Raw genomic sequence first — 57,671 nt, 5'->3', positions numbered from 1 at the left:
GCAGTTGTGACCGCCGGCAACTTTAGTGACGAGCAGCGACAGCGAGGGATTCTCGCGGTTCACGATGCCGGTGGTCTGCTGATACGCCTGGTTCACGTCGTCGGAGCGCGCAAACGAAGGCGCCTGGCCGGTAGCGTTGTGACAGCCGCCGCAGCGATCGGGCGTACGGATGTTGTTCCAGAATTCGTTGCGGAACGCCTGGATGTCGTCGTTCGCGGCGGCGGGGCCGACATAGTCCGCGCCGACGTTGGGCGGAGCCGGCACCGGGTTTTGCTCCGTGCTCGAACCGCCACTGCAGCCGGCGAGCGCCAATGCGCCGAGCGCGGCCAGGATGCGCATTTGTTTCTTGATGCTGTTGATGCTCATGGAATCACCGCGCCTCACTGGCCAGCACACTGGGCAGCCACCCGCGCGAATACGGTTCGCAGGCTGCCGCCACTCTCGAAGCTCTGGACGATGTTGTAGAAGACGCCATTCTTGGCGGCTCCAATCTCGGCGGCGGTAGGCCCGCGGAAGCAGACCTTGCGGAACACTTTTTCGGTCTGGCACTCGGCGAAGGCGTCGCTATACGCGAACTCCTGCCCCAAGGTCTTGGCGCCGTTGCCCCGGCCAGGCCGGGCCGGGTCCCAGCCGAGCACGTTGATATCGTTGCGTCCGTCGATACGCATGCGGTTTTCCCACGCATCGTTCGGCGTGACATAGCCAGGCTTGAAGCTGTCCGAATTGATCAGGTACTTCGGCTGCACCTGACCCTGCGTGTACACCAGCCGTCCGGCCGTTTCGTCGAAGTCGTAGTAAGCAAAGGCCTGCGCCATCGAGTCCATGACGTTGTGGCAGCCGACGCAGTTGTTGTTGAACACGCGGCTGTCGCCGCCCGGGCTGCGGGTCACGTCCTGACGGATGCGGTCGGGCGGCAGGCTCGTATCGCTGATCTGTTCCATGTCCCGGCACATGTGATTGAGCAGCGTGAAACGGAACATCGCGCGGTTGGTGCCGTCGATGAAAAAGGCCTCGGAGGCAGCGCGCGAAGTGATGACGCCGGCCGTCGCCTCCGGCGGCAGGCCGTTCAGCGACGACTGCGTGGTGCGTGTCAGCGTGCGCAGATCGACGTTGTTATTTTCCAGCGTCGCATAGTGTTCGTTGCTGGTCGGCGAGTACGCCGGGCCACCGCTGCCGACGTAGACCACGTCGTCGAACAGCACCTCGCGGAAGTCCCGGTCGTCTTTCACCAGGCCGATGACGGTCGCCGTGTAATCGTTCAGCGGCGCGAAGATCGACTGGTCGCGATTGGTCCAGGGTGTGGCGAAGTTCTTCAGCGTGACGGTGTAGAAATCCTTCGAGTGGTCCAGCTCCGGATCGAGCATGTACGCCGCAGCGCCGGCGAGTCCAAGGTTCGTGACCTGGTCTTCCAGATCGTTGAGCAATAGCTCGGACGGCGATGTGCCCGTGAGCCGCTGATACATCCGATGCGCCTGCTCGCGCGGGCCGGCGGACGCCTGTTGTCCCAGCGCCAAAGTTGCGAATGCCACGCCTAGCGCGGCTGCTTTCGCGAGCGGGGAAGTTCCGTTCGTTGGTTTCATGTTGCTCATGCAGCTCTTTCCCACAGCCAGACGATCTACTCTCGGCAGACTCCGGCAAACTCTTAAGGGTCACCCGCGGTATCGATACAAAGTCGGTTGTACCCCGACATTGGGCGGGACTATACGGCCGGCTTTTCAGCCAGTTAACTGTCTCAATCGCCATACGTCGCGCCCAAGAGACAGTGTCGAGCGCTTCGCGCGCGCGTGTAGTCTCGCCGCCACGATGGGCAGTCCAGCGCGGCGCCCCGTCATTGATATCGACGGGATCACGGTTGGAGTGTGAGGCGCTTCACGCAATGCTCCGAAGCCCGGCGGAAGTGATTCGAGATTCAGGGAATATCGCGTCCGCTTGTGACTCGCTTAACGGATCGCGAAATATGTCGCGTCGAAGATGGCGCCCCCGAAAACGAAGCGCTCCGACCCCATCGAATACCTGGCGATACCTGGCAGACAACGTTGTTAATCGATGCGAGAACTCGGAGTAACGCTTCAATGAGTCATCAGGCGCAGCAAGACGCGTCGAATCGGGCCATCGTGCGCAAGGGCGGCGCGGTGCTGCTCATGAGCGCCATTGCGTTCCTGCTCGGCGGCTGCGACAGCGGCGGCGGCGGCACCGATGTGACCATCGGCAGCGGTCAGAACATGGATCCGGTGACGCTGGATTTCCCGGTGTTCTACGTGAAGCGTCCGGTGCCGGATCCGGAAGACGACGAGCTGGCGAATGCCGATGCGCGCGAGCTGCTCCGATTCGAGATCGGCGCCGACCTGTTCATGCGCGATCGCGCTTCGACGTCCTCGCCGGAAGTCAATCTAACGTCGGCTGAGACCCAGGGTCTCGGCGATATCCGCGACGTGAGCGTCAACTACGACGGCACCAAGGTGCTGTTCTCCATGCGTGCGCGCTTCATCGAGAACGCGGACGAGGAAGATCAGCCGACCTGGAACATCTGGGAATACGACGTGGCGAGCCGCCAGCTTCGCCGCATCATCACCTCCGACATCGTGGAGGAGACCGGTCACGACATCATGGCGCGCTACCTGCCGGATGGGCGCATCGTGTTCAGCTCGACCCGCCAGCAGTCCTCGCGCGCCATCCTGCTCGACGAGAACAAGCCGCAGTTCGCGGCCCAGGACGAGAACGACAACGAGTCGGCCTTCGTGCTGCACGTGATGGATGACGACGGCACCAACATCCGTCAGATCTCGTTCAACCAGAGCCACGACCTGACGCCGGAAGTGCTGCCCAACGGCCGCATCGTGTTCACGCGCTGGGAACATCACATCGATGACAACCAGTACGATCTGTACTCCATCAATCCCGACGGCTCGGATCTGCAGCTGCTGTATGGCGCGAACAGCCATCAGACCGGCTCGCCCAATCCGCCGCCGAACGCCACGTTGAGCACCATTCAGTTCCTGAATCCCAAGCCGCTGCAGGACGGCCGCACGCTGTCCCTGGTCCGTCCCTTTCAGGGCACGGGCGAAGGCGGCGACCTGGTGCTGATCGATACCGATACTTACGTCGACAACACTCGCGCCGCCTCGGCCGCAAACATCGGCATGACTGGTCCGGCGCAAACGCGCGCGCTGCCGACCGATGTGCGCACGATTCCGGGCCCGTCGCCCGGCGGCCGGTATCGCACGGCTCAACCGTTGTATGACGGCAGCGGCCGCCTGCTGGTGAGCTGGTCGCAGTGTCGACTGGTGGAGGACACCCGCATCGTCCCCTGCACCAGCGATCGCTTGCAGAACCCCGATGCCGTGGAAGCGCCGCCGCTGTATGGCATCTATGTGTACGACGTTCGCGAAAATACTCAGCGACCCATCGTCGTTCCGCAGGAAGGGTTCATCTATACCGAAGTGGTGTCGGGCTCGCAGCGTGCGCTGCCGGTCGTCATTCCGGATCGCACCGCGGGCATCGACTATCCGCAGCAGTTGCAGAATGAAGGCGTCGGCGTGCTGAGCATCGGCAGCGTGTATGACATCGACGGGGTGGACACCGCGCCCGGCGGCATCGCGACCGTTCGCAATCCGGCCAATGCGGGTTATGCGACCCGTCCCGCTCGTTTCCTGCGCGTCGAGAAGGCCGTATCGATCCCGGACAACGACACCCGCGACTTCTCGAACACCGCGTTCGGTCCGAACCGTGCGCTCGGCATGCGCGAAATCCTCGGCTACGCGCCGGTCGAGCCGGACGGCTCCGTTAAGGTGAAGGTGCCGGCGAACGTCGCATTCTCGATCAGCGTGCTCGATGCGGACGGTCGCCGTCTCGGCGGCGCGCTGGGCGGTCGCCACACCAACTGGTTGCAAGTGCAGCCGGGCGAGCAGCTGACCTGCAATGGATGTCACAACGGCAATGCCACGACGCCGATGGCGCACGGTCGTAAAGGCATGACCAACGCGGTGAATCCGGGCGCGCCCAGCGCTGGTGTGCCGTTCCCTGGCGCCAACGCTGCTTTGTTCGCCAACATCGTCGGCGAGACCATGGCGGACACCCGTAACCGCATCATGTGCGGCGGCGCCTGTTCGATGAGCGTCGACCTGGCGTTCAAGGATTACTGGCTGACGGCAGCGCCCGCGACCAATGAAGTCGACGCGTGCTATGCCGCCGGCATCAACAACGTGCTGACGAACGCGGCCGATCCGCTTGCCCGCTTCGCCTGTGCGAACTCATTGCCGGCAGGCGCGGTGGCGCCGGTCGCGCCGTCCTGCCGTTCCAATCTCACGACCCTGTGCCGGATCACCATTCATTACGAGCGGCACATTCATCCGCTGTGGGGCCTGGACCGCTTCGTCGACGCCAACGGCGACGGCATTCCGGACGTGGACGGCGGCGGTGTGATCATCAACAACAAGTGCAACAGCTGTCATGCACCGGTGAGCGCGGCTGCGGCGCAAGTGCCCGCCGGCGATCTGGACCTGAGCGACGGCCCGTCCGAAGAGCAGGCGCTGCAGTTCAAGTCCTATCGCGAGCTGTTGTTCGCTGACCGCGGCCAGATCCTCGACGGCACTCAGCTGGTCGATGAATGCCTGGAGTTCCAGACCGACCCGGTCACGAACGTGACGACCTGCGTGGCCTTCCGCAACGTGCCGGCCTCCATGAACGTCAATGGTGGCGCGGGCGTGTCACGCTTCTTCGAGAAGATGGAAAGCACCGGCGGAACCGTGCCGCATAGCGACTTTATGTCACCAAGTGAGTTACGCTTGCTGTCCGAATGGTTGGACATCGGCGCGCAGTACTTCAACGACCCGTTCACCGCCCCGGAGAATTGATGTCTCGGTCGCTCACGCCGCTATCGTTCCTATGCTTACTGTTGCTGTTCGCGGCGGGAGTGCAGGCTGAAGAACCGGCGCACAAGATCCTCATCGCCGATCCGTTCATCGAGCTGCACTCCGGCCCGGGGCGCGGCTATCCGATCTTCCATGTGGTGGAGCGCGGCCGTGAAGTGGAGCTGGTGAAGCGCCGCACCGACTGGTTCCAGTTGCGCACCGATCAGGGCGTCGAAGGCTGGGCGTCGCGCGATCAGATGATCGCGACGCTCGAGCCCACCGGCGAACCGCTCGACCTGCAGGAGCCGGCGCGCGAGAACTATATGAGTCGCCGTTGGCAGGCCGGCGTCAGTGGCGGCGACTTCGACGGCGCGAGCCTGGTCTCGGTGTTCGGCGGCTACGCCTTCAGCGACAACCTGTCCATCGAGCTGACCGTCAATCACATCATCGGCGAGTTCTCCAACAGCCACAGCTACACTGTCGGGCTGTTGCACGTATTCGCGCCCGAGTGGCGCCTGTCGCCCTATTTCACGCTCGGCACCGGTGTGATCTACACCGATCCGAAGGCGAACCTGGTGGACACCATCGACCGTGACGATCAGATCGGCTACGTCGGTGGCGGCCTGCAATTTTATCTGACCCGTCGTTTCATGTTGCGCTCCGAATATCGTCACAACATCGTGTTCACGAGCCGCAACGACAACGAGGAAGTGGACGAATGGAAGTATCTCGGTCTCGCATTCTTTTTCTGAGCCTGCTCGCCGTTACGGTGCTGCCAGGCTGCTCCCTGCTGGGCGGTCGCGATGACGACCGGCCGGAGTCGTTGGCGCCTGCCGCCGACGCCGAGCCGTTGACCGGCGAGCCGGACCAGAAGCCGATCATCGATCCGCAAGTCGAACGGCGCGAGATCCGCCGCTCGCGCATCGATACGGAAGATTTCGAGCTCGGCGGCTATGTCGGCATCATGAGCATCGAGGATTTCGAGAGCAACGTCGTGTACGGCGGTCGTCTCGCCTATCACCTCACCGAAGATTTCTTCCTGGAAGGCACGTACGGCAAGTCGCGCGCCGGCCGCACCAGCTACGAGAATCTCGCCGGCCAGGCCGATCTGCTCAACGACGACGAGCGCGACTATTCGTATTACGCGCTGTCGCTCGGCTGGAACGCGCTGCCTGGCGAAGTCTTCATCGGCAAGAACCGTGCATATAACAGCGCGTTCTACCTGGTGGCCGGCATCGGCAACACCGAGTTCGCCGGCGACGATCACTTCACCGTGAACGGCGGCTTCGGCTATCGCGTGCTGCCGGCAGACTGGATCGCCGTGCACTTCGACGTGCGCGACCACATCTTCGACAGCGACCTGGTTGGCGAAAAGAAGATCGTCAATAATCTAGAAGCGCATCTCGGTTTGTCGATTTTCTTCTGAGCGACGATACCCGCTGGATCTGTGTGTCATAGAGGGTCGTCTCTCATGTCGATGAGCAAATGGATTCGCGCCGCCGCTCTGTGCAGCGCGCTGGTTGTTTCTTCGCTGGTCGGCGCCAGCACCTCGACCGGCGTCGCGCCCACCTTCAGCCTGCCGTCGCGAGCTGGCGACAATGTGTCGCTGGAGCAGCTCAAAGGCAAAGTGGTGATGTTGAATTTCTGGGCGAGCTGGTGCGGTCCGTGCCGCACGGAAATGCCGCTTCTCGAAAAGATGCACAAGCGCTACAGTTCGCTCGGCTTCACCATGGTCGGCGTGAATGTGGAAGCGAACACCGCGGACGCTGAACGCTGGTTGCAAGACACGCCGGTCTCGTTCCCGGTGCTGTTCGACCGCGAGAGCAAGGTGAGCAAGCTGTACGACGTGAACGCCATGCCGAGCACGGTGTTCATCGATCGCAAGGGCAACATCCGCTACCTGCACCGGGGCTACAAGCCGGGCGACGAAGGCGAGTATCTGAACCAGATTCGCGCCCTGCTGAAAGAGTAAGAGGTCACGACGTGATCAAGGGAATCGCGGTCAAGGTAGTGTTCAGCGTGGCGCTGGTCTCGGGGCTTTCCGCCTGCGGCAACATCGAGCCGTGGGTGAAGCCTTATGAGCGCCAGCAGCTGGCCGATCCCATCATGTCCGCGAATCCCAATCCCGTTTCCTCTGCTTATATCGACCACGTGTGGGAAGCTCGCGAAGGGGCTCGTGGCGCACTCGGCGGCGGTGGTGGCGGCTGCGGCTGTAACTGAGACATCGCATGAGCCTCGCCCGCAATAAAGCACGCATTCTCCGGTCGATGGCGGCCTGCGCCGCACTGGCGCTGCCCCTGGCGAGCTCGGCCGGCGTGCTGCCGGATGATCGCGCCGACGCGCTTTATCACCGTTACGAAGGCGGCGGCGTGACCATTCACGGCCCGTCGGTGCTGGTGCGAAAGAAGATGGCGGAAAAGTACGCCGTCAGCGCCAACTACTATCAGGACATGATCACCAGCGCGTCCATCGACGTCGAGGTGAGCGGCGCGAGCGAATACAAAGAAGAGCGCGATCAGTACTCGCTCGGCTTCGAATATCTGCGCGGCAAGACAACGTACAACCTCAGCTATACCAACAGCGACGAGAACGATTACGAAGCGCAGACGGCGAGCTTCGGCCTGAGCCAGGATCTGTTCGGCGACCTGACGACGATCAGCATGGGCTTCTCGCGTGGCTCCGATAAGGTGCGCAACTCCACCGACCCGAGCTTCGAACAAGACATCGACCGCTGGAGCTACCGGGTCGGCGTCTCGCAGATCCTCACCAAGTCGTTGATCGCCACGATGAACCTCGAGGTGATCACGGACGAAGGCTTCCTGAACAATCCGTACCGCTCGTATCGATACATCGATCCGAACGACAACCGCCGCTTCATCCTCGCGCAGGAAATCTATCCGCGCACTCGCACCAGCAATGCGGTCGCGTTGAACGGGCGTTACTTCCTGCCGTATCGCGCCGCTATTTACGGCGGCTACCGATTCTTCACGGATACGTGGGACATTCGCGCCGACACCTTCGAGCTCGGCTACGTTCATCCGATCAAGCAGCAATGGACGCTGGAAGCGCGCGTTCGTTACTACCAGCAGGACCACGCCGAGTTCTATGCCGACCTGTTTGGCCGCGTGAACGAGCAGAATTTCCTGGCGCGCGACAAGGAGCTGTCGACCTTCAACAGCGTCGCATTCCGCATTGGCGCGAGTTATGAGTTCGCCCAGACCGGCTGGCGCTTCGTGAAGAAGGGCTCGGTGAATCTGTTCTACGATCGCATCGAGTTCCAATACGACGACTTCCGCGACGCGCGCGCGTCGAAACTGCTTCCCACCGACCCGGGCTACGCGCCCGCTGGCAGCGAGCCGCTGTACGAGTTCGGCGCGAACGTAATTCAGGCGTTCGTGTCGATCTGGTTCTAGTGAGCCGCGAGTCGCGGCTGCCGATCGTCGCCCTGCTGCTGGCTTCCGGCGTCGTTCATGGCGCCGACGGTGAAGCGTCCAGGTTCGACGAAATTTCCATCGCTCACCCGAGAATCGACCATCGCGCGCCATTTGTGGTTCGCGATCAAAATCCGCTGCTCGCGGGGCTCGGGCTGCCGACGACGATGCCGTCCAAACACCGGTCGGGCTTCTCGGCCCGCTTGGACTTCTACTGGGGCAACACCGCGCTCATGCAGGAGCAGGGTAACGAAGCCATCCTCGTCGATGCCGAGACACGCGAAGCTCGCGTGACGCTGCAAGGCATGTTCATGAATGGCGACTTCGATAGCAACTTCGGCTGGCAGCTCCAACTCCCTTACCGCTACACCGGCAGCGGCGGCCTCGACAGTTTCATCGATAGCTGGCACGACACGTTCGGTCTACCCGACGGCGCACGCTCTGCGCTGCCGCGAGATCGAATTCGCATCGCCTACACCCGAGCAGGCGCACGGCAGCTGAATACAACGTCATCGTCCACCGGCCTCGGCGATCTCCAGGCGGCGCTCAGCTATGAGATGTACGAGTCGTACAAATCCAGTCTAAGCGCCTGGCTGAACCTGAAGTTTCCGACTGGCGACGCAGATGAGCTCACTGGCAGCGGCGCAACGGATGTTTCTTTTTTGCTGGCGGGCCAACACCGCCTGAGCCGTAACTGGAGTGCATTCGGACAGGCAGCGGTCACTTATTTGGGCGAAGGCGATCTGCTGCCCGATAGGCAGCGCAGCGTTGTCTGGAGCGGCATGGCAGGCGTGGGCGTGAGTGTATGGCGCGGCTTGTCATTGAAAGCGCAGGTGGATGCCCATACGGCCGCCTACGACAGCGAGTTGGATTTTTTCAGCGACGCAGTGGTGCTGACCGTGGGCGGCGACTATCTGTTCGAGTCGGGGTGGCGCCTCGACGTCGGCGTCAGTGAGGACCTTGCGGTCGAGCACTCCCCGGACGTCGTGTTCGTCATGGGCATCAAGCAGAGCTGGTAGTCCCGGGTCAGCGCTCCAGCGTCTCGCACACCGCTTTCAGCACCGTCAAGCGCGCTTGTTTCTTATCGTCCGCGGCGACGATCGTCCACTTCGCGTCGTCCGTGTCAGTGCGCCGGATCATTTCGGCAGCGGCATTTTGATATGCGTCGTAATAGCGCCGATTCGCCCAATCTTCTCGATCGACCTTGAAGCGCTTCAGCGGATCCTCATCGCGCGCCTTGAAACGCTTCAGCTGCTCTTCCTTGCTCACGGACAACCAGAACTTCGCAACGAATAATCCATGCTCGGTCAGCTGGCGCTCGAACTCTACGATTTCGGCGTAAGCCCGTTTCCAATCCGGATCCGGCGTGAGGTCGCGCACTCGCTCCACCAGCACTCGCCCATACCAGGAGCGATCGAAAATCGTGATCGAACCCTGCGCCGGGATGTGACGCCAGAAGCGCCACAGATACGGATATAGCAATTCTTCCGGCGTCGGCGCTGACACCGGCACAACTTGATATTGACGCGCGTCCAATGCGTGCGTGATCCGTCGGATCGCGCCGCCCTTCCCCGCTGCGTCCATGCCTTCGAATGCCAGCACCAGACCATGCTTGCTGAATCGCGACTTGCGCACGAGCCGCGCCATGCGCCCCTGCAAAGTCTCGAGCTGACGCTCGTATTCATCGTCATCGAGCGGGTGCTGTGGCTGTAGCACCGGGGGCCGCGCGAGCTTGCCCGGCTTCTCGCTGGGCCAATCGCGACGCTTCTGCTCAGCCTGCTTCAACCCGGCAGCGATCTCGTTGCGCAGAATTTTGCCGACCGTCAGCAACCGATACTCCTCATCGGTGCCGTCGACCCGATGCCACGGCGCGGTCTCATGATCGGTCGCCTTCAAACAAGCGTGCACGATCCGATTCACTCGCTTGAAGTGTTTCGCCTGCCAGCGATCTTCCTTGGTGACGCGCCAGCTCGTGAGCTTGTTGGCGCACAGTTCTTTGAGACGCCGCTGCTGCGTTTCATGATCAGTGTGGAGATAGATCTTCACGACGCGCACGCCATCGCGCACCAGCATGTTCTCCAACTGCAGGATCCGCTCGACCGAGCGTCGGTCGTGATCGTTGGAGCTGTCCTTGATGACGCCGCTGAGATACTCGCCATACCAGCCGGCGAAAAAGAACGTCATGCGTCCCCGTGCCGGCAGCTTCCGCCAGTAGCGCCACAGGATCGGAAACTTCTTGTCGTAGGCGGCAGGCGCTCCCAGCGCGTGTACGTCGATGTGCTTGGGATCGAGCCATTCCAGCAGCGCGTTGACGGTCTCGCTGCGGCCGGCGGCCGGCGTGCCGGCGATGATGACGGCGACGGCACACGACTTCGCCGTGTGCAGCTTCAACTCCAGATCGAGCAGCTCATCGCGCAGTGTCGGCAGATTTCGTTCGAACGCCGCCTTGCTGATGCGTGGAGCTGCCATGGATCACTTCCTCTTCGTAGCTCCGCTGCGCACCGGTTTACGCGCCGGCACCTGCTGAGTAATGCAATGAATGTTGCCGCCGCCGAGCAGGATCTCGCGCGCCTGCACGCCGATGATCCGGCGCTCCGGAAAAATCTTCTGCAATGTGCGGGTCGCGTCGCCGTCCTGCTTCGGATCGAGCAGCGGCATCACGATGGTGGAATTGCCCATATAGAAATTGACGTACGAAGCCGCCAGCCGCTCGCCGATCTTGCGCGAGGCCGCGCCGCTATCGGCGACATCGACATCGAGCGACTCTTCGTGCGTGCGCTTCAGCGGCCCGGGCTGCTGCAGCTTGTGAACTTTCAGCTTGCGACCCTGAGCGTCGCGAGCACCCATCAAACGCTCATAGGCATCCTGCGAGACCTGGTACTGCGGATCGCGCTTGTTATCGGTCCACGTCAGTATCACTTCGCCGGGGCGCGCGAAACAGCACAGGTTGTCGACGTGCCCGGTGGTCTCGTCGTCGATGACGCCCTTACCCAGCCAGATCACGCTGGTGATGCCCAGATACTCGTGCAGCAGGATTTCCAGCTGCCCCTTGTCCAGGTGCGGATTGCGATGCGGGCTGAGCAGGCACTCTTCGGTAGTGATCAACGTGCCTTCGCCATCGACATGGATGGCGCCGCCCTCCAGCACGAACGGCGCGCGATAACGATCGGCGCCTTCGATCTCGCACACCTTGCGCGCGACCAGGTCATCCTGATCCCAGGGGAAATACAAACCGCCGCCGATACCGCCCCAGGCATTGAACACCCAGTCGACGCCCCGCAGCTCGCGGCGCTTGTTGACCACGAAGGTCGGGCCGACATCGCGCATCCAGGCGTCGTCGCTCGACATCTCCACGACGCGAATCGCATCGGGCAGCATGGCACGAGCTTGCAGGTATTGCGCGCGAGAAACGCCGACGGTGACGGGCTCGCCCGTGGCGATTGCGGTAGCAACGGCAGCGAACGCCTTCTGTGCCGGCTTCGCGCCGAGCCGCCAGTTACTGGGCCGCTCCGGCCACAGCATCCAACAGCCGTCGTGGGCCTCGAATTCGGCCGGCATGTGAAAGCCGTCCGCCGCCGGCGTGGTGTCCAGTGTCTTGGTCATCCGGCCATGGTAACCAAATCGCTGGCATCCGAGCGTGAGCCAGTTTTCGATCGGGCCCCCACGGACATCTGGACATACCCGCAGTGGCCAACGCCGATCATGAAAAAATCACCGCTCAGCGGCTCAAGGTGTACTCAGCGCTGCAGTACGGGCACTTGGCCCAGCCGGTCTTCTCGATCGGCAGGAATACCTTGGGATGCGAGTTCCACAGGTGCATGCCGGGCATCGGGCACGACAGGGGCAAGTCGGCCGCGGTCACGGTGTACTGGTTCTGGGCGTTGGGCTGGATCAGCTTGGCGGCAGGTTCAGTCGTCATAACGGCATCGGCAGGTTCTTCGTAAGGGGGCTGATTATCGCAGATCGCCCGCCTCGCGCATGACCTCTTGCCAAACTTCCACGACGCCGCGGCGCTCGGCCACGAATTCTGCGTCGCTGACCACGTTTTTGACGCCATCGAGGGCCAGCCGGTGCATGCGCTGGCGGTATTTGCGGTAGGTATCGACCAGGAAATCCACCCGCGACTGCGGCACCAGGTTGCCCGAGCCCAGGCTTTCCAGCTGCCGGATGTTGTCCGAGAACGTGACGATCTCCGGGTAGCGGTCCGCCCATTCGAGCATCCAGAACTGCACCAGGAACTCCAGGTCGGCGATGCCGCCGGCATCCTGCTTCAGGTCGAACTGCCCTTCCCGCGCCTTGGACAGATTTTCACGCATGCGCTCGCGCATCTTGCGAACTTCATGCTTCAGGCCGTCGCGTCGGACGGCATTGCGAAGCACCTCGATGCGAGCCTGCTCGAATTGCTCGCACACTTGCGGGTCGCCCGCAATCGCCCGGGCTCGCAGCAGCGACTGATGTTCCCAAGTCCAGGCTTCCTGAAACTCATACTCGCGAAACGCGGCGACTGACTGCACCAGCAAGCCTTTGTTGCCGCCCGGCCGCAGCCGGGTGTCGACTTCGTACAACCGGCCTGACGCTGTGTGCACGGTCAACAGGTGGACGAGTCTTTGCCCGAGCCGCTGGAAGAACACCGTGTTCTCCACGGACTGCTCGCCATCGGTCCGCTGCGACTCGCCGACCGAGTCATGCAGGAACACCAGATCCAGATCGGAGCCGTAGCCCAACTCCAAACCGCCGAGCTTGCCGTAAGCCACGACGATCATGTGCGCCATGTGCGACTCGCCGCGCTCGTCGACGAAACGAGGCACGCCGTGCTTGGCAGTGATCTGGGCCCACGCCAGCGACAATGTTTCCTGCACGATGAGCTCGGCGATGTCGGTCAAGCGGTCGCTGACCTTCATCAGGGGCAAGCCAGCCGTAAGATCGGCCACGGCCACTCGAAACATCGCCGCGCTTTGGAACTGACGCAGAATCTCGACCTGGCGCTCCGGATCTTCGTGCTGCATGCGGCCGCGCGAAGAGGCGAGGTCGGCCGCGAACTGCGCCCGCGATGGCGCTTCTTCGATGAAGCGCTCGTCGATCAGCTCATCCAACAACAGCGGCTGCGCGGCAATTTGATCGGCCAGGAATTGGCTGTGCGCGCACAGTTCGACGAGCCGCCTCAAGGCTGCGGCATTCTCGGTGAGCAAGGCGAGGTACACCGTACGCCCGCCGATCATTTCGAAGATTCGCAAGACTCTGGCGAGCGTCGTGGTCGGCGCAGCGTCCGATGCGAGCATCCGGAGAATTCGCGCCAGCAGGTCGCGCAACCGCCGACGGCCGGTGTCGTCGAGTCGACGGTAGTAAGTGCTATTGCGCAGCTCTTCCAATCGACTGTTGATCGGCTCGGGATCTGCGACACCGCAATTGATCAACATGCTGGCGCGTTCTGACGCGTCGACGTCCAGATCGAAGCTGGATTCGAGCGAAGCGATACCGTCAGTGCGCTCCTGTGGGCCGAAGACAGTCTGAGTGAAGTAGCGCTCGACACGTTGTCGGTGCGCGTTGGTTTGAGCGACGAGCTCGTCCCAACTGCCAACATGCATTGCGAACGCCAGCCGCTCGCGAGCAACCGGATCTTCGGGCAGCTGATGCGTCTGTTCGTCATTCCACTGCTGCAGACGATTCTCCAGCACGCGCAGATAGGCATACGCCGCTTCGAGATCCCGCACCGCGTCCTCGCGCAACAAGCGCTGGCCGATGAGCTGCGGCAGGATCACTCGCAGCTCTTTGCCTTGCAGGCGACGATCGCTGCCGCCGCGGATCAGCTGGAATGCCTGTACGATGAACTCGATTTCGCGAATGCCGCCGGGGCCGAGTTTGACGTTGTCCTTCAACTCACGCCGTTCGACTTCGCGCGCAATCATCGCCTTCATGTCACGCAGCGATTCGAACACGCTGAAGTCGAGGTAGCGTCGATAAACGAATGGCCGCAGCACTTCGTCGTAGAGCGACGGAAACTGCTCCCTCGCCGTGAGCGCCCGCGCTTTGACGTACGCGTAGCGCTCCCAATCGCGACCGTGCTGCTGCAGATAGTGTTCGAACGACGCGAAGCTAAGCGCGAGTCGGCCGCTATCGCCGAACGGCCGCAAGCGCAGGTCGACCCGATACACAAAACCCTCGACCGTCGGCGTCGCCAGTTGCTGGACGATCTTCTGGCCGAGGCGCAGGAAGAACTCTGCGTTGTCGATGGGACGTGCGCCATCGGTTTCGCCGTCTTCCGGATACAGCAGGATCAGATCGATATCGGACGAGTAGTTCAGCTCGCCGCCACCGAGCTTGCCCATGCCAAGAATCATCAACGGTTGAGCTTCGCCACTCTCCGCGCCGCGGGGCGTTCCATAGCGTGCGACCAGCGCCGCATACATGCGCCGATAGACGAGATCGATACAAACATTGGCCAGCGTCGACAGGTCGCGCAACGTTTCGTCGAGCGTCGCCCAACCCGCAATATCGCGCCACGCGATTCGCACCATATGCCGCTTGCGAAACCGACGCAGCGACTCCATCAGGTCGGCTTCTGCTTCCCCACGCACGCGCGCTTCTGCCTCCTGCGCCAACCAATCCTCGGGCGCGCGCGAGAACAGGTTGCCGTCGGCGATGAGGCCGGCCAACAACGCAGGCGAGCGAAGGCAGCTGGTCGCCACGAACTCACTGCATGTCCACACACGAGGCAATGACTCGACGACGCGCGCGTCCTCGAGGATTGGCCGCCACTCTTCTGGATTGTCTTCGCGCGCAGCGGCCAAACGCTTTTCACTGTCAGCGAGCAGGCCACTGGCCGTGTCGGAAATAGATGCCGTCATAACGCCAAGTGTACGGAACTTTTTCGGGTTGCCGCCAACTCGCGACAGTTCCATCGAATTGCCGGTTGAACCGTTGGCTCATTCCACCCGTTTATAAGCAGGACCGCAGGCCCGGCCTGCGTAGAAGTGGAGGTAAGAATGTACGCACCAGGTACTCCGAACAACCAGAGCTTCTTGTCTCGCGGCGGCCCGGCGATGGCCGTGATCGGTATTCACATCCTCATCATCTACGGTCTGGCCGCGACCATGGGCGTGGTGAAGGTGCCGCAATTCGCGGCGCCCATCGAAGCCGTGTTCATTCCGGAGCAGACTCAGGACGAGCCCGATCCGCCGGTGCCCGTGAAGCCCGAGATCGATCAGGTGATGCCGACCGAGACGCCGATGCCCGAGGTCCAGTTCGACGAGCCTGTCGTGCCTCCGGCGGACGTGGCGACGCCGCCTTCGGAGAACGCGATCGCTGCAACGACGGCCGGTGCCGTCGCGCAGGATCTGAAGACCAGCAATCGCGTCGAACCGACCTATCCTTCAGCCTCGCGTCGCGCGGGTGAGGAAGGCACGGTGCGCTTGAAGGTGCTGGTCGACGAGAAGGGTCGTCCGAAGGACGTCGCCGTGGCCACCAGCAGCGGCTTCCCGCGACTCGACCAGGCTGCAATGGAAGCCGTCCGTAAGTGGCGCTTCGTGGCCGCGACCGACGGCGCCAGCCCGATTAGCGCCTGGACGCAGGTCGCCATCACCTTCCGCCTGACCAGCGCATAAGCGTCCATCCATTCAGGCAGCGCTTCCTCCCGGCCGGGCCCTTGCCCGGCCTTTTTTTATGGCTGTTCTTCGGGCCAATTCTCAGTTTCCGAGCCGAGAATTTGAGGCGCGTCACGCCTTCGTCGAACTCATCGCCCTAGGCTCGGTCGCAAGGAAAGTTGACCGATGACTGTCCCCGTCCGCAGACAACGGACAGGCCATGGCGATCAGGTGCTTCAGGCTTCGCCCTAAAGCTTCGCACCGCCTGGCCGTGCGAACTTCTCAAGCATCCGAGCCACGGGGTGACCATGCGCGCGAAACCTGCCTCTCTGCCCTCTGCCAGCAACTCTCGCAAGAGCGCGCTGAAGATCGCGCTGATGACAGGTGCATTGGCCGCGCTGGCATCGATGGACCATCAGAGCGCGCACGCCGATGCGGCTCTCTGCGGCAAAGGCAGCGAATGCGCGCCGGACCTGTCCTCGCCCGCCGAGAACGAGCATTTCTTCCGCTTCTCCATGGCGCACGACCAGGGCGCTCAGCACGAATCGCTGCGCCGGAGCGAAGTGACCTCCAAGGATTTCGCCTCGTTCAGCGGCGTTGGTGTGATTTCCTGCATGGTCGACGGCAAGCAGCGCACGTCCACCGCGTTCCTCGTCGGCGCCTTCGACATCGGCGTCACTGTCGCTCACACGTTCCAGAAGAGCTCGACCGGCGCAGAGCCTGCCGACTGCACTTACAACAGCATCGATTCGCACGGCCAGGTGCGCGAGCGCATTCCCGTTTCGTATGTGAAGTCGCAGTGGGATGAAGCCGGCGCCGCCGGTCAGCTCAGCAAGGACTTCGCGGTCGTGCGACTGAGCCAGCCTTCGCGATACGCCCAGCGCACCATGCCGCTCGGTCGCTTCTCCGGCGCGGCTGCCTCGGTCGTGATGGTTGGTTACAAAAGCGACATCGACGCAGACAGCGTCAAGCGCAAGGCTCGGGGCACGGTGTACGAGCGCAGCGCGAACGGCATCGTGAATTCCAGCGCGGGTGGCTTCACACACGATCTGGATTCTCGCGACATCGCTCCTGGCGCGCCGCTCATGGATGAGACGACGGGCGTCATCATCGGCATGCACGCGCAGTCGGCTCGCAACACCATGATCACCATGAACGACTGGCTGGAAACGACGATCAAAGCCGAGATGCAGCAACAGCAGCAGCGCGAAGCGCGCGCCAACTGATCTTTCGAAAATCCTTTTTGATGGGCGCCGCGAAGATTTTCCGGCGCCCTTTTTCTTTGTAGCAGGGCTCACTGACGCAAGATGGCGACGGGAACCGTCCCGGGACCGGCTTCGTTTAATCTTTGTCCTACACACTGCGCGTAATTGTCGGCGCAGCAAGACAGGAGAATTGGGATGAACAAATCGTTGGTGACCGGTCTGGTGATCGGCGCTGCGGTGGTTACGGCGGGTGCGGCAGTTGCCAATCTGGATGTCTTCGATCGCAGCCCCAAGTTTGCAGAGGTGCTGAAGGTCGACGCCGTGAAGGAGACTACGCGCACGCCGCGGGAAGTTTGCAGCGATCACGTCGTGACTCATCAGGCGCCCGTGAAGGACGAGAAGCGTATTGCCGGGACCGTGATCGGCGCGGTCGTGGGTGGTGTGCTCGGCAATCAGATCGGCGATGGCCGTGGCCAGAAGATCGCGACCGCCGCTGGCGCCGCGGCAGGCGGCTACGCTGGAAACAAAGTCCAGCAGCGCATGCAGAACGGCAACACGTATACGACAACGGAACAGCGTTGCGAAACCGTGTACGACAGCAACGAGAAAGTCGTTGGCTACGATGTGCGCTATCGGCTCGGCGATAAGGAAGAAACAGTGCGTATGGACCGCGATCCGGGCGCGCAAATTCCGGTAGTGGACGGCCAGCTGCAGCTAGCCCAGAACCCAACTCACAACTAACACGACGGAACGGTCGGCTGCGTTCGGCCGTTTATAAGTGCCGGGCCGGTAAAACGGTCTTGGTAGGTTAGCGGTAGGCGGCACGGGCACTCCGTGAGAGTATAAAGAGGAGACCCCTTCCTCCCACCTCTCAACTGATCGTCCTCCGCCCACCGCTGACCCTTATGACCGATTTCAGCGATCTGCTCCGCGCCAGCCAGCGCGTGCTCATCTTCAGTGGCGCAGGCATCAGCACCGAGTCCGGCATTCCGGATTTCCGCAGTCCGGGCGGCATCTGGAGCAAAATCCAGCCTATCTATTTCCAGGAATTCGTCGCCTCGGAGCACACGCGTCGCGAGGCTTGGCGACGTCGCTTCAGCAATGCCGATGGCTGGGTGGGCGCGAAGCCGAATCGCGGCCATTTCGCCGTCGCGGAGTTGATTCGCTCCGGTCGCGCGAGCGTCGTTGTGACTCAGAATGTCGACAACCTGCACCAGGTGTCGGGCGTCCCGGAAGAGAAAGTCATCGAGCTGCACGGCAACTCGACTTATGCGAAATGTCTGAAATGCCAGACCCGCGTCGAGCTCGATGAGCTGCAGCGTGAGTTCGAGGCAACCAACACCGTCGGGCCCTGCAAACGCTGTGGCGGCATCCTGAAAACCGCCACCATCTCTTTCGGCCAGCAAATGCCCGAGCTGCCCATGCGGCGCGCTCAGGAAGAAACGCTCGCCTGCGATTTGTTTCTAGTGCTCGGCTCGTCGCTGTCGGTTTTTCCCGCCGCGGACTTCCCTGCTCGCGCCAAACAAAATGGCGCGAAGCTGGTGATCGTCAACCGCGATCCAACGCCGCTGGACGACATCGCCGACCTGGTCATCCATGACGGGATCGGCGATACGATGGAAGCGTCGTTGGCACGGCTGAGCTAGCTACTTCGCGCCCTGCAAATAGTCGACCGCCACCGACGCCAACGCGCGCGTTGCGAACGTGATGCCTGGCTCGTCGATGTAGAACAGCGGTGAGTGATTGCTCGGAGCCGCGTTTGCATCCTGACCCGCCGGCGTCACGCCAACATAGAAGAACAGGCTGGGAATCAGATCCGCGTAGTACGCGAAATCTTCCGAGCCTGTGATCAACGGCAGCGTGACGACCTTGTCCTCGCCCGCGACTCGCTTAAGTGACGGCAACGCCCGCTGCGTGAGCTGAGCATTGTTCATGACCACTGGGTTGTTGCCCGGATTGAACTTGACCTTCGCCTGCGCGCCGGTGGACTCCGCGATGTTAGTGGCCGTGAGATCGATGCGCTTCATGATGTCGGCACGCATGTCTTTGTCGAACGTGCGCAGCGTGCCGAACATCTCGACCTTGTCCGGGATGATGTTGTGACGAACGCCGCCATCGAACTTGCCGATGGTCAGGACGGCCGGCAATTCGGTGATGTCGATCTGGCGGCTGACGATGGTCTGCAATCCCATGACGATCTGCGAGCCCGCCACGATCGGGTCCACGCCCGACCACGGACGTGAGCCGTGTGACTGCCGGCCCTGCACTTCGATGCGAAACGAATCCGACGCCGCCATGAACGGCCCGGAGCGATAACCGATGATGCCGCTATTGAGCGTCGATGTGACGTGCAGGCCAAACACTGCCTCCGGCTTCACTTCATTGAACACACCGTCCTTGATCATCAACGAAGCGCCGCCCTCTTCACCTTCGGGCGCACCCTCTTCCGCCGGCTGGAAAATAAACAGCACCGTGCCGGGCAGATCCTGTTTCATGCCCACCAGCATTTCGGCGATGCCCATCAGGTTCGCGACGTGCGAGTCATGACCGCAGGCGTGCATGACGCCGACCTTCTTGCCCAGATATTCGGTCGTCACCGTCGACTTGAACGGCACATCGACCTGCTCGGTCACCGGCAACGCATCCATATCGGCGCGTAGCGCAATCACCGGGCCCGGCTTGCCGCCCTTCAGCACTGCAGTGACGCCAGTGCGCGCAATGCCGGTGCGCACCGGCAAACCCAGCTTCTTCAAGTGATCCGCAACCAGCTTCGACGTGCGCGTCTCGCGATTGCTCAGCTCGGGATGCTGATGAATGTCACGGCGCCAGGCGATGACCTTCGCTTCCACCTTGCTGGCAGCAGCATCGACCTGCGCTCCCGAAATCTGCGCATCGGCTGCGGCCGCGCCAAACATCGCCGTCATTGCCAGGCCGGTCGGAATCATCCACTTCATGATTTATTTCCTGCTGGGTTTATCCGATGAAACAAAAGAGTCGAACTGTGGCGTCGTCAGCGAACGCAAATCGGCGCCTTGCACTTCGATGAACATGACGGGCATCGCGCGTTCCAGCGCCAGCTCGCGTCCGGCTTCGACGCCGAGCACGTTGAACGCCGTCGCCCATGCATCGACATCCATCGTCGACGAGCCAGCCACGACCACCGATGCGAGGCTGTGCTCGACCGGTCGTCCGGTGCGCGGATCGATCGTGTGCGAGTAGCGACGCCCGTCGCGATCGAAGTAGTGGCGATATTCGCCCGAAGTCGTCACCGCCGCATTATCCAGAGTTACGATGGCGTATGGCTCGGGTTCCGCGTCGATGGGACGCTCTACCGCGATTCGCCAGACCTCACCTCGACCATTCCGGCCCTGCGCACGGACTTCGCCGCCGAGGTCGATCATGAAGTGGCCCAAGTGCATGCTTTGGAAGCGCCCGGCTATCAGATCAACCGCGTAGCCCGGCGCGATGCCATTGAGATCGACCTGCACGCTTGCATCGGACTTGCGAAGCGCGGGCGGCTGCAGCCGCGCCTCGAGTTTCTGGTAACCCACCCGTGCGCGCACTTCGGCGAGTTTCGCTTCATCGGGTAGATCGATGGGCTCGCCCTGCGCCCCGAACCCCCATGCCGCGACCAATGGTCCGACGGTTACATCGAATGCGCCGCCGGAGGCGCGGCTGACCTCGAGAGCATGATCGACCACGATGGCGAGGTCGGCAGAGACCTCGAACCAATCGGTCGAGCTCGAAGCATTGAACCGGGAGATCTCCGAATCGGGCCGATAGCCCGACATGCTGAGATCGATGCGATCGAGCACCTGATCGACAGCGGACCGCAACGCATGGGCATCGACATCAGCGGGCGCGGAAGCGACTTTGACGGAGTAGGTCGTCCCCATGGTCGGCCCGGAGATGGCCAGTTCCTGGGGCGTGCGCGCACATCCGCCGATGACTGGCGCAAGTGCCAGCGCCAACAGACCCATGAACGCCCGATTCGCTCCGACCACACGCTGCCCCACCGATGCACGAGCAGCGAATGGTAACTGAGCTGAACGGGATACATTCAGGAGAAGCCGCGACTGGCTGCAACGTGCGTCCGAGCGGGAGGAGAACGGATCGCGCGCTAATGCGGTGGCATGCAACCAGCCGCGGCTTCAAACCGCTGAAAGCTTCAGCGGCGGATCGATTCTCAGCGGGGGCAGGCTTCGCGCCCATTGACCATAAGGTCAGCGGCGGGCGGTTCGACGTCCACGGCGGGGATGCTCGTATCGCCGCGCGGGCTCACTTCGGCGCAGTCGGTCGCGCTGGGCGTCGCCAGCGGCTGTACGGCGGCGGCGGGCGGCGGCACGGGCACGGGCACCTCTTCCATTGCGGAACGGTTGAGCATCGCCGCGAGCAGGAAACTGCCGCAGATCATCAGCCCGCCGACGACGACACCACGTTCCACGATGACTTACCCTCCATCCGTGGCGCAGAGTATTGGCGGGTGCATTGGCTGTGATGTGTCCTTTCGGGCAGCCAGCCCGCTTGGCCGGGGCGTTTGCGGGAAGCCACAATCACCAACGATGCCGGCGGGAACTTTCTTCCGTGCGATCGTGACCAACAGCGGGACTCCTGCATCAGAATAAGGGATGCTTACGGGCAAGGAATCGATGGTGCGCTTCATGGCTTTTATGCAACGTTCAGCTTTGCCGCAGTTCAGCTTCGCCCGTGGCGGCGGCATTGCTCGCCTGGGTGTTCTCGGCTTGCTGGCCCTGCTCGCTGGCTGCGAAGGCGAGGTCACCATGGACCTGGGCACCGAGCTGCCCGCCGATCCAAACATCACCCAGGTGGTTACCGATATCCGCGGGCTGGAATTCACCAAGAGCAGCGGCGGCACGGAGACCATCGAGTTCACCAGCAGTGAGCAGGTAGACCTGATCGATCTCGCCGACGATAACGGCGTGCTCCGGCTGTTCACGAGCGAGCAGCTCTCGGAGGGGACTTACACCGGCGTGCGCCTGCTGTTCGATGAAGATCGGGCCGACGATGCCTTCGTCAGCACCAGCGCCGGCACACAATTTCCGTTGAACCTGGCCGATGGCGACTCTGCGTCGTTGAGCTTCCAAGTCGAGGACAACGAGAGCAGCAGTGAATCGTTCACGCTGTTGCTGGACCTGCGCAAGTCGCTCAGCTTCGACGAAGACTCCGATGAGTACACGCTCACCCCGACGCTGCGCGCCGTCGATACGAGCGAGATGAGCCGCATCGAAGGCAACGTGAGTGTCACCTGCGTGTCGGGCACACTGGAACGCGGCGCTGTATATCTGTTCCAGAATTCAGATGTCACACCCGACGACATCGACGGCGCGGGCGTCGAGCCGTTCGCCACCGCGCCCATTTTCACCAGCACCGTCGGCGCCGGGTTCTTTTATGCATTGCGATATCTGCCGGCGGGCAGTTATACGATGGCGGTCACCTGCATCGGCAACGATGACGAGCCGTTGACCGACGAGGACCTGCTGTTCCGCAGTGTCGTCAATGTGGATGTCGATGACAGAGAAACCATCACGCGCGATCTGCCCTGAGCGCGCCTCTTGAACGAATCGACGGCGGCCGTCACTCTGGCGGTCGCCATGACCACTCTGCACCACGAACACCTCGTCCGGATCAACGATCCCGACAACATCGTGAGCCCGTGGTTGACGCGTGAACAGCTGTGGCGCGGCCTGCACCACACTATCGTCGCACCTCAAACCGTCGACGATTCCATCGACACCGCCAATGTATGTGAGATCGCGCCTGGCCGGCTGCGGCGTGAGATCCACCGCGGCGCGTATTGCCTGGCCGATGAGGTCGAGCTGGCGCCAGGAGATGCCGTGATCATCCGCGCTGACTGCCAAGGCTCCTTCGCCGGCAGCACCTTGACCATCCGCATCGAAGAGCCGGCGCCGGAAGCACTGTTCGTTCGCTTCACTTATGAGATTCAGGGCCTGGAAGCCTGGCGCAACCAGGACGAAGATCAGGCGCGTCGCTCGGCCTATCAGGCCGCCGACATCGAAAGGATCCGACAGGCTCGCAGATTCTCAGCGTTGCTTCACTGATTCAGGATCGGGCCGCTTTTCTTCTTTCACGCCGCCCGCACAGGCGGTGAACTCCGCACCCAACAAAAATATCTGCGCCGAGTAATACAGCCACAGCAACATGGCGGCGAACGATGCCGCCGCACCGAACGCCGACGGCTGCGTCGAGTTCGCCAGATACAAGCCTATCAGCCAGCGGCCCAGATGAAACAACAGCGCAGTGACCACGGCGCCGATCAGGACCGGGCGCCAGGGCAGCCGCTTCGACGGCAGATAGCGATAGATGATCGCGATCAGCCCCGCGACCAACGACAGCGAAATCACGAAATCCAGTATGGCCGCCACCACGACGAGCTCCGTGAAGCGCGCGGCGATGATGGAACGTAACGCCGCGAGCGCCGCCGTTACCGACAACGAAACCAACAGCAGAAAACCCACCGCCAGGATCACGCCGAACGAAAGGATCCGCACCCTCAGCCATCCCCAGACGCCCTTCGGCGCAAGCGCCTGCGCGTGCCAGATGTTATCGAGCGCTTCCTCGAGCGCCGCGAACACCGTAGTGGCGCCGATAATCAAACTGACGATGCTGATTGCGGCCGCGGCGAGCCCTTCCGACTCCTGCGACTGTTTCATCGCCTCCAGCAGGACCTCGGCGGTGGCGCGTCCGAACAGTTGCGTCAACGTGCCACTGAGTTGCCCGTAAGCCGCCTCCGCGCCTACGATCCAACCAGCGACGGTGAGCAGGATGATCAGCAGCGGGGCCAGCGAGAAGGCGCAGTAGAATGCGAGCGCCGCGCCGGCTGCCGAGGACCGATCCGTGATCCAATTGGTCACCGCGCACTTGGCCAAGTTCCAGATTTTTGCCGCCACGTTCATCCGCCGCCGCTCCTGCCCATAGGCTCGAACGCTCGGCCCGACCCGAAGGATTCAAGGGGACAGCAATGAGCAGCATCTTGCGTGAATGGCGAGGCGTGATCCGCCGCGAGCACCGGGACGAGTACGTGAACTATATAAAAGGCACAGGCCTGGACGACTACCGGGCGACGCCGGGAAATCGGGGCGCCGCCATCGCCGTACGCGACCTGGACGATAAGCGCACCGAAGTGATTACGCTGAGCTGGTGGGAGTCGTTCGACTCGATCCGCGCTTTCGCCGGTGACGATATCGAACTAGCGCGCTATTACCCGCTGGATGACAAATATCTATTGGAACGGCCCCGGACAGTGCAGCACTACGAATGCCATGGCGATGCAGCGCCGGGGCGTGGTTGAACTTACATAGTCAGCTTGCGGTTATCGCCTAAGTGAGTGCGCTTGCCGGTTACCGCCGCCGTGGCGACGCCCAACAGATAAGCCGCCTTGCCGGCCGACGTCCAATACTCCGCTCGCTCGACGTGCACGCGTAACAGCGCGAGCTTCGGATCGTCCGGCCCGTCCGGAAACCAGGGCTTGGCGAACGGCGTCCACAGCTCGTGGATGCGCCGGCGATCGTTGACGATGTCCGCTGTGCCGGATGCCGCGACGTATGCATCCTTGCCCGTGTCGGCAAACGCCACGCTCGTGCGCACGTCGTGCATGACTTCGTCGACCTTCGCCGAATCGATCGCGGTATAGAACCACAACTGACCATCATTCTCGTACGCCAATGAAGCCAGCGGCCGCGTGTGCAACGTTCCATCCGGCTCCACGGTGGTCACCATGGCGACGCGGATATCTTTGATCAGCTCACCCAATTTCTCGAACTCGGCTTGCATGAATAATCTCCTGTGCGCGCATCATCCACGCAATCGCGCACCATCAGCCAAGGTTCCGAAACATCCCATCGCTGCGCGGCTCCGTCGTCGAGTTCACCACAATCGCTCCGTCGCGGACTGACCCAATAGGACCCACGCAGCTCGCGAACCTGATTCGGCGGCGCTACCGCAGCCTGTTCCAGCTCCGCGACACGCACGCGGACCATCTCCAACCGGCCGACGGATTCATTCAACAAACGCGCAATCACCAGCGCTACGTCGGCGTGCATCGATGAGTCATCGTCGTCCGAATACAGCAGCACGTCGTTCAAACATCGGACCATGGCGTGCACCTGCATGAGCTCGATGCGCTCGTGCTCGATCAGCTCGGACAAGGCTGTGTGAGACATGAGATTCTCCTGCGGTGGGTCGAGCTCGGTTGAGTGAGTCGATCATACGCGGGCAGTTTACGGCTGTATATATAACCAGCCTGGATTGTCCGCTGCCGCTATCGAATTTTTGCTCGCGTTGCGCGCGCCAACGCGCGGCGCATGCCGCGCAAACAGGCGCGCACGCGCTCAGGCTCGCTGGCGGCGTCTATAGGAGCGAGTTTTCTCGCGGTTCCCACATTTCGCCGATGAGCACCAGCGGCGGTTCGCCGGTTTGGAGCGATCGAAAAATACCCAGCCGCATTCCGGCGACTGGCACATCTTGAGCCGGCCCAACTGCCCGGTGGCCGACAACATCTGCAGCTCTGCGAGCACGCGCCCAAGCTCGGATCCCTTCGCCGGGCGCAGCTCCACCATGCCACCTGCCACATTTGCAACCAGAGGAAACGATCCGCTCGCTGAATTCAACGCGCTGATCTCAGCGCTTGCGGTCGCACGCTCTTCCGCTGGGATTGCGAGATAGGCGCGCAATGCTTCTCGCAATCGAAGCACTTGCCCCAGCGGCGCCGGCCCGCTGCCACTCAACTCATGGGCGCGCATCCACGACGCCAGCTGTGAGACGGTCTGCAGCTCGTCTTTCGGCTCGTGCGCGGCCCCCGCTTCAACATAGGTGCGCAGATCGATCGAGTTGACGAAGTCATAAAGCAACGCCAGCTCTCGGGGAACGAGAAATTTGTCTGAAAGTCTCATGCGACACCAGTATAGCTCATTTGGTGGTTGACACCATCGAACACCAGCAATTACCTTTTGCTAGTGCCCACACCAAGGATCTCGGCCATGCCGCATCATTCAGACCTTCATTACCTCGATATTTCCGAGCTGGCGGTATTGATCGGATCCAGAGAACTTTCTTCGCGTGAGATCACGCTCATGCAGTTGGAGCGCATCGCCTCGGTAGATCGAACGCTCAACAGCTATGCATCCACCATGCGGGAGCGAGCTCTCGAGGATGCAGAGCGCGCCGATCGGGAAATAGCGTCTGGAGGACTGCGCGGACCTCTGCATGGAGTGCCAATCGCAATCAAGGACATCTGCTGGACCAAGAATCACCCGACCTCCTCGGGCATGCAGGTTCATAAACAGTTCCTGCCCGATCAGGATGCCACCGTGGTCAGCCGCCTGCGCGCCGCCGGCGCGGTGATTCTTGGAAAGACGCAACTCACGGAGGGCGCATACTCTGACTATCACCCATCGATCGAGCCGCCCAAAAACCCGTGGAACTCAGACTACTGGCCCGGCATCTCCTCCAGCGGCGCGGCAGCCGCCACTGCTGCAGGATTGTGTTTCGGCGGCGTGGCATCCGATACGGGCGGATCGATTCGCTGGCCATGCGCCGCGAACGGCACGACAGGGATCAAACCGACGTGGGGACGAGTCAGTCGCCATGGGGTTTTCGAGCTGGCGGCATCACTCGACCATATTGGAACGATCGCGCGCTCTGCCATTGACGCGGCCCTTCTGTTGCAAGCGATCGCAGGCGTCGATCCACTCGATCCGACGACGGCGACCGTCGCTGTGCCCAACTATTTGAGCTCGGCAAACGACGGGCTGTGCGGCATTCGCATCGGTATCGATACAACATGGAACAGCGCGGATGTCGATGCGGAGGTCGCACAGATGATGACTGCCGCACTCGATGCGTTTCGAGCGCTTGGAGCGGAGATCGTAGACATCCGCGTGCCGAATTCGGAACGAATCATTCACGATTGGGTGACGAATTGCGCGATCGAAGCGGCGACGGCGCATACGGAAACCTTCGCTCAGCGTCGTAACGACTATGGCTCTGTGCTCGCGTCGGTGATCGAGCACGGGCAAACCACGACCGCGATCGAGTATCAGCGCATCTTGTTGCGTAGGATGGAGTTCCGAGGCCGCGTCGACGCGCTGTTCAGTCACATCGACTTGTTGCTCACACCAGTGCAGCCGTTGCCGCCGCTGACGCTTGCTGCGATTCAAACACTGGGCACGCAGCCGCAACTGATCGCGAAACTGCAGCGATATACGTGTCCATTCAACATGAGCGGCCATCCTTCCATCACGCTTCCAGCCGGAGCGTCCGAGGCAGGCATGCCAATGGCTCTCCAGCTGATAGGCGCCGGGTTTCGCGAGGAAATGCTGGTGCGCGCCGGCGCTGCGTTCCAGTCCACCACACGCTGGCACCGCCGGCATCCTTGTGCGTAAATGAAACCGATGCAAGCACGTCTGTTCTATGGATGGATTGTGGTCGCGGCCGCATTTGCCGTCACGTTCATCGGATTCGGTTGCGCCTATACATTCAGTGCGTTCGTCCAACCACTGCAGCGTGATTTCGATGCGTCCCGCGGCTCGGTTGCACTCGCCTTTTCCTTATCAGGGTTCGTGTACTTCGGCTTCGGACTCGTCAGTGGGCGCCTGGCCGACCGCTGGGGTGCACGCCCGCTCGCAATGCTTGGCATGCTTCTCGTCGGCAGCGGTCTTGCGCTAGCCAGCCTGGCGCGCACGTTGTTCGAAGTGTATCTCGCGTATGGGTTGGGAGTCGGATTGGGCATCGGTTGTGCTTACGTTCCGGTGCTCGGCGCAGTGCAGCGCTGGTTCGATCGACAGCGAGGCCTCGCTTCCGGACTCGCTGTCGCGGGCATCGGCGTGGGGACGCTGGTGATGCCGCCCCTCGCTGCAACGCTGGTCGAGCTGATTGGCTGGAGGGCGGCATACTTGACTATCGGCCTGGGCGCGGCGGTGCTGGGGATTGCTGTTGCCAGCTTGATTGTGAGCGATCCACGTGAACGTGGATTACACCCAGATGGAATCTCGCGCTCGCCTGAGCACGCGCCAGCTGCAGACGGTGTCTCACTCCTCGAGGCGGTAAGGTCTCGGGCATTCACCCAACTTTATATTGGCTGTTTCATGGGCTCGTTGGGAGCATTCGTTCCTTTCGTACATCTCGTTCCGTACGCTCAGGATCTCGGCATCGATAGAGGACCAGCGGCCGCACTGATTGGAGCGATCGGCGCAGGTAGCACGGTCGGACGATTTTTCCTCGGCGGCGCTGCGGATCGTATGGGTCGTCCGCAGTTTCTGCGGATCACGTACCTCGGGATGATGCTCGCGATGCTCCTCTGGGCGGTATCGGGTTCGCTGCCAGGGCTGGTCGCATTCGCCGTTCTGCTCGGTCTTTTCTATGGCGCTTGGGTGGCCGTACTGCCGGCCGTCGTCACGGACCTTTTCGGCCGGCGCAATGTGAGCGCCATCATCGGAGTGCTGTATACCAGCGTCGCAGTCGGAACGCTGATCGGACCGGCGACCGCGGGCGTTCTCTTCGACATGACGTCGAGCTATTTGTGGCCGATTCTTGCCTCTGCCGCAGCCAACCTCGTAGCGGGGCTGATGACCAGAGCACCTGTCAGTCACCCGTTTCCGACCGGCGCATTGCGGTAACGACGATCTGTTCAAGTTGCGCGTCGTTGTTTGCAACCAAACGATCGGCCAGGCGCAGCAACAGCGATTGAATTGCCGGTGTTTACGTTTTGCGGCCCTGATTTACGCGCGCGTTACGCGCCGCGGGAAGTCGCTGCGGAACTCAGCACTGCGAGCGGGACCGTGGAGAGAACATCTGCGAGACGAAGCGCGCCATCATCGCCGGTCGCCCGTGCAACCTGTTCCGTGAGTACATCGCGTAAATCCCCGTCGGCGGCATCACCGAGCAAAACTCGCGTATCACCCCAAATTTCGCCCACAGGCAGCCGCATCTCCCCGCCCATCAACCGCGCCGACCACCGAGGAACGATGACCACGCAGGTGCGGCCTTCATGAGTTCGCGAGAACGCAAAGACATGATCTTTCTTCTCGCCTTCAACCTGCAAAGGCAGATAGCTGCCCAACGCGAACAGCGCAGCGTCGGCAGCACGAAACTGCAGAAGCTTCGCCGTTACATACAACTTCGCTTGCGCACTATCCGAGTCCTCAAACAGCGCGCGCACATCCGAAACTTCCGACAGCGATGCCAGCTGCGAAGCGGCCGCATCGAAATCTACCGGCGCACGATTATCCGGATCGACGAGCGTGAACGCCGGCAGTTCGGTGCCCTGATAGAAATCAGGCACGCCCGGCGAAGTAATCTTCAACACCGTTGTCACCAACGAATTGATTCGACCGAAGAACGCAATCGTGCCGACGAACGAAGTGAAGTCGCGCATAAAAGCATTGCGCTCTGGATTGTTCAGCAGTTGCACGATGAAGTCGTTCACCGCCGCTTCGTAGTCGGCATTGGGATTGATCCACGACGTCGAGCGCTTGGCCTCGCGCCCGGCCTTCGTCATGTACGCCTGCAATCGCTCGATCAATTGCTCGGTCGGAAGCTCGGGCGACCAAAGACCCGCCAGCGTCTGATACAGCAGGTACTCGTCCTCGCGATCCGGCGCTGGCGCGTCGTCCACTTGACGTCGCTTGTTTCGATTCAACTGGGACCAGCGCGACAGATGCTGCTTCCACAAGTCCGGCAGCTCGCTCAGCACGGCAATCCGGGCTCGCACATCCTCGCTGCGCTTCGTGTCATGCGTGGAAGTCGCGAGCATTGAGTGCGGCCAATGTTTGCAACGCTCCAGATTGGCCTGGTGCAAGGCGGTCGAAGACACACCGAAACGACTCGGTTCGCCACCTACTTCATTGAGGCAGATGAGGCGATTGAAGCGATAGAAGGCTGTGTCCTCCACGCCCTTAGCCGTCACCGGCGCCGTCACCTGCTGGAACTTCATGGCGAACTCCAGCATGGCCTGACGGTGCGACGGGAGGCTCCCTCCCGCGGCCGTGCCCAACAACACGTCGCGGACGAAGTCGAAGACACTCACTTCAGCGCCGGCACTCCGTCGCCGCGCCAGCCCCGTCGCCCAATAAATGATCCTCTGATCTTCTTCGCCAATGCCGCGCGGAGATATATAGGTGCGATACACCGGGAAGCACGCGATCACTTCTCTGATCGCCTCGCGCAGCGCAGCCCGCGTGAAGTCCGCTGTATGCCGATCCATGTGAGCGATACGATCCAGCTGAGTCGCGAGCACTTCGACTTCGGCGGCGAGCGATGAGCGCATCACCAATCGCTTGCTCTCGTAGGCGATCGCTTCGAACGACGCCTCGTTCTCGGTGAAGGTTCGATAGCGGCGGGTCATGCGCGTTTCTTCGTCCCCGCACACCAGCCACGTCGTCTGCAACGCCGCGTAGTCATAGCCAGTCGTGCCGTGAACCAGCCACGACTCCGGCAGGCGTTCGTGCGCGGCAAGGATTTTCTCCGTGAGCACATACAGCGGTCGGCGCTCCGGCCCGCCGCCGAAGCGCTCCTGCAAGCGCAGGAAATATTCCTCGGGGTCGTACAAGCCATCGGAGTGATCGATGCGCAAGCCGTCGATGCTACCCGCATCGATCAGTTCGAAGATCAGCTGATGGGTCGCATCGAATACGCTGCGCTCGTTCATGCGCAGCGCCGCCAGATCGTTCACGTCGAAGAAGCGGCGATAGTTGATCTCGTCGACGGCAACTCGCCAGTAGGACAGGCGATAAGCCTGCGCCTCCAGCAGCGCATCGAGTGCATCGAAGCTTTCCGCCTGTCCGGGCGTGCCGTTGATCCGGGTGACGCTCTCATTGATGTAGCGCAGGATTTCGGGACTGCGCTCGATCAAACGCGCGAGGCGTCGTTTATGAGCTTCCTTATCGCGGTAGCGCACCGCCACCGCGTCCGTGGACGTATCATCACGCGGCGGCAGGTTGCTGAAGCTGTTGAGCAAGCTCTCGAAGTCGGCGCGATGCGCATCGTCCTGCGGCAGTAGTTCCTCTGGAATGGGCTGCGGGAAAACTCTCGGATACTCACGCGGATCAATCGGCATGCGGTGATCGTAGTAGCGCACCGAGAAGCTGCCGGCCGTGGCATCGAATTCGATCTGCAACTCGCCACGCTCGAGCACTATTCCATACGCATCGCCCAGGATCGGCACGAGGATGCGATCGCGCATCGAACCGCGGTTCGGCCGCCAATCGATGTCGAAGTGAAATGCACAGCGCGCGGCAGGCCCGTTCTCCAGGACATCCAGCCACCACCCGTTGTCATTGCCCATCACGCCGAGATGATTGGGCACGATGTCGACGATCAACCCCAGCCCGTGCTCGTGCAACTGCTGCACGAAGCGATCGAAATCCTCACGCGTGCCGAGCTCGGGATTGAGCTGCGAGTGATCGACCACGTCGTAGCCATGCATGCTGCCAGGCCGCGCCTTGAGGATTGGCGACGCGTAGACATGACTGATGCCGAGCCGCGCCAGGTAAGGCACGATTCGCGCCGCGTCGTTGAATGTGAATCGATGGTTGAACTGGAGACGATACGTGGCGCGAGGGATGTTGAATCGCGCGCCAGGTTCGGTTGGCACCAGTGCGCTCATGGCGCTCCCAGCGACAGTCTGACTTCCCAGGGGGCTAGTTCCTCATCCCGCGCCGATGCGCCGGCCGTGGAAAAATACTGTTCGCGCGCTGATGAAGCCGGAAGACCCCCCCCCTCCTGAAGGCCAAGAGCCGGCGCGGGAAGGTCACCGAAGTTTGCTTGCATTACTAAGGTGCGACCGCGGCTCAACGGCCATGTCACGGTGAGCATGCTGCTGCTCACCTCATATCGAGCGGCCCCAGCAACGATCTCCGGAATCACCGGCACAACCTTCTCAGCTCGTACCGCCAGCAGTTCCTGCGTGTACGCCAACCATTCGCGATGCCGCGGCTCGGCCCGATCCTCGTCGTCGAGTTGACTGGCCAGATAAGTCTGCTCGGCATTGGGATCGGGGATCTGCTCGCGCCGATGTTCGTCGGCGAACGCACCGAACGATGCGAACTCGTTGCGCCGACCGTCGCTAATCGCCTTGGCCAGGTCCCCTTGGTAGTCGCAAAAGTATAGAAACGGCTGAACCGCCCCGTATTCTTCTCCCATGAAGAGCATCGGGACCTGCGGAGCCAGCAAAAGAACTGCCAGGCCGGCGCGCAGTTTTTCGGGTGGCGCGAGCTTTGTCAGCCGCTCGCCGAAAGCGCGATTGCCGATTTGATCGTGGTTCTGGATGAAACTCACGAACGCGGTGGACGGCAGCGAGGAACTGCGCTCGCCGCGAGCATGACCTTCTGTCTGGTAAACCTCGCCCTGATAGGCGAACCCCTCGGCGAGCACACGACCCAGATGTTCGATCGGCCGATCGGCGTAGTTGCGATAGTAGCCATCGCTCTCGCCGGTCAGCAGGATGTGCATCGGGTGATGGAAGTCATCGTTCCACTGCGCGACCATCGAGCGATCTTTCCGACCCAGCCGGCGCGCCTCGTTGTGATGGTTTTCCAACACGACGTGCACGCGCCGCTCGCTGCCCGGTCCGCGCTGCACGCTGTCCACCAGTTCGTCGATGAAATGCGTATCGCCGTCGTCGAACATGGCGTGCACGGCGTCGACCCGCAATCCGTCGAAGCGGTATTCGTTCAACCAGTACAACGCATTCTGGATGAAGAACTGCCGAACGATGGGATGCGCGAAATTGATAGCGCTGCCCCAGGGAGTGTGGTGCGCCGACGTGAAGAAATCCTCGGCATATCGGTGCACATAATTTCCTTCCGGTCCGAAGTGGTTGTACACCACGTCGATCAGCACCATCAGTCCGCGCTCATGGGCCGCCTGCACGAAATGTTTCAATTCATCCGGATGGCCATAATTTGGCTGCGGCGCATACAACAGCACACCGTCGTAACCCCAGCCGCGCCGACCGGGAAACGTGTTCAGCGGCAATAGCTCGATCGCGGTGATACCGACTCGGGCGAGATCGTCCAGGCGTCTTATCGCTGCCCGATAAGTGCCCTCGCGAGTAAACGTGCCAACGTGCAATTCATACAACACCGCCTCGTGCCAGGGGCGGCCTTGCCAGCGCAGGTCGCGCCATTGAAAGGAGTGAGGATCGAGAATTTGGCCGGGGCCGGTCACGCCCTCCGGCTGGAAGCGCGACGCCGGGTCGGGCACGTCGAGCTCATCGTCGATGCGGAAGCGATATCGGTCGCCAGCGCCGACGCCGCGCACCAATGTTTCAAACCAGCCGTCGCTCGAGGCCGTGAATTGCTGCCGTAATGGCGCGCCTTTGCTGGGTTCCAGCAACAGGTCGACGCGCTGCGCGCCGGGAGCCCAGAAACGAAACGTCGTGCCGTCGGCGCCGAGCTCGGGGCCGAAGTTAAATGAGACGGATCGGCTCACAACAACACCCCATCGCGCTGACTCACCGTCCGTTGGCAAACGCAGCCGGAGAATTTACAGGGATGCACCCGCCATCGAGCGCTCGAAGTTCGCGTGCCGTGCAGCCAGATTGATATAACCCGAATCCGCCGCCGCACGTCTCGCCGCCCGTTCGCCGGCCAATTTGCGCAGCGTCTCACCGACGCGGTGCGGCGTCCCCAGATCGCTCCAGCCACAGGCCGGCACTGGCAGCACACACAGCGAGCCTTCGCGTCCTTCCAGCAGGTCGCGCGAGAAATCCAGATCTGGCATCCGCGTGTACATATCGACAATGGCCGGCCAGCCGCCCGCCGATTTGTGTTGAAGCGCGCTGCTGACGATGACCTGCATCTCCATGACGGTTGGAGCGAAGCGCGGCAGGTATAGATCCAACAGCGCGCGGGCCGAGGCGGCAATAATAAATGTGTTCCACAAGCCGCCCTTGCGAACGATCTGGGCTGCCACAGGCAACTCGGGTTTTTCCACGAACCGCGCCACAGTTTGGGCGCCGAACGGGCTGGACTCGCCCGGCACGATGTAGCCCAGCTCGCTGTCCGGCTCCTCGGGGTGCAGCCCCAGCAGGACCGGCTGATCAGGACAGCGCGAGACATGTTCCATTGCGGCTGCAAGCGAGCGCTGCAGGATGGATTCGTGCGCCACGTAGTGGTCCGACGGCAACATCAGCACCTGCGCCTCCGGATCCTGGCTTAAAATGTGCACCAGCGAGTAGAGGATGCCGATGGCCGTCCCCCGGTTGCTCGGCTGAACGATCAGGTTCGGTTGCGTCAGCGTGCACAGCGCCGGGATGTTCGACCACCAGCGATGATGCTGTTGAGCGACGATGGCGCAGACCCGTTCGGCAGCGACCTGCGTTCGGGCACGAGCCAGGGCATCTTCCACGAGCGACGGGCCACCGCTCAGGGAGCAATACTGTTTGGGGACCGGCGTACCGCAGGGCTGAGTGGTCAACGCACGTAGCCGACTGCCTTCGCCTGCCGCCAGAACCAACGCCCATCGATGTGGCTGGCTGCGCAACGTGTCAGTCATGCTGGTCTCCGAGAAGAATGCAGTACGAAAGGAATAGGCTGGTAAAGTGACGATGTGGTAGCAATGCCACGAGCGAACATCGCTGCGTTTAATACGCGGCGAACCGACGCAGTTCCGCGACAGTGATGAAATCTGGAACCGTGATAACGAGACATGCGTAGACCTTTGAGTGAACGCTGCTCGCGCCGCGGCCTTTGAACCAGGAACGATCGATTCGGATGAATTCAGGCGAGTCAGCAAATTCTCGGGGCCCGGGCGCCCCGCCCACTCCGCGCACACGTCCTCCCCTGCCTCCGCAGCGGGCGGCGCAGACAGTCATGCGCCGTTACTGGCTGGTGATGCTCGCCATCACTTTTTCTTGTGTGGCAGGCGCCGCGTCGGTGAAGCCGGCGGCCGAGGGCGGACGGGCCGCGCGTTACAAGTTCACTCCGAGCACGGTCCTGGATCTGGCCAAACGAACCGCCGCATCCGCCTACGTACCGCGCCGCCTGGAAGGCAACTCTGCGCTCCAGCAGCTCAGCTACGATCAATATCGCGACATTCGCTTCAGGCCGGAAATGGCGCTGTGGCGTAACGAGCAGGTGCCGTTCCGCGTCGAGCTGTTGCCCGCCGGGTTCCTGTTCCAAACACCGGTGAAGGTGTCGGCGGTCGAAAGCGGCATGGCCAGCGATTTGACTGGCACACCCAATATGTTTGCGCTCGGCCCGCACGTCGCGAAGCAGCTCGCCAATCAGACCCTGCCGCTGTCGGGCTTTCGCGTGCGCACGCTGCTCAATTCCCGCTCGGTGTGGGATGAATTCGTGGTGTTCCAAGGGGCCTCCTACTTTCGCGCCGTGCCTCGCGCCGGGCAGTACGGTTTGTCGGCCCGTGGCCTGGCTATCCGCACCGCGCATCCGGCAGGCGAAGAGTTTCCGGCCTTCACTCAGTTCTGGATTGAACGCCCAGGGGCGAATTCGTCTGGAATCGTCGTGCACGCGTTATTGGACAGCCCGTCCACGACCGGCGCGTATCGGTTCTCCATCCAGCCCGGCACCGAGACCGTCATGGATGTGGACGTGACGCTGTTCCCGCGCGTTGACCTGGACAACATCGGTCTCGCGCCGCTCACATCGATGTTTCTGTTCGATGAATCCGAGCGCACGCGCATCGACGACTTCCGCGATGAGGTGCACGATTCGGACGGTCTGCAGGTGGTCACAGCTTCGGGCGAACGTTTGTGGCGGCCACTGCGCAATCCGACAGAGCTGCAAGTGTCGGCCTTCACCGCCGAAGCGCCGCGCGCGTTCGGACTGGTGCAGCGTTCACGGCGCATCAGTGACTATCGCGACTTCGAAGCCAAATACGAGACGCGTCCGAGCGCCTGGATCGAGCCCACCTCCGACTGGGGCAAGGGCTCGGTCGACCTGGTCGAGATTCCCACCGAGAACGAGACCAACGACAACATCGTCGCGTTCTTCCGACCGCACTACGCGGTGCCGGCGGGCAAGCCCTGGCACATTTCGTATCGCCTGCGTTGGAACAACACGCCGCGCATCACGCCGTCATTGGGTCGCGCCACTGCTACGCGCACCGGTCCGACGATCGACGGCAAGCGCCGTATCTTCGTGATCGACTTCGCCGGCGCGGGGCGTAACATCGAGGACCTCAAGCTCGACGTTGGCGCCTCCGCGGGCAAGCTGTCGCACCCGACGTTGCAACAGAACCCGTTGACCAAGGGCGTCCGCGCCAGCTTCGAGCTGGATCCCGCGGGCAGCAGCCTGGTCGAGTTGCGATTGCGCCTGCTGCGCGCCAATCGTCCCATTACTGAAACCTGGCTTTATCGATGGACGGCCAGCTGAAATCTCCGACCTCTCCTACCGAAGGCCGCGACGTAGTTCGCGGTGGTATGCCTTTCGAGCGTCCGATCGACATGCCGGTGCAGGATCTGCGGCAGAGCCCGCAGGTCGTGCGTGCGCTTGGACCGGCGCCGGTCCGGGCAATATTTGCACGTACCATCGTGATTCTTGGCACCCTGGGCCTGACAGGTTACGCGCTGTTCGAAATGCTGGGCATCGTCGAGTTCTCGAAGATGACGGTATTGCAAGGCGTGATGATTTTCTTCTTCACCATCACGTTCGGCTGGATCGCGTTCTCCGCCGCCTCGGCCATCGCCGGCCTGCTGGTGCCCATTCACATCCCGAAGACCCAGGCGAATCTGGCCGGCTCGCGCACCGCGCTGCTGATGCCTATATATAACGAGGATCCGACGGCCACGACTTCGGCGCTGCAGGCCATGGCCGAAGCGCTCGCGCAGGCCGGTGCGGCTCAGCACTTCGAGATCGTCATCATCTCCGACTCTACGCAGGTCGATCCGTGGATCAATGAATCCATCGCCGTCGACCGGCTGCGACGCGAGCTGCGCAATGTCATGCCGGTGTGGTATCGCCGCCGCTGGCACAACACCGGCCGCAAGGCCGGTAACGTGGAAGAGTTCGTCAAACGCTGGGGCGGACGTTACGACTACATGATCGTGCTCGACGCCGACAGTCTGATGTCGGCGGAAACCATGGTCGAGCTGGTTCGTCGCATGCAGGGCGATGCGCACCTCGGCATCCTGCAGACCGTGCCGATGTTGCACGGTCATTACAGTTTGTTTTCACGCATCCAGCAGTTCGCGGGTCGCGTTTATGGCGGCATCATCGCGCGCGGTGTCGCGACATGGTCGGGCAACGAAGGCAATTACTGGGGCCACAACGCCATCATTCGAGTTCAGGCCTTCGCCGAAGCCTGCGGCATGCCGCAGCTGCCCGGGCGCAAGCCGTTCGGCGGTCACGTGATGTCGCACGATTTCGTCGAAGCCGCCCTGATGCGCAGGGCCGGCTGGAAGGTTCGCATGGCGCCGGATCTCGACGGCTCCTGGGAAGAAAGCCCGCCGTCGTTGATCGACGTGGCGGTGCGCGACCGGCGCTGGGCGCAGGGCAATCTGCAACACTCCAAGATCGTCGGCGCCGATGGCTTGTCGACCATCAGCCGCGGTCATTTCTGCATCGGCATCATGAGCTATCTGTCCTCGCCGCTGTGGCTGATGCTGCTGGTCGTGGGCTTCGCGCTGACCTTGCAGGCGACGCTGATCCGTCCCGAATATTTCAGTCGCAGCTTCCAGTTGTTCCCCGACTGGCCGAAGTTCGACGCCGAACGCATGATGCAGCTGTTCGTCTTTACCATGATCGTGCTGTTCATTCCCAAAGTGCTGGGCATGCTGCGCTCGTTGTTCGACAGCAAGATCCGCAAAGGCTGCGGCGGCTTCCTGGGTGTCATCCTCAGCACCGTGTTCGAGACGCTGCTGTCTGCGCTGTATGCTCCGATCATGATGCTGGTGCAGACCCAGCATGTAATTGAAATCTTCACGGGCCGCGACTCGGGCTGGAATGCGCAGCGCCGACGCACTGACTCCACCGCGTGGAGCGAATCTGCGCGCATCCATTGGGTGCACGTCGTGATCGGTGTGGTCACCGGCATCGTCGCCTATCTCATATCGCCTACATTGCTGGCATGGCTTGCGCCGACGCTGGCCGGTTTGTTGCTGTCCATTCCGCTGTCCAAGATGAGCGGCAGCGTGCTGGCCGGTCGGGTGATGCACTCATTGGGTCTGCTGCGGACGCCCGAAGAGAAACATGCGCCGCCAGTCATCAAGCGTCGCGACGAATTGCTTGCCGAAGCCAAAGAGCCGGCACGCGACGGTCTGCGCCTGCTCGCAGCTGATCGTCAGGCGCGTTACGCACATATCACCGGAAACTTGCCCCGCCCCCCCGAGTCACGCGGTCACCCGGATCCGCATCGCCTTACTGCAGAACAAAAGGTGCGTGACGCCAGCAATCTCAACGAGGCGCTCTCGTGGCTCGGCCCCGCTGAGAAAGTGCACGTAGCAGGCGATCCTCGCATGCTCGAGCGTCTCGCCGAGTTGCCCCAGAGCTGAACTAACATTTGATAACCACTCGCCTCCGGCGAGTGGTCGTTGTCCGCGCTCTGCTCTCACGGTTCCTGCTCAGGAACTTCGCCGATGACGAGTTCATTGCTCCTGCGAGCCAGCCACTCTCGCTTACGTATTCAATTCGAGGAGCAAGCCATGGCACGAGCCACACACACAAGTTCGACGGACGCACCGCGAGATGCAATTGCTCTACTCAAGCAAGATCATCGTGCAGTGGAGGCGCTGTTTGCCGAATTCGAGGAAGCCGACGAAAGCGAGCAGTCCGAGCTCGCGACTCGCATCGTTCAGATGTTGACGGTGCACACGCAGATCGAGGAAGAGCTGCTGTATCCCCAGGCCAAGGAAGCCTTCGGCGAGGAAGAGGACGAAATGGTGTACGAGGCCGAGATCGAGCACGGCTCCGCCAAGGAGCTGATTGCCAAGATCGAAGCCGGCACGCCGGAGGATCCGGAGTTCAAGGCGCTGGTCAAAGTGCTGAGCGAATACGTGAAACATCACGTCAAGGAAGAGGAGAAGGAGCTGTTCCCCGCGCTCAAGGAAACCGAGCTGGATCTCAAAGAACTGGGCAGCGAGCTTGCACAGCGAAAGATGCAGTTGATGGAACAGATGGGCATCGAAGCCGAAGAAGCACCGGCGCCTCGGCGCAAGCGCTCGACGGGATCGCGCACGTCAGCTGCCAAACGCCGCCAGGCGCGCGCCGGCAGTCGTAGCAAATCGGCGCGCAGCTCGGGGAGCCGCGCACGTCATTGAGATGTGACTTGCTTGTGACCGCACCGAACGCGGCGGCGACTCCAACGAGTCGCCGCCGTTTTCTTTAGTGCGGTCGGAAGAATGAGCGCAGCCTCGTCGTGAGCGTGTAGTTCTTGGAACCTTTGTCGGTCGATGACGTTTGAATCGAGCACTGAACATAACCGCCGATCGGAGATCATCATGGCGAGCCGCCCCTCAGGTACGAACCCCCGCTCTAAAAAAGGATCGACACGCACGCTGCCGCCGGTAACGACTGTGACTAACGAGGAGCAAAAGCTCGCCGATGCCGACGCCGTCGAGAATCGCGCTGCCGATGGTGTGGTCGGCGAAGCCGCAACTCACGATCTGGAGATCACCAAAAGCAATCTGCAACAGCGCGAACTCCCGTCGCTTTCCGGAAATCGGGAAGCGAGGATTGCTGAAGCAGCGTACTGGCGCGCCGAGCGCCGCGGCTTCGCGCCGGGCAGCGAGCTGGACGATTGGTTGAGCGCTGAAAAAGAGATCGACGAGCAGAACGATCGCCGGGAGTAGTTTGGCAAGGTCCCTTATACTTCCATTCAAAATGGAAGCCTGGGGACCGGTATGACGTCAAGTTCGCGTGTGCGCCCGTTGCAAGCCGATGATCGCGCTCGATGGGATGAGCTGTGGGCTGGCTACCTGCAGTTCTATGAACAGACCCTGCCGCAGTCGACCACCGACTTGACCTGGCGCCGGCTCATGGAAGGTCGTGAGCTGTGGGGCTTCGCCGGACTCGATGACAGCGGACGGATGGTCGGCTTCGCTCATTATCATTTCCATCTCTCGACCTGGTCGCCCGTCGGCTATTGCTACCTGGAAGATCTGTTTGTCGATCCGCAGGGGCGCGGCCGGCACGTGGGTCGCTCGCTGATCGAAGCTGTCTACAAGGCAGCCGACGAGCGCGGCAGCACCCGCGTCTATTGGCATACCGAAAATACCAACGCACGAGCGCAGATTCTGTACAACCAGATCGGCTATCTCACTCCGTTTCTGCAGTTCCGCCGCCGTTCTTGATAGAACGGCATTGCCGTTTCCCATGATCGGAACTTTCTGCTGTTTCCAGGCATTGAGTCGCGCAGAAAATCAAGCTCGACGAGCGGCGGATGGTGTCAGCGGTCTCAACATCCGATCTCAACCTCGACCTCGACCTGTGCGCGCAAGAACCTATCCGGATTCCGGGCAGCATTCAGCCGCATGGGACGCTTGTGGTTGTAGATCCCGGCAGCAGGCGAATCGTGCAGGCCAGTGCCAATGCAACGGCATTGCTCGGCAGACGCGGCTCGACCGTGCTCGGCCTTTCGCTGAACCAGCTGATCGGTGAATCCGCCGAGCGCCAGATCAATAGCTGGCTGGCCAACCCCGACAGCAGTTATTTGAGAACATTGGACATCAATGGCCAGCGCCTGCAGGTGCTCGGCCATCAGACGGCTCAGGGGATCATTCTCGAGTTCGAGCAGCCGCCCGAAACCGAAGGCGAAACGCTCGAAGCCTATTACCCACGGATCGGCCGCTTCATGGAAGACCTGCCGGCGCACGAGGACATGGCTTCCCTGTGCGCAGCCGCCGCTCGCGAGTTCCGGCAGATCAGCGGCTTCAATCGCATCCTGATCTATCGTTTCGACGAGCAATGGAACGGCGAAGTGCTGGCCGAAGACGGCGACGGTGTGCTGCCGTCCTATGCCGGCCTGCGCTTTCCCGCGACGGACATTCCTCCTCAGGCGCGTGAGCTGTATCGACTCAACCGGCTGCGCGTGATTCCGGACGCGAACTACACGCCCGTGCCGATCGAGCCGCCGCTGGATAAAGGCGGCACGCCTCTGGATCTGAGCTTCGCCGCCCTACGCAGCGTCTCGCCGGTGCACCTCCAATACATGCGAAACATGGGCACGCTCGCATCCATGTCCATTTCGGTGCTAGTGGACGGTCGGCTGTGGGGCTTGGTGTCCGCTCACAATGCCACGCCTCGCCGAGTCAATGCACAAGCGCGCACTGCGTGCGATCTGTTGGGCAAAGTACTCTCCCAACACATCGGTGCGCGCCAGCGCGGCGTTTATGCCGCCCGGCGTATCGAGCTCAAGCGGGTGGAAAGCGAGCTGCTGACGAAGATCGCGGGCAGCGACTCATTCCAGAGCGGGCTCGGCAACCACACGGACACCTGGTTGAAGATCGCCAACGCAAGCGGCGCAGCGGTTTTGCACGACGATCTGTTGTTCACCGCCGGCGTTACGCCGCCGCTCGATCGGGTGCGTGCGCTGACCGAAAAGCTGCACCAGCAGGGCGCCGATTCCTTCGTGACCGACAGCCTCGGCCAGCAATGGCCCGACTTTGCCGATATCGTCGATGTCGCAAGCGGCGTGCTGGCAATTTCGATCTCACAACTGCACTCCAGCTACATCCTCTGGTTCCGCCCCGAAGTGGAGCGAACCGTGCTGTGGGCGGGCGATCCACGTGAAGCCAAACAAGTGCAAAACGAGCGCCTGACGCCGCGCAATTCGTTCGCCAGTTGGAAAGAGCTGGTGAAAGGCCGCGCCCTGCCGTGGTCGGAGGCCGAAATCGACAGTGCGGTGGATTTCCGAACCGCCATCGTCAATTTCGTGCTTCGTCGCGCCGAGGAGCGGGCCGAGCTCACCAGCCAGCTGCAACGCTCGAACCGCGAGCTGGAGTCGTTCTCCTATTCGGTGAGCCACGATCTGCGCGCACCGTTCCGGCACATCGTCGGTTACACCCAGCTGCTGCGCGATCGCGAGCAATCTCTGAGCGCTCAGTCGCAGCACTATCTGGACAGCATCAATGAGGCCGCCGCGTCAGCCGGTCAGCTGGTCGACGATCTGCTGAACTTTTCTCAGCTCGGCCGCACGGCGCTCTCGGTCGCGCCAGTCGATATGCAGAAAGTCGTGCAGGAGATCATCCGCTCGGTCGGGCCTGACACCCGCGACCGGCAAATCGAATGGCGCATTCAGCCGCTGCCGCCAACCAATGGCGACGCGGCGCTGTTACGCCAGGCTTTGTATAACCTGGTGGACAACGCCCTCAAGTACAGCCGCGACCGCGCCCCCGCAATCATCGAGATAAGCGGTGAACAACTTGCGTCGGAATGCGTTTACACAGTGCGCGACAACGGCGTCGGCTTCGACATGGCCTATGCGCACAAACTGTTTGGCGTGTTCCAACGGCTGCACCGCATGGAAGATTTCCCGGGTACCGGCATCGGCCTGGCATTGACACACCGGATCATCGAGCGTCACGGCGGGTGGATCGAGGCGCAGGGCGCCGTCGACCGAGGTGCGGAATTCCGTTTTGGCATACCCCGCAAAGGAGCAAGCGTCGATGGCTGATCTGCGGCCCATCCTGTTGGTCGAAGACAACCTGAAAGATATCGAGCTCACGCTCGCCGCACTGGCCAAGTGCCAGCTGGCAAACGACATCGTCGTGGCCCGCGATGGCGCCGAAGCGCTGGACTATCTGTACAGCCGCGGCCAGTACAAGGATCGCCAGCCCGGCGATCCGGCGGTGGTGTTGCTCGATCTGAAGCTGCCGAAGGTGGATGGCCTGGAAGTGCTCGCAAAGATCAAATCCGACGGCCTGACCCGCTCGGTGCCGGTCGTGATGCTTACGTCATCGCGCGAGGAAAGCGACCTGGTGCGCAGCTACGAGCTCGGCGTGAATGCCTTCGTGGTGAAGCCGGTGGACTTCAACGCGTTCTTCGAAGCGATCCAGGATCTAGGCATGTTCTGGGGCGTCCTCAACGAAACGCCGCCGCGCATGGCGGCGCCCGGCATCAACAAGAAGTAACCATGGCCGCCGAGCTCGCCTCTCGCCCCCACTCGCAGACCCGCATCCTCCTGCTGGAAGACAGCGAGATCGATGCCGAGCTCGCCATCACTCATCTGACGAAAGCAGACAGCGCGAGCAGGGTGCAGCGTGTCGCGACTCGCGAAGACTTCATGCGGGAAATCGGCAACGGCGGCTACGACGTGGTGCTCGCGGATTATTCCTTGCCGGACTTCGACGGCCTGACGGCGCTGGACATCGTGCGCGAGCGCCATCCCGATATGCCTTTTATCTTTGTCTCTGGCGTGGTCGGCGAGGAGTTCGCGATCAATGCATTGCGCCGGGGCGCAACCGACTACGTGATGAAGCGCGGCTTGAGCCGTTTGCCGGCTGCCGTCGATCGTGCCGTCGCCGAAGCACGCGAGCGCCAGGATCGTGTGCGGGCCGAACAGGCACTGCGCATCAGCGAGACCAGCGCGCAGCTGGCGATCGAGACTGCGGGCCTGGGCCGGTGGGAATTCGACCCGGCGACCGGCACTTTCGATGTGGATGCTCGCTGTCGTGAGCTGTTCGGGCTCGGACCGGACGCCGTTGCCAATCACGAAACATTTCTGAAGGGCTGCCACAGCGGTGATCGGCCGCGCATCGAAGCTATCTTGAACGAAACGATCGAGGCGGCTACCGCCAGCAACGTAGCCGCCGAGTTTCGCATCATCCGCTCCGGCGATGCGCAGGAGCGCTGGATCTCGCTGTCGGGCCGCTCGTTCCAGGACGGCGGCGCGTGCACTCGCCTGATCGGCATCGTCAACGACATCACCGAGCGCAAGCAGGCCGAGGCCGCCCTGCAGGATTTGAATCAGACGCTGACTTTGCGAGTCGCTCACAAGACCGCCGAGCGCGATCACCTGTGGCAGCTGTCGAAAGACCTGATGGCAGTGATGACACCGGTTGGCGCGCTCATCGAAGTCAACCCGGCGTGGCAGGCGGCGCTTGGCCACGGCACCAGCGAAGTGGTCGGCGAGCATCTCGCAAAGTTTGCTCATCCCGATGACGCTGCCGTCGTCCAGCAAGCCATGGCGCAAGCAGTGCTCGAGAATCAGCGCCCGTTCGAGTGCAGATTCGTTTGCCGGGGCGGCGAGACACGTTGGATTTCCTGGTCGACCGCGCTCGGGCACGGCTACATCTATGCCGTCGGTCGCGACATCACCGAAGACAAGGCGGCGCAATCTCAGCTCGAGCAAGCGCAGGAAGCGCTTCGTCAGGCGCAGAAGATGGAAGCCGTCGGCCAGCTCACCGGCGGCCTGGCGCACGACTTCAACAATCTGCTGCAGGTCGTGGTCGGCAACATCGAAACATTGCAACGCAAGCTGCCGCCGAACCAGGAGCGCTTGCGGCGTGCGGCGGATCACGCCATGGCTGGCGCCCAGCGTGCGGCGAATCTCACGCAGCACCTGCTGGCGTTCTCACGCAAGCAGCCGCTCAATCCGCGACCGGTGGCGGTCAACCGGCTGGTGGCCGGCATGTCCGAGATGATTCAACGGACGCTCGGCGAATTGATCGTGGTCGAGACCACGCTCTCGCCGAACTTGCGGCACGTGGAGATCGACGGCAATCAACTCGAGATCGCGCTGCTGAATCTCGCGGTCAATGCGCGCGACGCCATGCCTCATGGCGGCACGCTCAGCATCGAAACATTCAATCTGGATCTGCGCGACGCGCCTCACTGTACGGCGGAAAATCTGCCGCGAGGCGAGTACGTCGTGATCAACGTTCGCGATACCGGCACGGGCATGTCGCCTGAAGTGCTGGCGAGAGCCTTCGAACCTTTCTTCACGACCAAGAGTGTCGGCCAGGGCACCGGCCTCGGCTTGTCGCAGGTCTATGGTTTCGTGCGCCAGTCCGGCGGCCACGTGCGCATCACTTCGGCGGATGGCGCCGGCACCTCGATCCGGATTCATTTGCCGGCCGCTCGTCCCGATGCGCAAGTCCCCGAAGCTGACAATCAATGCGAAGCGTCGCTCGCCGCCAGGCGCGAAACGATTCTGGTGGTGGAAGACGATCCCGACGTACGCGCTTTTACCGTCGAGACGATTCGCGAGCTTGGCTACGATGTCCTCGAAGCGCGCGATGGCGTCAACGCACTCAGCCTGCTACGCCAGACGCCTCCCGGCGACATCGACCTGCTGTTCAGCGACGTAGTGTTGCCGGGAGGCATGAACGGCCAGCAACTGGCCCAGCAGGCCGTCGTCCTCCATCCACGTTTGAAAGTACTGTTCGCGACCGGCTACGCCCGCGATGTAATCGTGCATCACGGAAGGCTCGACCCGGGCGTGCAACTGATCACCAAACCTTTCGCTTTCGATGACCTGGCAGCGCGTATCCGTAGCGTGCTCGACGGTCAGGATTTCGCTCGACATGCAAATTGATGAAACGCCAGCGTCCAGCCCCGCCACTTCCAGCATCAAATTGAACCGACGCAACTCGTTGCGCGGCGCGACCGATCATTTGCACCGCGACCTCGATCGAATCGCCGCCGGTTTCAACCTGGGCGATGCGACTCACTATCGGCGCTTCCTGCAAGCGAACGCCGCGACGCTGATCGCGATCGAACAGTTGCTCGAGACAGCCGGCGTCGAACAGCTGTTGCCCGACTGGCGCGAGCGTTCGCGTCGGGCGGCGATTCTCGCGGACCTGCAAAGCCTGCAGTCGGACGTGCAACCGCTTGCGCTACGCCGTACAGCGCCGACGCCGTCCGAAGTATTCGGCATCTTGTATGTATTGGAAGGCTCCCGCCTCGGGGCGCGCGTGCAGCTGGATCAGGTGCTCGCCAGCACCGATGAGAACGTTCGTAACGCATCGACCTATCTCAGCCATGGCCAGCCCGGTGAAGGCAGCAACCTGTGGCGCAGCTTCCTCGAGCATCTGGAAACCCACGAGGCGGCGGACGATCAGACTCAGACTGTGTCTGGCGCGGTCTACGCCTTCACCATGTTCATCCGGTCTTTCAGCCAGGCGGCCAGCGACCTGCAGTTGCGGACTGCGCCCGCGGCCTAACTGCCAACTGTTAAGTCACAAACCGGTCCTGCGTCGAAGTTTTGGCTGCCCGCCAAGGAGGGCGGCCCGAAACTGTGCGCCATATCCGGCGGGCGTTGACGTCATTTCGCGACACTGTGGGCGTCGAAATAACAACGCGCCACAATGTTCTACCTTGCCGTTTGCGCCATCGTCGCCCTGATCGCCGTTACAGCTTGGGCGGGCTGGCTGCAACTGCGCATGCGCAAGCTGGACGAGCGCGTCGTGGAAGCCGAGTCGCGGCATCGCCAGTTCATCGAGCAGGTGGAGCACGGCGGCATGGTCCGTCGCAAGATCGAAGCCCAGTTGCTGGAGAAACAGCAGCGGCTGGATCGTCTCGCCCATCACGATCAGTTGACCGGCCTGCCCAACCGGCTGTTCCTTGCAGCCCATCTGCCTGCGGCCATCGAAGAAGCCCGCCGCAAGAAAGCGGCGCTCGCAGTGCTGTTCATCGACCTCGATCGCTTCAAGCACGTCAACGATACGCACGGTCACGAGACCGGCGACAAACTGCTGCAAGCGGTCTCACAACGGATCAAGGACGCCGTGCGCGGCGAAGACATCGTAGTGCGCATGGGCGGCGACGAGTTCGTGGTGGTCCTCAACATCGTGAGGAGCAGCAATCAAGTTCAAGAAACCGCTTCCCGCATCACCACCGCGCTGGCCGCGCCATTGGAAATCGATGGCAAGCCGCTGGTAACGACGGCGAGCGTCGGTGTGAGCATGTTCCCGCGGGACGGCGAAGATGTTGGCGCCCTGCTCCGCCATTCCGACACGGCGATGTATCAGGCCAAGGACCGTGGCCGGAACAACTTCCAGGTGTTCAGCCCGGTGATGGATCGTCAGCTGAAGGAACGCGTCGCCATCGAGGAGCGCCTGCGCGCTGCACTCGAGTCGCAGAGTCAGCTCGACGTGCACTACCAGCCGCTGGTCGATATCGAGACCCGACGCGTCGTGACCCTGGAAGCGTTGGTGCGCTGGAAACATCCCACCGACGGCTATGTGTCGCCGACGCGCTTCATCCCCATCGCCGAGGAAACCGGCCTGATCGCGGGGCTCGGCGACTTCGTGATCAAGCGGGTCATCGACGACATGGTTCAATGGCGCAAAGCCGGCAACACCGTGCTGGTGCCGGTCGCAATCAATGTCTCGCCCGGCCAGCTGGCCCGCTGCGATCTGCGCCAGCGGATCGCCGAGCTGACCCAGGCCAATTCGATCAGTCCGGCGATGCTCCAGATCGAGCTGACCGAAGGCGCGATGTTCGATCAGGTCGAAGCGCGCCATGGCTCGCCTGCGAGTGAAGCCGGTGTCGACGCTATCAACGATCTGCGCGCCCTCGGCGTACGGATCGCCATCGATGACTTCGGCACGGGCTATTCCTCGCTCAGCTACCTCAAGCGCTGGCGGGTCGACTACCTGAAAATCGACCGAAGCTTCATCCGCGACCTGGGCACGGACGCCAACGATCACGCCATCGTCGGCGCCATCATCGCGATGGCCGAGCACCTGAAGATCAAAGTGATCGCCGAGGGCGTGGAAGGCTGGTCGCAGCTGGACATGCTTCGCAAGCTCGGCTGCCGGTACGCGCAAGGCTATCTGTTCGCCGAGCCCGCGCCCGCAAGTAAGTGCCGCGATTTCTTGAACGGCCGGTCGCTCGGCCTGCACGACGACACCGACCTGCTGAAAGTCGTCAGCGCCTGACCGGCGCCGCTAGAAAAAATTTCAAAAATGGGAACCGTCGCGCCCTGTCGCGCGTAACGGACGGTCGAGCGTCATTCGCGGGTGGGCGCCGGCATCCTCTAGACGGCAACACGAAGGCTCCGTAAGCGAGTCATTCCTAGCCATTGACCAGCGCCTTATTTCCTGGCCTTCGCCAAGGCTGTACACAGGAGTTGCGATGAACCGACTGGCAAGTCGACTGCCGGCCATTGTCGAGCAGCATCAACAAGAAATCCTCACCGAGTGGGTCAGACTGCAGCTGGAATCGGGCTCGTGGCGCGCCGGGCGCTTACAGGAATCGCAGCTGCGCGATGAGTCGCAGCGTTTTCTCGCACTGTTGGTGAGCAATATCCACAAGGGTATGCAGTTCGATGCCCGCAACTCGCAATGGTCCGAGATCCGTGAATTCCTGGCCGACCTGTCACGCAGCCGCGCCACCCAGGGCTTCTCGCCGTCGCAGGTCGCTACGTTCGTGTTCTCGCTGAAACAGCCCATCTTCACCCGGCTGCGCACCAGTCTGCTCAATGAGCCTGAGGCGCTTGCCGACGGAATGTGGGAAACGACCTTGCTGCTCGATTCGCTCGGCCTGTACACGACCGAGGTGTATCAGCAGGCGCGTGAATCGGTGATCGCCCGCCAGCAGGAAGAGTTGATCGAACTGTCGACGCCGGTCGTGGAGCTGTGGCCCGGGATCCTGGCGCTGCCGCTGATCGGCACTCTGGACAGCGAGCGCACGCAGGTTGTCATGGAAACCCTGCTGCAACGACTGGTCGCCACCGGCTCGAGCATTGCGGTCATCGACATCACCGGCGTGCCGACCGTCGATACGCTGGTCGCCCAGCATTTGCTCAAGACGGTCTCCGCCGCGCAGTTGATGGGCGCGGATTGCATCATCAGCGGCATCCGTCCGCAGATCGCCCAGACCATCGTGCACCTCGGCATCGACCTGTCGGCGGTTGCGACCAAAGCCAGTTTGTCCGACGCCTTCGCCCTCGCGTTGAAGCGCCGTGGCCTGACGGTGACCGGCTCCGCCACCGGCGCCGCGCGAGGATAAGGCCGTGGACCGCGTCCCGATTCTGCGTCTGGGCGATTGTCTACTGGTCACGGTCCAGGTCGACATGCACGACGAGCTGGCGATGACCTTGCAGGACGATCTCACCAACAAGATCGTCGCGACCAAGGCCCGCGGCGTACTCATCGACATTTCTGCACTGGAAATGGTGGATTCCTTCATCGGCCGCATGCTCGGCAACATCGCGGCGATGTCACGCATCCTGGATGCGCAGACCGTAGTCGTGGGCATGCAGCCCGCAGTTGCCATCACTCTGGTTGAGCTCGGATTGTCGCTGCCTGGCATCCGCACCGCTTTGAATGTCGACGCCGGCCTGGCCTTGCTGCGCAAGGTGCTCGACCGGAGCGGTGAAGGCAGCTATGTCGATTGAACCGACTACGCTGCCCGTGCGTTCCGGCGAAGACGTGGTCAGAGTGCGTCAAGCCGTGCGTACCCTCGCCATGGATCTCGGCTTCAGCCTGGTCGATCAAACCAAAGTCATCACCGCGGCCAGCGAGCTGGCGCGTAACACGCTGACTTACGGCGGCGGCGGCGAAGTGCGCATCGAGCGCCTGAACGACGGCCCGAAGCGCGCCGGTGTGCGCCTCACCTTCGAGGACCGCGGCCCAGGCATCAGCAACATCGACCTGGCGTTGACCGATGGCTTTACCACCGGCAATGGCCTGGGTCTGGGACTGAATGGCGCACGGAAGCTTTCACACGAATTCGATATCTGGTCGCAGCCCGGCGTCGGCACTCGCGTGACCATTACTCGCTGGAAGTAAATGCAACAGTTTCAGATCGGCGATTCAAGTGCCGTCGCGTCGGCCCGGCGCGGGGTCAACACACTTGCCGCCGAACTGGGCTTCGATGCCGAAGATGCGGGTCGCGCCGCGCTGGTCGCAACCGAGATCGGCACGAACCTGGTGAAGCATGGCAATGGCGGCGAGCTGATCGCGCAGAAGATCTCGCGTGACAACCGCGTCGGCGTGGAATTGCTCGGCCTCGACAAGGGGCCCGGCATGGACGATGTTGCCCGATGTTTGCGCGACGGTTATTCCACCGGCAGCAGCCCCGGCACCGGACTCGGCGCGATGGAACGTTTGTCGCAGCGCTTCGAGATTTATTCGCGGCCCGGGTGGGGCACCGCGGTGCTCGCGCAACTGTGGCCAGACTCGCGTGAGCCGTCGCCCGGGCGCACGGAGCTTGGCGCGCTGGTCGTGCCGAAGCCAGGCGAAGTCGTTTGCGGCGATCGCTGGTGCTATCACGAGCGCGTCGAGGGACTGCTGGTCGCCGGCGTCGATGGCCTGGGTCATGGGCTCGGGGCCGAGCACGCCGCCACCGAGGCCTGCCGGACTTTCGACGCCGAGAAACATCGGCCAGCGCTGCGACTACTGCAGATGATGCACGAGGCTCTGCGCCCGACTCGCGGCGCGGCTGTCACGCTGCTGGAAGTCGATTGGGATGCAGGCCGCGTTACCAGTGTCGGCGTCGGCAACGTCGCAGCGGCATTGATCAACGGCGCCGAGACCAAGCGCATCGCCACCGACAACGGCATCGTCGGCCACGTGATGTCGCGGCCACGCGAGCTGACGCATTCGTGTCAGGCAGACACCGTGCTGGTATTGCACTCGGACGGCCTGACTGCCAGCTGGCAGGCCGATCGCTATCCCGGACTGATGCAACATCACCCCGCGCTGATTGCCGGCGTGTTATATCGGGACTGCCGGCGCGGCCGCGACGATTCCCTGATTGTTGTCATTCGACGCACACGGCCATGAATCGCTCATTACTACGCCTGGATCTCGCGCAGGATCGCGACATCGTCGCGGCCAGGCAGCGCGCACGTCAGGTCAGTGCCCTGCTCGGTTTCGATTCGCAAGATCAGGTTCGCATTGCCACCGCCGTATCCGAGCTGGCGCGTAACGCCATCCGTCATGCCGGCGGCGGCACGATCGAATTCATGCTAACGGCTGCGCCCTCGCGTGGCGCTCCGCAGGCCAATCCAATACTGCAAATCATCATCAGCGACCACGGGCCAGGCATCTCCAATCTGGACGATGCGATCGCCGACTCGGGCATCGGCGAACTCAAGCTCGGCCTGGTCGCCGCGCGCCGGCTGATGGACACCTTCGATGTTTATTCCGGCAAGGGCCGCGGCACGACCATCACGCTCGGCAAGTTTCTGCCGCGCCGGACCGACAGCTTCTCGGCTGCGCGTGCCGCGACGATCGCCGATCAACTTTCGGCCCACGGCACGGACGATCCCACCGCCGAGATTCAGCAACAGAATCGCGAGCTGTTGCGCAGCCTGGAAGAACTGCGCCTGCGCAAGGAGGAGCTGGCGCGCCTCAACGCGGAGCTCGAGGACACGAATCGCGGCGTGATGGCGTTGTATGCGGAGCTGGAAGAGCGCGCTGCCCATCTGCGCCTCGCCGACGAGACCAAGACGCGCTTCCTGTCGGCAGTCAGCCATGAATTCCGCACGCCGGTGAACTCCATCCTGGCGCTGTCCAAGATCCTGTTGCACCGGCTCGACGGCGAGCTGTCGACCGAACAGGAAAAACAGGTGACTTACATTCGCCAGGCGGCAGAACAACTCTCCACCATGGTGGATGACCTGCTCGACCTGCGCAAAGTCGAGTCGGGCAAGCTGCAGCTGCGCGTCGAAACTTTCAACGTCACCGATCTGTTCGGCGGGCTGCGCGGCATGTTCAAGCCGCTCAGCATCAAGGATGCAGTCTCGTTGAGCTTCGAGGAAATCGGCGCGTTGCCCGAGCTGCACACCGATCAGGGCAAGGTGTCGCAGATCCTGCGCAATCTGATTTCCAATGCGTTGAAGTTCACCGAGGCGGGCTCGGTGCGCGTCACCGCGAGGCTCGCGGCCGACACCGACATGATCGTGTTCTCCGTCGCCGATACTGGCATCGGCATCGCTCCGGAAAATCACCGGCGCATTTTCGACGAGTTCACGCAGGTCGAGAATCCGCTGCAAACGAGCGTGAAAGGCACGGGCCTGGGCTTGCCGCTGTCGCAGCGCCTGGCCGGCTTGCTGGGCGGCAGCATTGATATCGCGAGCGAGCTGGGCAAAGGCTCGGTGTTGTCGCTCGCGATTCCGATGCGCCTCGAGTCGTCGGCCCCGCCGGGTGTACCCGTGGCTCCCACGGCCAGAACCGCACAACGCGTGCTGATCGTCGATGACAGCGAGGTCGAGCGCTATGCCCTGCGCCAGTTCCTGCCTAGCAGCACGTTCGAAGTGATCGAAGCCAACGGCGGCTACGATGGTCTGCGCCTCGCGCGCCAGTCGCACCCCGACCTGATCTTTCTCGACCTGGCCATGCCCGACGTGCACGGCCTGGAAGTCCTGAAGATGCTCAAGGCCATCGATGAGACCCGGCACATTCCGGTCGTCCTGTTCACCTCGCAGCGGCCCGACGACATCGGCGAAGAGCAAGCCGCCGCCGCGAGCGAACTATTATTGAAAAGCGAGTTGTCACGCGAGTCTGTCGCAGCCGTCATCCGGCGCGCTAGCGGCTCGGGAGAGACCCATCATGCCCGTCCTGCCTGAAATCATCCTCAACGTCGACGACAACGAACCGGGTCGATACGCGACCACGCGCATTCTCAACCGCGCCGGTTTTCAGGTACTCGAAGCAGGCACCGGCAAGGAAGCATTGCGTCTCGCGCGCAGCGCCTCGCCGCAGCTCGTCGTACTGGACGTAAACCTGCCCGATATGAGCGGCATCGATGTCTGCCGGCAGTTGAAGACCGACCCGGCGACCGCCGGCATCATGGTGTTGCAGGTCTCGGCCACCAACATCGCCGTGCTCGATCGGGTCAGTTCGCTCTCTGCAGGCGCGGACAGCTTCCTGGTCGAGCCGATGGAGCCCGAAGAACTGGAAGCAGTCGCCCGTGCGCTGCTGCGTCTGCATCGCGTCGAGGCGGAGTTGCGCCGCTCGCTGGCCGAACGCGAGATGTTGCTGCGTGAAGTGAACCATCGCGTAAAGAACAGCCTGCAGCTGGTGCTCAGCATGCTCAGCCTGCAAGGCGGCGAATTCCGCGAGGCCGGCGCCAGGGAGATATTTGCCAAAGCCATTGCTCGCGTCACCGCCATCGCGTCGATCCACGAGCGCCTGTATCAGGATACGGATCCGCTCTCGATCGATATGCAGACTTATCTCACCGGCCTGTGCGCGGAGCTGGCGCGTGCCGGCATCGGCGATGAGCGTCATGCCGACCTGCGCACCGACATCGAGTCGCTGCGACTGCCGACGGAAAACGGCGTATCGCTGGCGCTGATCGTCAACGAGCTGGTGATGAATGCCTTGAAACATGGCCGGCCGAGCGAGCGATCCGCAATCATCAACGTCAGCCTGCGCAGGCTCGATGCCGGCCACGCGCGACTGACCATCGCCGACAACGGCCCCGGCATCGCCGTGGATCGGGCCGGCGGCGCGGAGAAGCCAGCCGGCGGCCTGGGCTCACGGCTCATCAACATGCTGGTGCGGCAATTGAACGGAGAGCTGCGCATCGAGCACGCCGACGGCTACGCCGCCCACATCACTTTCCCGGTGCAAGCCGCGGCGCCATGGGACTCGAAGTCCTAATCGTCGAAGATCAGATGCTGATCGCCATCCACCTGCAGGACCTCGTGGAGGAGGCGGGGCATCGAGTCGCCGCAATCGCGCACGATGGCGTCAGTGCGCTCGCGGCGGCCGCCAACCATCGTCCGACGATAGCCATCATGGATATCCGACTCGCACACGGCGCGAGCGGCATCGACGTCGCCCGGCAGTTGTACGAGGAGCATCGCATCCGATGCTTGTTCGTGAGTGCAAACATCAACGAAGATGTCCGCCAGCGAGTGGCTGACCTGCGGCCGCTGGGATTCATCGGCAAGCCGTTTCTGGCGGCCGAAGTCATCGCCGCAGTGCGGGCTGCGGCTATCGCTGTCGACTCGAACTCTTGTTAGTCGCGCGCTTTCAGATAGCGAGTCAGCAGCTGGGCAATAAGTGTCTGCGCTGATTTCGCCCGCTCCGGATTCCAGCCGGTGCCAGCGGCTTCATCCATGTACACGCGCCGGGACAGCTCCAATTGCACCGCGTAAACGCCTTCGTGCGGCTGACCGTACTTCATCGTGATATAGCCGCCTTTGAAGCGGCCATTCAGCACTGCCCCGAACTTGCCGTCGGCGGTCACGAGGTCGAGCAGCTGGTCGGCGACCGCACGTGGACAGCTCGCACCGTCACGCGTACCGAAGTTGAACTCCGGCAGCACGCCGATAAATAACGACGGCACCTCGCTCGCGATCGAATGGGCGTCCCACAGCAGTGCATAGCCGTGACGCTGGCGAATGGTCTTCAACTCGGCAACCAGACGCTGGTGATACGGCTGCCAGAACTGCTCGATGCGCGCATCGATCTCCGTTGCGGTGACCTCGCGGCCGGGTGCGTAGATCGGCTCATCTTTGAATGTGAGCAGCGGGCACACCGGCGATGTGGGATTACCGACATACAGCGACGCGGAATCCGGCGAACGGTTCAAGTCGACCACGTAGCGCGAGTAGTTCGCCTTCAGGATCGACGCCCCCAGCTCGCGTGCGAAGCCATAGAGCTTATCGACGTGCCAGTCGGTATCGGCCAGGTGACCGCCCGCCAGCGTGAATCGTTGCGCGATCGGCTCCGGCACGAACGTGCCCGCGTGCGGAATGCTGATCAGCAGCGGCAGCGTGCCCTGGTGAAAGTCATAAACGTTCATGGACGCTCCAGCATCGGCAGGTGCAGCTTGTTCTCCCGAGCGCACTGGATTGCTTCGGGATACCCGGCATCGGCGTGACGCATCACTCCGCTGCCCGGATCGTTCCACAGCACACGCGCGATGCGCTTGGCCGCGGCATCGGTGCCGTCGCAAACGATCACGACGCCAGCGTGTTGCGAATATCCCATGCCGACGCCTCCGCCATGATGCAGCGACACCCAAGTCGCGCCGCTCGCCGTGTTGAGCAACGCATTCAACAGCGGCCAATCGGACACCGCATCGGAGCCGTCCTGCATCGCTTCGGTCTCGCGATTGGGACTTGCGACCGAGCCTGAATCGAGATGATCACGACCGATGACGATCGGTCCTTTCAGTTCGCCCGACGCGACCATTTCGTTGAACGCCAGGCCGAGTCGATGCCGCTGCCCGAGGCCGACCCAGCAGATGCGCGCCGGCAATCCTTGAAAGCTGATGCGCTCGCGCGCCATATCCAACCAGCGGTGCAAGTGCGGATCGTCCGGAATGAGTTCTTTCACTTTCGCGTCGGTGCGGTAGATGTCTTCGGGATCGCCGGACAGGGCCACCCATCGGAACGGCCCGATCCCTCGGCAGAACAACGGTCGGATGTAGGCCGGCACGAACCCTGGGAAATCGAACGCGTTCTTGACGCCTTCATCGAACGCCACCTGGCGAATGTTATTGCCGTAGTCGAACACGGGAACGCCGATACCGTGATACGCGAGCATGGCTTCGACATGGATCGCGGCCGAGCGCTGCGCTTCTTTTACAACGGTCGCCGGATCGCGCGTGCGCATCTCGAGCCATTTCTCGACGCTCCAGCCGATCGGCAGATAGCCGTTCACCAGGTCGTGTGCAGAGGTTTGATCCGTCACCGCATCCGGGCGTACGCCACGGGCCACGAGCTCCGGCAAGATCTCCGCCGCGTTACCCAACACAGCTACCGAGATCGCGCGGCCACTGGCGGTTGCGTTGGCAATCATCTGCAGGCCCGCGTCGATTGACGGCGCCTGCACATCGACGTAACGCGTATCGAGACGCTTTTGAATCCGGCTCTGCTGACATTCGATACAAAGAATGCTCGCACCCGCCATGGTCGCCGCCAACGGCTGCGCACCGCCCATGCCGCCCAGGCCGGCAGTCAGAATCCACTTGCCTTGCAGCTGACCGCCGAAATGGCGCCGTCCCATTTCGACGAATGTTTCGTGCGTGCCCTGCACGATGCCCTGGCTGCCGATGTAGATCCAGGAACCGGCGGTCATCTGTCCGAACATCATCAGGCCGCGACGATCCAGCTCGTTGAAATGCTCCCAGGTGGACCATTTCGGCACCAGGTTGGAATTCGCGATCAGGACGCGCGGCGCGTCCTCGTGCGTGCGGAACACACCCACCGGCTTGCCCGACTGGATCAGCAATGTTTCATCGGCTTGCAGGGCGCGCAAGGTCTCGACGATGCGATCGAAACATTCCCAGTTGCGCGCCGCCCGGCCGATGCCGCCGTACACGACCAGCTCGTCGGGATTCTCGGCCACTTCGGGATCGAGATTGTTCATCAGCATGCGCAGCGGCGCTTCGGTGAGCCAGTTCTTCGCCGTCAGCTGCGCGCCGCGCGGCGCCCGCACTTTACGAGCGCCCTGGCGACGATCCAGGGTCGGGATGGTCAATGCACTCATAATCGATCCCTCTTGAACATCTTTTGCAGGGCGCGCTTGTAACCCGCGGCCACTGCGGTCTCGGCGAAGTGGCGTCGATCCTGGACCAGCCAGCGTCCGCCCACCATGACATCGCGCACCGATTCATTGGTGCCGGAGAAAACAAACGTATCGATGATCGAGCTGTCACTGCGCGCCGCGAACAGGGGCGAGTTGATATCCAGCACGACCACGTCGGCGCGCTTACCCGCCGCGAGCTCACCGATCGGCCGACCCGACACGCGCGCACCCGCTGTGCACGCCTTCTGCCAGAGCAACGCACCGCCCGACAGATTACCGTCGGTCAGCACGCTGCGTTGACGACGCACCAGACGCGCTTGATATTCGAGCCAGCGCAACTCCTCGATGGGCGACAGCGAGATGTGACTGTCCGAGCCGATGGCAAATGCGCCGCCCGCCTCCAGCAACGTTTCCATCGGAAAAATGCCGTCACCCAGATTCGCTTCAGTCGTGGGGCACAAGCCGACCACCGCGCCGGCTGCGGCAATACCCTGCAACTCGGCCGCTGTGGCGTGCGTCGCATGGATCAGGCACCAGCGTCGGTCAACCGACGCGTTGTCGAGCAGCCATTCGATGGGCCGCTTACCGGTGCGTTCCAGGCACGCCTGGACTTCGCGCTCCTGCTCGGCGATGTGGATGTGAATCGCCTGCCCGTTCCGCTGCGAGTCGAGCACCGCCCGCAACGACTCCGGCGGTACGGCTCGCAGGCTGTGCAATGCCACGCCCACTTCGAGCTGCGCCGAGCGCTGCGACGGCTGTCGGAGTGCATCGAGCAGATCCAGGTACTCGCGCGTCTCCATGGCGAACTGCCGTTGACGCTCGGTCGGCGGTGCACCGCCAAAGTCGGATGTTTGATAGAGCGTCGGCAGCAGCGTCAGCCCGATGCCGGCCGTCGAGGCCGCATCCACCAAAGCCTGACTCATGGCCAGTCGCTGCTCGTGCGAATGGGCGCCAGACGCGTCGCCGGGGCTGTGCAAGTAGTGGAACTCGCACACCGACGTGTAGCCCGCTTTGACCATGTCTGCATACAACTGGGCGGCCACGCCATTCAGACAGTCCGGTGTGATGCGGCTGGCCACGTCGTACATGGTCTCGCGCCAGGTCCAGAAACTGTCGTCCTTGCCGCCGCGCTGCTCGACCAGGCCGGCCATGGCGCGCTGGAACGCATGACTGTGGATATTTGGCATACCGGCGATCGCCGCGCCGTTGATCATCCTGGCTGCCGTAACAGTGTC

52 protein-coding genes (2 of these 52 running past the window's edge) are annotated in these 57,671 nt (G+C 62.4%); 33 read left to right on the top strand and 19 right to left on the bottom strand.

The features are described from left to right. On the bottom strand, positions 1-366 hold the 5' end (the start) of the coding sequence (locus EK373_RS09025) for a LamG domain-containing protein (protein WP_198683170.1). It extends 2,094 nt beyond the left edge of the window; 366 of the gene's 2,460 nt are visible here — the first part of the coding sequence; the start codon lies at positions 364-366; the stop codon falls past the left edge of the window. A gap of 14 nt (positions 367-380) precedes the next feature. Beyond that, positions 381-1,589 (bottom strand): hypothetical protein, encoded by a 1,209-nt coding sequence (locus EK373_RS09020; RefSeq protein ID WP_198683169.1) that lies wholly within the window; start codon positions 1,587-1,589, stop codon positions 381-383. A 483-nt stretch (positions 1,590-2,072) separates the two neighbouring features. Between EK373_RS09020 and EK373_RS09015 the strand changes: the two genes are divergently transcribed. From EK373_RS09015 to EK373_RS08985, 7 genes are read left to right on the top strand one after another with little or no spacing between them, the layout of a single operon-like run. Further along, on the top strand, positions 2,073-4,853 hold the full coding sequence (locus EK373_RS09015) for an HzsA-related protein (protein WP_129642346.1): 2,781 nt from the start codon (positions 2,073-2,075) through the stop codon (positions 4,851-4,853). After that, complete coding sequence (locus tag EK373_RS09010; protein WP_129642345.1) at positions 4,853-5,602, top strand: outer membrane beta-barrel protein; 750 nt, start codon at positions 4,853-4,855, stop codon at positions 5,600-5,602. The genes EK373_RS09015 and EK373_RS09010 overlap by 1 nt, the downstream gene beginning before the upstream one ends. Further along, positions 5,569-6,276: an outer membrane beta-barrel domain-containing protein gene (locus tag EK373_RS09005; protein ID WP_129642344.1), complete on the top strand. Its 708-nt coding sequence runs from the start codon at positions 5,569-5,571 to the stop codon at positions 6,274-6,276. The genes EK373_RS09010 and EK373_RS09005 overlap by 34 nt, the downstream gene beginning before the upstream one ends. Positions 6,277-6,321: 45 nt before the next feature. After that, the gene (locus EK373_RS09000; protein ID WP_129642343.1) at positions 6,322-6,822 is read left to right on the top strand and encodes a TlpA disulfide reductase family protein; all 501 of its coding nucleotides are present in this window, start codon (positions 6,322-6,324) and stop codon (positions 6,820-6,822) included. 23 nt (positions 6,823-6,845) lie between these two features. Next, complete coding sequence (locus tag EK373_RS08995) at positions 6,846-7,070, top strand: DUF4266 domain-containing protein (protein ID WP_407676192.1); 225 nt, start codon at positions 6,846-6,848, stop codon at positions 7,068-7,070. An 8-nt stretch (positions 7,071-7,078) separates the two neighbouring features. Beyond that, positions 7,079-8,263: a DUF3570 domain-containing protein gene (locus tag EK373_RS08990; RefSeq protein WP_198683167.1), complete on the top strand. Its 1,185-nt coding sequence runs from the start codon at positions 7,079-7,081 to the stop codon at positions 8,261-8,263. Then, positions 8,263-9,300, top strand: coding sequence for a DUF3187 family protein (locus EK373_RS08985; RefSeq protein WP_157994286.1), 1,038 nt, complete (start codon positions 8,263-8,265; stop codon positions 9,298-9,300). Before EK373_RS08990 ends, EK373_RS08985 begins: the two co-directional genes overlap by 1 nt. 7 nt (positions 9,301-9,307) lie before the next feature. On the opposite strand, the gene pap is transcribed toward EK373_RS08985, so the two are convergent. From pap to glnE, 4 genes are all read right to left on the bottom strand, one after another. Continuing rightward, complete coding sequence (pap, locus tag EK373_RS08980; protein WP_129642341.1) at positions 9,308-10,750, bottom strand: polyphosphate:AMP phosphotransferase; 1,443 nt, start codon at positions 10,748-10,750, stop codon at positions 9,308-9,310. Positions 10,751-10,753: 3 nt separating this feature from the next. Continuing rightward, entirely contained in the window at positions 10,754-11,884 is a 1,131-nt protein-coding gene (gene aguA, locus EK373_RS08975; RefSeq protein ID WP_129642340.1) for an agmatine deiminase, read from the bottom strand. A 115-nt stretch (positions 11,885-11,999) separates the two neighbouring features. After that, positions 12,000-12,200, bottom strand: coding sequence for a zinc-finger domain-containing protein (locus EK373_RS08970; protein WP_116809467.1), 201 nt, complete (start codon positions 12,198-12,200; stop codon positions 12,000-12,002). Positions 12,201-12,234: 34 nt separating this feature from the next. Further along, entirely contained in the window at positions 12,235-15,126 is a 2,892-nt protein-coding gene (gene glnE / locus EK373_RS08965) for a bifunctional [glutamate--ammonia ligase]-adenylyl-L-tyrosine phosphorylase/[glutamate--ammonia-ligase] adenylyltransferase (RefSeq protein WP_157994285.1), read from the bottom strand. 138 nt (positions 15,127-15,264) lie between these two features. Between glnE and EK373_RS08960 the strand changes: the two genes are divergently transcribed. From EK373_RS08960 to EK373_RS08945, 4 genes are all read left to right on the top strand, one after another. Next, positions 15,265-15,882 carry an energy transducer TonB gene (locus EK373_RS08960; protein ID WP_129642338.1) on the top strand — a complete coding sequence of 206 codons (618 nt, stop codon included), beginning with the start codon at positions 15,265-15,267 and terminating at the stop codon, positions 15,880-15,882. A 287-nt stretch (positions 15,883-16,169) separates the two neighbouring features. Continuing rightward, positions 16,170-17,087 (top strand): trypsin-like peptidase domain-containing protein, encoded by a 918-nt coding sequence (locus tag EK373_RS08955; RefSeq protein ID WP_129642337.1) that lies wholly within the window; start codon positions 16,170-16,172, stop codon positions 17,085-17,087. Between the two features lie 174 nt (positions 17,088-17,261). After that, on the top strand, positions 17,262-17,807 hold the full coding sequence (locus EK373_RS08950; protein WP_129642336.1) for a glycine zipper 2TM domain-containing protein: 546 nt from the start codon (positions 17,262-17,264) through the stop codon (positions 17,805-17,807). Positions 17,808-17,971: 164 nt separating this feature from the next. Then, positions 17,972-18,712, top strand: coding sequence for an SIR2 family NAD-dependent protein deacylase (locus EK373_RS08945; protein ID WP_129642335.1), 741 nt, complete (start codon positions 17,972-17,974; stop codon positions 18,710-18,712). Here EK373_RS08945 and EK373_RS08940 read toward each other — a convergent pair whose 3' ends face one another. From EK373_RS08940 to EK373_RS08930, 3 genes are all read right to left on the bottom strand, one after another. Beyond that, positions 18,713-20,011, bottom strand: coding sequence for an amidohydrolase (locus tag EK373_RS08940; RefSeq protein ID WP_129643495.1), 1,299 nt, complete (start codon positions 20,009-20,011; stop codon positions 18,713-18,715). A 12-nt stretch (positions 20,012-20,023) separates the two neighbouring features. Continuing rightward, the gene (locus tag EK373_RS08935) at positions 20,024-21,070 is read right to left on the bottom strand and encodes an FAD:protein FMN transferase (protein WP_129642334.1); all 1,047 of its coding nucleotides are present in this window, start codon (positions 21,068-21,070) and stop codon (positions 20,024-20,026) included. A gap of 182 nt (positions 21,071-21,252) precedes the next feature. Continuing rightward, a complete protein-coding gene (locus EK373_RS08930; RefSeq protein WP_129642333.1) occupies positions 21,253-21,510 on the bottom strand; it encodes a hypothetical protein in 258 nt (85 codons plus the stop codon). A gap of 226 nt (positions 21,511-21,736) precedes the next feature. Between EK373_RS08930 and EK373_RS08925 the strand changes: the two genes are divergently transcribed. Together EK373_RS08925 and EK373_RS08920 are read left to right on the top strand one after the other, a co-directional pair. Continuing rightward, positions 21,737-22,630: a DUF4382 domain-containing protein gene (locus EK373_RS08925; protein WP_157994284.1), complete on the top strand. Its 894-nt coding sequence runs from the start codon at positions 21,737-21,739 to the stop codon at positions 22,628-22,630. Positions 22,631-22,639: 9 nt separating this feature from the next. Further along, positions 22,640-23,146, top strand: a complete 507-nt coding sequence (locus EK373_RS08920) for an AtaL-like protein (RefSeq protein ID WP_129642331.1) — start codon at positions 22,640-22,642, stop codon at positions 23,144-23,146. Here EK373_RS08920 and EK373_RS08915 read toward each other — a convergent pair. Next, positions 23,129-24,001, bottom strand: coding sequence for a YihY/virulence factor BrkB family protein (locus tag EK373_RS08915; protein ID WP_129642330.1), 873 nt, complete (start codon positions 23,999-24,001; stop codon positions 23,129-23,131). The genes EK373_RS08920 and EK373_RS08915 overlap by 18 nt on opposite strands. 65 nt (positions 24,002-24,066) lie before the next feature. On the opposite strand from EK373_RS08915, the gene EK373_RS08910 reads away from it, so the two are divergent. After that, positions 24,067-24,396 carry a hypothetical protein gene (locus tag EK373_RS08910; protein ID WP_198683164.1) on the top strand — a complete coding sequence of 110 codons (330 nt, stop codon included), beginning with the start codon at positions 24,067-24,069 and terminating at the stop codon, positions 24,394-24,396. A gap of 2 nt (positions 24,397-24,398) precedes the next feature. Here the strand turns inward: EK373_RS08910 and EK373_RS08905 are convergent, their stop codons facing one another. The 3 genes from EK373_RS08905 to EK373_RS08895 form a co-directional block, all read right to left on the bottom strand. Continuing rightward, entirely contained in the window at positions 24,399-24,878 is a 480-nt protein-coding gene (locus tag EK373_RS08905) for a pyridoxamine 5'-phosphate oxidase family protein (protein ID WP_129642329.1), read from the bottom strand. Continuing rightward, positions 24,845-25,267, bottom strand: coding sequence for a hypothetical protein (locus EK373_RS08900; protein WP_129642328.1), 423 nt, complete (start codon positions 25,265-25,267; stop codon positions 24,845-24,847). Before EK373_RS08900 ends, EK373_RS08905 begins: the two co-directional genes overlap by 34 nt. A 168-nt stretch (positions 25,268-25,435) precedes the next feature. After that, entirely contained in the window at positions 25,436-25,996 is a 561-nt protein-coding gene (locus tag EK373_RS08895; RefSeq protein ID WP_129642327.1) for a CGNR zinc finger domain-containing protein, read from the bottom strand. Positions 25,997-26,083: 87 nt separating this feature from the next. Between EK373_RS08895 and EK373_RS08890 the strand changes: the two genes are divergently transcribed. Together EK373_RS08890 and EK373_RS08885 are read left to right on the top strand one after the other, a co-directional pair. Then, a complete protein-coding gene (locus EK373_RS08890; RefSeq protein WP_129642326.1) occupies positions 26,084-27,487 on the top strand; it encodes an amidase in 1,404 nt (467 codons plus the stop codon). Then, positions 27,488-28,720 (top strand): MFS transporter, encoded by a 1,233-nt coding sequence (locus EK373_RS08885; RefSeq protein ID WP_198683163.1) that lies wholly within the window; start codon positions 27,488-27,490, stop codon positions 28,718-28,720. It begins immediately after the preceding gene. 113 nt (positions 28,721-28,833) lie between these two features. On the opposite strand, the gene treY is transcribed toward EK373_RS08885, so the two are convergent. From treY to EK373_RS08870, 3 genes are read right to left on the bottom strand one after another with little or no spacing between them, the layout of a single operon-like run. Further along, the gene (gene treY, locus EK373_RS08880; protein ID WP_232831050.1) at positions 28,834-31,695 is read right to left on the bottom strand and encodes a malto-oligosyltrehalose synthase; all 2,862 of its coding nucleotides are present in this window, start codon (positions 31,693-31,695) and stop codon (positions 28,834-28,836) included. Positions 31,696-31,703: 8 nt separating this feature from the next. Next, entirely contained in the window at positions 31,704-33,533 is a 1,830-nt protein-coding gene (gene treZ, locus EK373_RS08875) for a malto-oligosyltrehalose trehalohydrolase (protein ID WP_129642324.1), read from the bottom strand. Between the two features lie 54 nt (positions 33,534-33,587). Beyond that, positions 33,588-34,598: a sugar phosphate nucleotidyltransferase gene (locus EK373_RS08870; protein ID WP_129642323.1), complete on the bottom strand. Its 1,011-nt coding sequence runs from the start codon at positions 34,596-34,598 to the stop codon at positions 33,588-33,590. Between the two features lie 317 nt (positions 34,599-34,915). Between EK373_RS08870 and EK373_RS08865 the strand changes: the two genes are divergently transcribed. The 17 genes from EK373_RS08865 to EK373_RS08785 all read left to right on the top strand — a co-directional run bounded on the left by EK373_RS08865 (position 34,916) and on the right by EK373_RS08785 (position 53,921). Further along, positions 34,916-36,436, top strand: coding sequence for a glucan biosynthesis protein (locus tag EK373_RS08865; RefSeq protein WP_157994283.1), 1,521 nt, complete (start codon positions 34,916-34,918; stop codon positions 36,434-36,436). Then, positions 36,421-38,553 (top strand): glucans biosynthesis glucosyltransferase MdoH, encoded by a 2,133-nt coding sequence (gene mdoH, locus EK373_RS08860; RefSeq protein ID WP_129642321.1) that lies wholly within the window; start codon positions 36,421-36,423, stop codon positions 38,551-38,553. The genes EK373_RS08865 and mdoH overlap by 16 nt, the downstream gene beginning before the upstream one ends. 150 nt (positions 38,554-38,703) lie before the next feature. Beyond that, a complete protein-coding gene (locus tag EK373_RS08855; protein ID WP_129642320.1) occupies positions 38,704-39,318 on the top strand; it encodes a hemerythrin domain-containing protein in 615 nt (204 codons plus the stop codon). Positions 39,319-39,498: 180 nt separating this feature from the next. After that, positions 39,499-39,849, top strand: a complete 351-nt coding sequence (locus EK373_RS08850) for a DUF2934 domain-containing protein (protein ID WP_232831049.1) — start codon at positions 39,499-39,501, stop codon at positions 39,847-39,849. Between the two features lie 51 nt (positions 39,850-39,900). Then, entirely contained in the window at positions 39,901-40,350 is a 450-nt protein-coding gene (locus EK373_RS08845; protein WP_129642318.1) for a GNAT family N-acetyltransferase, read from the top strand. A gap of 89 nt (positions 40,351-40,439) precedes the next feature. Then, a complete protein-coding gene (locus tag EK373_RS08840) occupies positions 40,440-42,671 on the top strand; it encodes an ATP-binding protein (protein ID WP_129642317.1) in 2,232 nt (743 codons plus the stop codon). Then, on the top strand, positions 42,664-43,128 hold the full coding sequence (locus tag EK373_RS08835) for a response regulator (RefSeq protein WP_129642316.1): 465 nt from the start codon (positions 42,664-42,666) through the stop codon (positions 43,126-43,128). The genes EK373_RS08840 and EK373_RS08835 overlap by 8 nt, the downstream gene beginning before the upstream one ends. A 2-nt stretch (positions 43,129-43,130) precedes the next feature. Continuing rightward, positions 43,131-45,533: a response regulator gene (locus tag EK373_RS08830; protein WP_129642315.1), complete on the top strand. Its 2,403-nt coding sequence runs from the start codon at positions 43,131-43,133 to the stop codon at positions 45,531-45,533. Further along, positions 45,523-46,161 (top strand): biliverdin-producing heme oxygenase, encoded by a 639-nt coding sequence (locus EK373_RS08825; RefSeq protein ID WP_157994281.1) that lies wholly within the window; start codon positions 45,523-45,525, stop codon positions 46,159-46,161. Before EK373_RS08830 ends, EK373_RS08825 begins: the two co-directional genes overlap by 11 nt. A 144-nt stretch (positions 46,162-46,305) precedes the next feature. Further along, positions 46,306-47,880, top strand: a complete 1,575-nt coding sequence (locus EK373_RS33955; protein WP_129642313.1) for a putative bifunctional diguanylate cyclase/phosphodiesterase — start codon at positions 46,306-46,308, stop codon at positions 47,878-47,880. 196 nt (positions 47,881-48,076) lie between these two features. Beyond that, a complete protein-coding gene (locus EK373_RS08815; protein WP_129642312.1) occupies positions 48,077-48,952 on the top strand; it encodes an STAS domain-containing protein in 876 nt (291 codons plus the stop codon). Between the two features lie 4 nt (positions 48,953-48,956). Further along, positions 48,957-49,340 carry an STAS domain-containing protein gene (locus tag EK373_RS08810; protein WP_129642311.1) on the top strand — a complete coding sequence of 128 codons (384 nt, stop codon included), beginning with the start codon at positions 48,957-48,959 and terminating at the stop codon, positions 49,338-49,340. Next, entirely contained in the window at positions 49,330-49,734 is a 405-nt protein-coding gene (locus EK373_RS08805; RefSeq protein WP_129642310.1) for an anti-sigma regulatory factor, read from the top strand. Before EK373_RS08810 ends, EK373_RS08805 begins: the two co-directional genes overlap by 11 nt. Continuing rightward, positions 49,735-50,730 (top strand): ATP-binding SpoIIE family protein phosphatase, encoded by a 996-nt coding sequence (locus tag EK373_RS08800; RefSeq protein ID WP_129642309.1) that lies wholly within the window; start codon positions 49,735-49,737, stop codon positions 50,728-50,730. Next, on the top strand, positions 50,727-52,517 hold the full coding sequence (locus EK373_RS08795) for an ATP-binding protein (protein ID WP_129642308.1): 1,791 nt from the start codon (positions 50,727-50,729) through the stop codon (positions 52,515-52,517). Before EK373_RS08800 ends, EK373_RS08795 begins: the two co-directional genes overlap by 4 nt. Further along, positions 52,501-53,556: a histidine kinase dimerization/phosphoacceptor domain -containing protein gene (locus EK373_RS08790; RefSeq protein ID WP_129642307.1), complete on the top strand. Its 1,056-nt coding sequence runs from the start codon at positions 52,501-52,503 to the stop codon at positions 53,554-53,556. Before EK373_RS08795 ends, EK373_RS08790 begins: the two co-directional genes overlap by 17 nt. Continuing rightward, the gene (locus EK373_RS08785; RefSeq protein WP_129642306.1) at positions 53,538-53,921 is read left to right on the top strand and encodes a response regulator; all 384 of its coding nucleotides are present in this window, start codon (positions 53,538-53,540) and stop codon (positions 53,919-53,921) included. The genes EK373_RS08790 and EK373_RS08785 overlap by 19 nt, the downstream gene beginning before the upstream one ends. On the opposite strand, the gene hutG is transcribed toward EK373_RS08785, so the two are convergent. The 3 genes in view from hutG to EK373_RS08770 are tightly spaced (each overlapping or abutting the next) and all read right to left on the bottom strand, a layout consistent with a single transcriptional unit that may run on beyond the window. Then, a complete protein-coding gene (hutG, locus tag EK373_RS08780) occupies positions 53,918-54,706 on the bottom strand; it encodes an N-formylglutamate deformylase (protein WP_129642305.1) in 789 nt (262 codons plus the stop codon). The genes EK373_RS08785 and hutG overlap by 4 nt on opposite strands. Continuing rightward, positions 54,703-56,397 (bottom strand): urocanate hydratase, encoded by a 1,695-nt coding sequence (gene hutU / locus EK373_RS08775; protein ID WP_129642304.1) that lies wholly within the window; start codon positions 56,395-56,397, stop codon positions 54,703-54,705. Before hutU ends, hutG begins: the two co-directional genes overlap by 4 nt. Beyond that, positions 56,394-57,671: the 3' portion of a formimidoylglutamate deiminase gene (locus tag EK373_RS08770; RefSeq protein WP_198683161.1), read on the bottom strand. It continues 114 nt past the right edge of the window; only the last 1,278 of its 1,392 coding nucleotides appear in the window; its start codon lies off the right edge, out of view; it ends in the stop codon at positions 56,394-56,396. The genes hutU and EK373_RS08770 overlap by 4 nt, the downstream gene beginning before the upstream one ends.

It is taken from the genome of Peristeroidobacter agariperforans (assembly GCF_004138335.1).
In the GTDB taxonomy this organism is placed as follows: Bacteria; Pseudomonadota; Gammaproteobacteria; order Steroidobacterales; family Steroidobacteraceae; genus Steroidobacter; species Steroidobacter agariperforans.
The sequence above is the reverse complement of the archived record's forward strand: the minus strand, read 5'-3'. Positions and strand labels throughout refer to the sequence as shown.

Coding starts and splice junctions, on each gene's coding strand:
- EK373_RS09020 (WP_198683169.1), bottom strand. CDS start 1,589: ATGAGCAACATGAAACCAACGAACGGAACTTCCCCGCTCGCGAAAGCA.
- EK373_RS09015 (WP_129642346.1), top strand. CDS start 2,073: ATGAGTCATCAGGCGCAGCAAGACGCGTCGAATCGGGCCATCGTGCGC.
- EK373_RS09010 (WP_129642345.1), top strand. CDS start 4,853: ATGTCTCGGTCGCTCACGCCGCTATCGTTCCTATGCTTACTGTTGCTG.
- EK373_RS09005 (WP_129642344.1), top strand. CDS start 5,569: ATGGAAGTATCTCGGTCTCGCATTCTTTTTCTGAGCCTGCTCGCCGTT.
- EK373_RS09000 (WP_129642343.1), top strand. CDS start 6,322: ATGTCGATGAGCAAATGGATTCGCGCCGCCGCTCTGTGCAGCGCGCTG.
- EK373_RS08990 (WP_198683167.1), top strand. CDS start 7,079: ATGAGCCTCGCCCGCAATAAAGCACGCATTCTCCGGTCGATGGCGGCC.
- pap (WP_129642341.1), bottom strand. CDS start 10,750: ATGGCAGCTCCACGCATCAGCAAGGCGGCGTTCGAACGAAATCTGCCG.
- aguA (WP_129642340.1), bottom strand. CDS start 11,884: ATGACCAAGACACTGGACACCACGCCGGCGGCGGACGGCTTTCACATG.
- EK373_RS08970 (WP_116809467.1), bottom strand. CDS start 12,200: ATGACGACTGAACCTGCCGCCAAGCTGATCCAGCCCAACGCCCAGAAC.
- glnE (WP_157994285.1), bottom strand. CDS start 15,126: ATGACGGCATCTATTTCCGACACGGCCAGTGGCCTGCTCGCTGACAGT.
- EK373_RS08960 (WP_129642338.1), top strand. CDS start 15,265: ATGTACGCACCAGGTACTCCGAACAACCAGAGCTTCTTGTCTCGCGGC.
- EK373_RS08955 (WP_129642337.1), top strand. CDS start 16,170: ATGCGCGCGAAACCTGCCTCTCTGCCCTCTGCCAGCAACTCTCGCAAG.
- EK373_RS08950 (WP_129642336.1), top strand. CDS start 17,262: ATGAACAAATCGTTGGTGACCGGTCTGGTGATCGGCGCTGCGGTGGTT.
- EK373_RS08945 (WP_129642335.1), top strand. CDS start 17,972: ATGACCGATTTCAGCGATCTGCTCCGCGCCAGCCAGCGCGTGCTCATC.
- EK373_RS08940 (WP_129643495.1), bottom strand. CDS start 20,011: ATGATTCCGACCGGCCTGGCAATGACGGCGATGTTTGGCGCGGCCGCA.
- EK373_RS08925 (WP_157994284.1), top strand. CDS start 21,737: ATGCAACGTTCAGCTTTGCCGCAGTTCAGCTTCGCCCGTGGCGGCGGC.
- EK373_RS08915 (WP_129642330.1), bottom strand. CDS start 24,001: ATGAACGTGGCGGCAAAAATCTGGAACTTGGCCAAGTGCGCGGTGACC.
- EK373_RS08910 (WP_198683164.1), top strand. CDS start 24,067: ATGAGCAGCATCTTGCGTGAATGGCGAGGCGTGATCCGCCGCGAGCAC.
- EK373_RS08905 (WP_129642329.1), bottom strand. CDS start 24,878: ATGCAAGCCGAGTTCGAGAAATTGGGTGAGCTGATCAAAGATATCCGC.
- EK373_RS08900 (WP_129642328.1), bottom strand. CDS start 25,267: ATGTCTCACACAGCCTTGTCCGAGCTGATCGAGCACGAGCGCATCGAG.
- EK373_RS08895 (WP_129642327.1), bottom strand. CDS start 25,996: ATGAGACTTTCAGACAAATTTCTCGTTCCCCGAGAGCTGGCGTTGCTT.
- EK373_RS08890 (WP_129642326.1), top strand. CDS start 26,084: ATGCCGCATCATTCAGACCTTCATTACCTCGATATTTCCGAGCTGGCG.
- EK373_RS08885 (WP_198683163.1), top strand. CDS start 27,488: ATGAAACCGATGCAAGCACGTCTGTTCTATGGATGGATTGTGGTCGCG.
- EK373_RS08870 (WP_129642323.1), bottom strand. CDS start 34,598: ATGACTGACACGTTGCGCAGCCAGCCACATCGATGGGCGTTGGTTCTG.
- EK373_RS08865 (WP_157994283.1), top strand. CDS start 34,916: ATGCGCCGTTACTGGCTGGTGATGCTCGCCATCACTTTTTCTTGTGTG.
- mdoH (WP_129642321.1), top strand. CDS start 36,421: ATGGACGGCCAGCTGAAATCTCCGACCTCTCCTACCGAAGGCCGCGAC.
- EK373_RS08855 (WP_129642320.1), top strand. CDS start 38,704: ATGGCACGAGCCACACACACAAGTTCGACGGACGCACCGCGAGATGCA.
- EK373_RS08850 (WP_232831049.1), top strand. CDS start 39,499: ATGGCGAGCCGCCCCTCAGGTACGAACCCCCGCTCTAAAAAAGGATCG.
- EK373_RS08845 (WP_129642318.1), top strand. CDS start 39,901: ATGACGTCAAGTTCGCGTGTGCGCCCGTTGCAAGCCGATGATCGCGCT.
- EK373_RS08840 (WP_129642317.1), top strand. CDS start 40,440: ATGGTGTCAGCGGTCTCAACATCCGATCTCAACCTCGACCTCGACCTG.
- EK373_RS08835 (WP_129642316.1), top strand. CDS start 42,664: ATGGCTGATCTGCGGCCCATCCTGTTGGTCGAAGACAACCTGAAAGAT.
- EK373_RS08830 (WP_129642315.1), top strand. CDS start 43,131: ATGGCCGCCGAGCTCGCCTCTCGCCCCCACTCGCAGACCCGCATCCTC.
- EK373_RS08825 (WP_157994281.1), top strand. CDS start 45,523: ATGCAAATTGATGAAACGCCAGCGTCCAGCCCCGCCACTTCCAGCATC.
- EK373_RS33955 (WP_129642313.1), top strand. CDS start 46,306: ATGTTCTACCTTGCCGTTTGCGCCATCGTCGCCCTGATCGCCGTTACA.
- EK373_RS08815 (WP_129642312.1), top strand. CDS start 48,077: ATGAACCGACTGGCAAGTCGACTGCCGGCCATTGTCGAGCAGCATCAA.
- EK373_RS08805 (WP_129642310.1), top strand. CDS start 49,330: ATGTCGATTGAACCGACTACGCTGCCCGTGCGTTCCGGCGAAGACGTG.
- EK373_RS08800 (WP_129642309.1), top strand. CDS start 49,735: ATGCAACAGTTTCAGATCGGCGATTCAAGTGCCGTCGCGTCGGCCCGG.
- EK373_RS08795 (WP_129642308.1), top strand. CDS start 50,727: ATGAATCGCTCATTACTACGCCTGGATCTCGCGCAGGATCGCGACATC.
- EK373_RS08790 (WP_129642307.1), top strand. CDS start 52,501: ATGCCCGTCCTGCCTGAAATCATCCTCAACGTCGACGACAACGAACCG.
- EK373_RS08785 (WP_129642306.1), top strand. CDS start 53,538: ATGGGACTCGAAGTCCTAATCGTCGAAGATCAGATGCTGATCGCCATC.
- hutG (WP_129642305.1), bottom strand. CDS start 54,706: ATGAACGTTTATGACTTTCACCAGGGCACGCTGCCGCTGCTGATCAGC.
- hutU (WP_129642304.1), bottom strand. CDS start 56,397: ATGAGTGCATTGACCATCCCGACCCTGGATCGTCGCCAGGGCGCTCGT.